Raw genomic sequence first — 55,178 nt, forward strand, 5'->3', positions numbered from 1 at the left:
ATAAGTGAAGCTGCGCGTGGTGAAGCTGCCCACGCTGGTGGAGGCGAGGCGGTTGGAGGTGGCCGGATAGTTCAGAACCGTGGTGAGCGCGCCGCCGCCGCTGGGCGGCGTCAGCACCTCCTTCGACCGGTCTCCGTTGGGCGTATAGCCATAGGTGAGCGTGCCCCAGGGGCCTTTCGCATAGGCCAGCCGCTGGGCGGCGTCATAGGCCAGTGCCACGGAATTTGCGGCGGCGAGATTGTCGTTGACGGCCGTCAGGTTCATGCCGTCGCCATAGGCATAGGACAGATCGGCGAGGCGCGTGGCGCCGTTATTGAGTTTGAGCGAGGCAAGGCGGCCGTCGCCGTCATAGGCGCGGGTGGCTGCAAGCCCGTTGCCGTGGGTGAGGCTGGTGAGAAGGCTGGACATCGGCGACCAGGCGATGCCGCTTGCCACCGTCTGCTGGCTGGCCGTGGCGGTGGCCTTCGTGGAAACGGCGGTGACGCGGCCCAGCGCATCGCGCGTGAAGCTCACCACGCGGCCCGAGGGGTAGGTCAGGGAGGTGAGGCGGCCCGCCGCGTTATAGGCATAGGCAAGCGTATAGGACTTGCCGGCGATCGTCCGGGTTTCCGCCGTGACGCGGCCCAGCGCGTCATAATAGCGGGCGAGCGAGCCCGAGGCGTCCGTGATGCCCGTTAGCCGGCCGATGCCCTTGTTGCCGTTCGCCGTGGCGTCATAGAAATAGGTGACGTTCTGCGTGGGGTCGGCGGGATAGGTTTCGCTGATGAGGCGGCCCGCGGCGTCATAGGCCAGTTTGGTGACGGCGCCGCGCGGATCGGTGATCTTGGTGGCAAGGCCGCGCGCATCCCGGACGATGACCGTGGTTCCGGTATCCGGGCCGCTTTCCTGGATGATGTCGCCGAAGCCGTTGCGGACGTAAGCCGTGGCGAGGCCGCGGGGATCGCGGTAGGCCGTCACCTCGCCCTGGCCATCGCGCGTAAGCTTCACGCTGCCGCCGGCCTGATCGGTGAGGCTGGTGAGGTTCTGCAGCCCGTCATAGGCATAGGCGAAGAGGCCGCCGCGCGGGTCCTTCACTTCGGTGAGGTTATCGGTGCGGTCGTAGCGGAACGAGCTTTGCTGGCCCGCGGCGCCGATGGACCGCATCAGCCGGCCGAGCTCGTCGAACAGGGCCGACTGCTGGCGCAGGATGGCGCCCGAGGCGGATTTCACCGTGCGCGAGGTCTGATCGCCGTTGGCGTTGTAGCCATACTCGATGCGCTCGCCCGCGTTGTTGCTGACGGCGGCGAGGCGGCGCGCATCGCTCCATGCGTAGTTCAGGTAGGAGCCGTCCGGCGCGGTGACGCGCGTGACCTGGCCCGCGGCGTCATAGGCGATCAGCGTGCGCGCCTGGGCAGCACCCGGATTGACGGTGACGGTGGCAAGCCGCCCGCGCGGATCGTAGGCCATGGCGGTGACCACGCCATTGGGATCCGTGATGCTCAGCGGCCGGCCGGCCGTGTCGCGCGCGGTTATGCGGGTGACATGGCCCAGTTCGTTGGTGACGGAGGCAAGTTTGCCCGCGGCGTCGTACGCGTAGCGCACCGTATCGGACGGACCGGGCAAGGGGCCGTCGATGGCGGTGAGCAGATCGAGACTGGATGAAACAGGGGCAGGAGATGCAACAAGGCGCATTGTCACGTCACGCCAAGACGCGCTACCGCCTTGTCCTTCCGGAAACTTCGTTTCCATGATGACATTCAGCCGGCGCGTCCCGGCAGGGATCAGGAGGATGCGGGATTTCTGCGCCACGTCCCATTCGGTCATGATAGAAGAGGAAAAGTACCCCAGTTCCCCAATAAGTTTGCCCGCCGCATCCATGGCCTCGACCGAAAGCCCAACGTCTGCAGAGGTGGAGTTTGCATATGCAGTCCACGTCATCTCCAGGCCGCGCTTGCCGGCATCGATTTCGGCGTATCTGTCACTGGGTATATCCAGCAGTTGATCGACCCCGGAGTTCCCCGTGGGGCTCTGATTGGCGAAACGGGTATAGCCCGGGTAGCCCCACCCGGAAGCCGCCACCACGCCGCTTTGCCCCGGCCGGACAGTCCAGCCCTCCGTCGTTCCGGAAATCGCCGACGGATTCTTGACCTTCAGAAAGGGGTCAGCCGCGGCGCTTCCGTCCGCCACCAGCGTCAGCGAAAGATCGTCCACGATCCCATTTCCGGCGTGTATAAAAGAATGCATAAGCATCATGACCCGGATGGTCCGGGTGCCCGCCGGTATCGGCGCCGCAGCACTGAGATTGCGCCATCCCGCATATTTACGAATCGGCGGCGCGACGGACCCCAAGGTGGCGCCTGAGCCGCTCAGAAAGACAAGACCGGCGGCAGAATAGTCTCCACCCAGGTCCGAGCGATCCGAGTTTCCCCACTGGCGCCAGCCGAACCTTGCTGCCCGACGGCCGGAATCGATCTCTGCGATGTTGGCAGACGGTATCGCCACATCCTGATAGACAACGGAACCGTTCCAACCACCAACAAAGCACGGATTGGACGCAGGGCACACGGTCGTGCCTGACAGCACGTACACGGTATCATAAATCGACGTCCAGCCGGTGTCGCCATTATCCGCCGTGGCATTGACGATCGGCAGGGGAACATCCGCAAGCGCCGGTCCGCTTGGGCCGGGCGGACCGCTGTAGGGAATCTTGAATGCCGTGTAGGCATAATTCGTCTCCCGCTTCTGGCCCGCAGTCGCATAGGGCTTGCTGGCTGTGGATCCATCCGTTTGCAGGATTTGCGAGACACTCCCGGACGGGCGGTATTGATAGGCCGTGTTGAGACCGGGTTGCGCCGCGGAGGCGGGCCATGGCCGCGATGCGTTCCATGTCATCGAAGAGGTTCGCTCTGCGCCGCTTCCCGCGCCTTCCGTGATGCTGAGCGGCAATCCGCGGGCGTCGCGTTGCCATTTCGTGACGCGTCCCTCCGCATCCTGGGCCTGGCTGCGGAAGCCATTGGCGTCATAACTGTATTGGGTGTTGCTGGCCGCGCAGTTCGAGGTGGCGATGCCGTCCACCGCGGTGAGTTGCCGGATGCCGCCGATTCCCTTCTGGTAGCTGTATTTCGTGATGCGCCCCAGCGGATTGGTGACGGATACGGACTTGCCCGCGTCATTATAGGAGAACTGCCAGAGGTCCGCGCCCCCGGCATGCTGGCTGGTCAGCACCCTTCTCTTGCTGTCGTATGTCCAGCTTGCGAAACGGACGCCGCGTTCATCGACAATCCCGGTCAGCAACAGCCCCGGCTTGCCCACGGCATCCGCGTATTCGTAACGGACCTTCGGATTGTCGTCGGCTGCGGGGGTCGAGTCCGGATAGGTCACCGCCGACAAGGCCCAGAAATCATTCGGATAACCAGGATTGTATGCCGGAAACCGGTTCTCGTAGCTGTATCTTATCGACGAACCGTCCATGGTTCTGACTTCCGATATATAGCGCGACCGGAACGAGACCCTGGAATAGGTCATGTCTATCCATCGCCCCTGATTATCGCTGACCCGGACCAGGTAGTCGCCGGAATAGATCAGCTTCTGCGCATAGCCGCCGCGAAAGCGGATTTCGGCGAGCACGCTGGTATGCAAACCGTCAACCACCCACTGCGAATCAGGTTTATGCTCGGCAGAATCGAATACGTATTCGGTATCGTCCGGCGTCCGCAGGACGATCCACTCTCCATCGATTCTTAGGCTTGCATCGAGGTCAGTCCGGTTTTTCCAGACCACTGAGCTCACATAAACTGACCCGCCACCGGACTGCGGCGCCATTGCCTTCCATGCGCCCGCCTGTTTGTTGAAATGATATTCGAAATGGTCGGGCAGCACGATGTGAACCCAGTCAGCCTCAGCGAGTGTGGATCCTTTCCATCGCGCGCGCGCGTCGAAATTCGTCCGCCATCCCCGGCCCACGCTGGAATAGGGGCTGGCCATCAGTATGAAGGGACTGCTGGAATAGCTGCGCCTCAATTCGAGCGGATGCAATCCGCCGGATGACCAGTCCAGCGCGTCCTGATGCTTGCGGCCGGTGAGAACGTCCACGGGATTTCCGGCCGTCGGTTGACAGGGCTGCGGCGGCGGCTTCTCGGGATCGACACAATCGAAGAACTGATGAACATCGCCCAGTTCGCAGTCGTAAAACGCGCCCGCACGTGCCGAAGATGCTGCGATCGACAGGATCGGCAGGACAAGCGCGCAGACGGCAACCACCGTAATCCAGACATTCGACCGCAAAAGCGTCATTTTAGCCCTCCGAAAGCAAGCGAATTCTGGCAGCCACAGCCCGTAAGGACGCAGATTACCGTAACGTCACTCACCTTAGGATCGAAGATTACATAAAGTCAATCTTCATAAGGGATCTCAGGAATATTCTAGCGCCCCGCCGGCAGCACCAGCTTTGCCCTGAGGCCCGGGGCGTTGTCTTCCAGCACCAGCGTGCCCTTGTGGAGTTTCATGACGCCGGAGACGAGGCTGAGGCCCAGGCCGTTGCCGGGTTTGGTGCGGCTCCGGTCGAGGCGGACGAAGCGTTCGGTGACGCGGGCGCGGTCAGCTTCGGGGATGCCTCCGCCGTGGTCGGCCACCGCGATCACCACCTTGCCGTCTTCGCGTGCGCCGGTCACCGCGATCCGCGGAGTTTCGCCGTCGCGCGCGCCGTATTTCAGCGCGTTGTCGAGGAGGTTGGCGAGCGCCTGCGCCAGAAGCTGGCGGTCGCCCTGCACCCGCAAGCCCGGCGCGGCGGTGGCGGTGAGCGTGCCGCCCTCCTCTTCCGCCATCGGCTCATAAAGCTCGGCGACGTCGGCGATCAATTCGCTCACGTCGACGGGCGCGAGGCCGCTCCGCGCCTGGCCGGCTTCGGCGCGGGCGATGGAAAGGAGCGCGTTGAAGGTGTCGAGCAGGCGGTCCGAGTCATCGACAGTGTTTTCGAGGGCCGCGCGGTATTCGGCCTCGCTGCCGGAGCGCAGCGCCGCCTCGACGCGGGCCTTGATGCGGGTCAAGGGCGTCTTCAGGTCATGCGCCACGTTGGAGGAGACTTCCTTCATGGCGCCCATCAGGCTCTCGATCCGGTCGAGCATGGCATTCAAGGCCAGGGCCAGCCGGTCGAGCTCGTCGTTCGAACCCGAGACGGGCATGCGGCCGGACATGTTGCCCGCCATGATCGAGCGGCTCGCATCGGTGATGGCATCGACACGGCGCAGGAAATTGCGGCTCATGAGAAGGCCGCCGCCAAGCCCCAGCACCAGCGCGATGGCCAGCGCATAGAGGATGGATTGCCGGATGATGTTGGCGAATTGCCGGAGCGATTCCACATCGCGCCCGACGATGAGTTTGAAGCCGCCCGGCAGCTCGGCGTAGAAGGCGCGCGCCACGTGGTTCTCGCGCACCGCGCCCTTCTGCACTTGCAGGGGAAACTCGATCCAGCTGGTGCCGTCCTTCGGGACCGTGGGCAGGTCGTCGAGATTGCCGGCGATGCGCTGGCCGGCGGGCGCGGCGAGGAGATAGACCGAGCCCCTGTCATCCGCGCTGCGGCGCTGCACCGTGTCGAGAATGCCGCTCAGGCCCCTGAGCTGATACTGGTCGGAGAGCGCCCGCACCTCGGCCTGGATCGTATAGTCCGTCTGCTCCTGCAGCAGCACGGCGGTGTTGAGATAGACATAACCGAGGAGCGCCCCGACCGAGACCGCGAACAGAACCAGATAGAGCGCCGCCAGGCGGAAGGTGGAGGTGCGGAGGAGCTTGGCCCGCCCGTTCACGTGCGCTCCGGCGTCACTTGTCGCGGATCATGTAGCCCGCGCCGCGCACCGTTTGCACGATGGGCTCGTCATGGCCCTTGTCGATCTTGGCGCGCAGACGCGAGATGTGCACGTCGATGACATTGGTTTGCGGATCGAAGTGATAGTCCCAGACATTCTCCAGCAGCATGGTGCGGGTCACGATGTGGCCGGCGTTGCGCACCAGATATTCGAGCAGCTTGAACTCCCTGGGCTGCAGCAGGATGGGCTTGCCCGCGCGCGTCACCGTGCGGGTGAGGAGGTCGATCTCGAGGTCCGCGGCCTTGAGCTTCGTCGTCTGCGGAGCTTCCTTGGCGCGGCGGCCCAGATTCTCGGCGCGCGCGATGAGCTCGGCGAAGGCATAGGGCTTGCCGAGATAATCGTCGCCGCCGGCGCGCAGGCCCTTCACCCGCTCGTCGACATCGGCCAGCGCCGAGAGGATCAGCACCGGGGTCTGGATATTGTGCTCGCGCAGCTTGCGGATGATGGTGAGGCCGTCGATCTTGGGCAGCATGCGGTCGACGATCAAGACGTCGTGCACGGCTTCGAGGGCGAGGCCCAGGCCCTCCTCGCCGTCGGCGGCGTGATCGGCGATGTGGCCGGCCTCGGCCAGGCCCTTCACCAGCCAGCTGGCGGCTTCGCGGTCGTCTTCGATGACTAGGATGCGCATGGCGGTTCGGGCGGGGCTCGCTGTCCAGACGTGGGAATTGCGCTCACTTACTTGCATGTTCCATCTCCGGTGAAAAGGGGGGCGCGGAGGAGGAGGTCCGGGGGTGGACCACCCTCCTCCGCGGAAAGGCACGCGAGACGCGGAGCGGGGGTTGGGGCGTTGTCCGCGTGCCTTCTACCGTGGCCGCCGGGGGTTAACCCTTGGCGGTGGGAAGCGCGATGAAGCGCTGGCCTTCGCCGGTCTTCACCAGGATGAGGACCTTCTTCTTGTCGTTGGCTTTCAGCGCGGCGCGCACATCGGACGGCGCATGCACTTCCTGTCCGGCAACCTCGAGGATGGTGTCGCCGGCCTTGAGGCCCATGCCGGCCGCGGCACTGCCCTTGGCGACATCCGTCACGGTGACGCCAGGGCCATCCTCGGCGGGCGCAACCCTGAGGCCGAGATCGGCCAGCGACACGGACTTGTCGCCCTCGTCTTTGCCGGCGTCCTTCGACGCCATCTTCTTGTCGTCCGGCATGGTGCCGATCTTGACGTCGAGGTCGATGGTCTTGCCGTCACGGACGACGGTGAGCGGCACCGAGTCACCCGGCTTGATGCCGGCAACCTTGCGCGAGAGATCGCGCGAGTCGCTCACGTCCTTGCCGTCGATCTTCAGGATGGTGTCACCCTGCTTCACGCCGGCGGCGAGCGCGGGCGAGTCCTCCGTCACGTCGGCGACGATGGCGCCCTTGGCGTCCTTAAGCCCCAGGCTCTCGGCGATGTCTTCCGTCACCGGCTGAATCTGCACGCCCAGCCAGCCACGGGTGACCTTGCCGTTCTCCTTCAGGCTCTCGATCACGTTCTGCGCGGTCGACGCCGGAATGGCGAAGCCGATGCCCACGGAACCGCCCGAGGGAGAGAAGATCGCGGTGTTGATGCCGACCACTTCGCCTTCGAGGTTGAAGGCCGGACCACCGGAGTTTCCGCGGTTGATGGCGGCGTCGATCTGCATGAAGTTATCGTACGGGCCCGAGCCGATGTCGCGGCCCAGTGCGGAAACAATGCCGGTCGTCACCGTGCCGCCGAGGCCGAAGGGGTTGCCCACGGCCATCACCCAGTCGCCGACGCGCGGCTCGTCCTTGGTGAAGGAGACATAGTCGAACTTCTTGTCCTTGGCGTCGATCTTGATCAGCGCGAGGTCGGTCTTGGCGTCGGTGCCGATCACCTCGGCCTTGTACTCGGCGCCGTCCTTCATGGTCACCGACACCTGGTCGGCGTCCTTGACGACGTGATTGTTGGTCACCGCATAGCCGTCGGCCGAAATGATGAAGCCGGACCCCATCGCCATGCCACCGTTGGGATGAGAATCCTCATCGCCCTGATCGCCCTGGCCCATGCCCGGCATGTTGCGGAACTGCGGGAACTGCTTGAAGAAGTCTTCCATGCCGTTCGGCATCTGCCTGCCGCCCTGGGCCTGATCCTCGCCGGTGGCGGCGACGGTGGCATACTTCACCTGCACGCTGACGACGGCCGGCATGACGCGATCGACGAGGTCGGCGAAGCCCTTGGACGGGTCGATTGCGGCGGCCTGCAGCTGGTTCTGCGCGACAGCCTGGGTGGCGGGAAGAACCGACACCGCGCCAACGAGGGCCGTGGCGGCCATCAGGCCGGCGGCAAAGGCGCCGAGCGTCGTGTTCTTCGTGAAGTTGGACATTTCCTGATCTCCATCGACTTGGGTTGTTTCGATAAGACAAAGCTAGGTGGCCGCCCCTTACGGTGACCTGTCCGGAAAATGAAACTTCAGTAAGTGTTGCGGCAACGCCGGGGCTATTGCAGGGCCCGTTCGAGGGCGCGCTTCTCGTCGTCGCTCAGTGGCGTCTCGGGGGCCGCCCCGGCGCGCTTGCGGCGCAGGAAAAGCGCTGTGCCGGCGATCAGCAGCACCGCGAAGGGAGTGCCCCAGAGAATCAGCGTCTCGGGCTCGAAGCGCGGCTTGAGCAGCACGAACTGGCCGTAGCGTTCGACGACGAAGTCCAGCACCTGCGCGTCCGTCTTTCCGGCGCTCAGCTGCTCGCGCACCAGCGTGCGCAGGTCCTTGGCGAGCGGGGCTTCCGAATCGTCGATCGACTGGTTCTGGCAGACGAGGCAGCGCAGCTGGGCGGAGATCACCCGGGCCCGGGCCTCGAGAGCGGGGTCGTTCAGCTGCTCGTCCGGCGTCAATGCGAAGGCGGGCGGCAGCGTGACCAGAAAGGCAAGTATGGCGAGGAGTATTCTCATTCGGCGGGCACCGCCCGGACGTTCGCCGCGCGCTTCGGCGCGCCGACGCGGTAGCGCCGGTCGGAGATCGACAGCAAACCGCCGAGGAACATCACCGCCGCGCCCAGCCAGATGAAGTTGACGAAGGGATTGTAATAGAAGCGCATGGCGCGCGCGCCTCCCGCCGTCTCATCGCCCATCACCACATAGACGTCGCCAGCCCAAGTCTGGTGGAGGCCCACTTCGGTGGTGGGCATGCCCGAGGGCTTGAAGACGCGCTTCTCGGAGCGGAGTGTCGCCAGGAGTTCGCCGCCCTGCTTCACCGTGAATGTGCCCACACGGCCGGTGTAATTCTCGCCCTTGAGCGGGCCCTCGCCCTCGAAGGTGACGGTGTATTTGCCGACGGGCGAGGATTCGCCTGGCTTCAGCGCCACGATGACCTCCACCCGCCATAGCGAGATGGCGATGATTCCGGCGGCGAGGATGCCGAGGCCGGCATGCGCCACCGCCGTGCCGATGGCCGAGCGCGGCAGACCGATGAGGCGGCGCCAGCTGGTGGCCAGCGGCGCCTTGAACAGCGCCACCTTGGCGGCAATGTCCGCGACGGCGCCGAAGACCAGCCAGGCGGCGATGGCCATGCCGGCGGGCGCGAGCCACGGCCCGCGCACATTGAGGGCGAAGACAATGACGCCGGCGAGCAGCGCCAGCATCGCGGCAAGCCAGAGCCGCTTCATGGCAAGCCCCACGTCGCCGCGCTTCCACGCGAGGAAGGCGCCGAGCGGCACCAGCAGAAGCAGCGGCAGCACGATGGGTCCGAAGGTGAGATCGAAGTAAGGCGGGCCGACCGATATCTTGTCGCCCGTCAGGGTTTCCAGCGCCAGAGGATAAAGCGTGCCGACGAACACCGCGAGGCAGGACACGCAGAGGAGGAGGTTGTTAAGCACAAGGCTTCCCTCCCTGCTGATCGGCGCAAATAATCCGCCTGCCTTCAGCTGCGGCGCGCGCCAGGCGAAGAGCGAGAGGGACCCGCCAATGAAGACGCAGAGGATCATCAGGATGAAGGCGCCGCGCTGCGGGTCGACCGCAAAGGCGTGCACCGAGGTGAGCACGCCCGAGCGCACCAGGAAGGTGCCCATGAGCGAGAGCGAGAAGGCGAGGATCGACAGCAGCACCGTCCAGATCTTCAGCGCATTGCGCTTCTCGACCACGACGGCGGAATGGATGAGCGCAGTGGCGACCAGCCACGGCATGAGGCTGGCGTTCTCCACCGGATCCCAGAACCACCAGCCGCCCCAGCCGAGCTCGTAATAGGCCCACCAGGAACCCATGGCGATGCCCACGGTGAGGAACATCCAGGCCACCAGCGTCCACGGCCTCACCCAGCGCGCCCAGGCGGCGTCAACCCGGCCTTCGATCAGGGCTGCGACGGCGAAAGCGAAGGCGATGGAGAGGCCGACATAGCCCGCATAGAGGAAGGGCGGATGGAAGGCCAAGGCCGGGTCCTGCAGGATCGGGTTCAGGCCATTGCCTTCGATCGGCGGCGGGTCGACGCGGATGAATGGGTTGGATGTCATCACGATGAAGAGGAGGAAGGCCAGCCCGATCGAGCCCTGGATTGCCAGCACGCGGGCTCTGAGTTCCAGCGGCAGGTTGCCGCCGAACACCGCCACCGCTGCGCCATAGAGCGCGAGAATCAGCACCCACAGCAGCATGGAGCCTTCATGGTTTCCCCACACGCCGCTGATCTTGTACAGAAGCGGCTTGGCGGAATGCGAGTTCTCGATGACGTTCAGCACCGAGAAGTCGGAGGTGACATATGCATGCGTCAGCGCCGCGAAGGCGATGGCGATGAGAACGAGCTGCAAGAGGGCCGCCGAAATGGCCGCCCGCATGGCCGCCACGTCGCCGCGCTGGGCGCCCCACAGTGGCGCCACGAACTGGTAGAGCGCCACGCCGACAGCGAGGATGAGCGCAAAATGCCCGATTTCGGCGATGAAGGTCATTGCCCCGCTCCCTTGCCCAGCTTGACGCCTTTTTCCTTCAGACTGTTGGCCAGCTCACGCGGCATGTAATTCTCGTCATGCTTGGCCAGCACCGTGTCGGCCACGAATGTGCCGTCCGGCTGCATCTTGCCCTCGGTGACGACCCCCTGCCCCTCGCGGAACAGGTCCGGCAGTATGCCGTCATAACTCACCGTCACGGTCTGAAGCGTATCGGTCACGGCAAAGCTCGTCACCGTGCCAGGGCCCTTCTTGACGCTGCCATTCTCCACCATGCCGCCGAGGCGGATGCGCTGGCCCGCTTGCACATGGGTGTCAGCCAGGTCGCTCGGCGTGTGGAAGAAGGTGATGGTGCCGGACAGCGCATAGAGCACCAGCCCCGCGGCGAGGCCCAGCACGGCCAAGCCGCCGAGGATGAGGGAAAGCCGCTTTTGTTTGCGCGTCATTGAACATTCATCTCCTTCGCCAGCCCGTCAATCTGCGACAGCGCGTCCTGGTTTGCGGCGAACTGGTCCTTGGCCTTGTCATACGCGGCCTTGGCCTTATCGGTGTCGCCCAGCACGGCGCGCGCGCGGATCAGCCGCAGCCAGCCGTCGAGATTATCCGGATTTGCGGCGAGTTTCTGTTCAAGCCCGTCGACCATGCCACGGATCATCGCCTGCTGGTCACCCGCCGGCATGTTCTGGGCATCGGCCATGGTCTGCTGGTCCAAAGCCGGGGGCTTTGCCGTCATGTCCCGCATCTCGGCCAGCAGCATGGGCCGCCACGGCGCATCGGCCGGTGTATCCTTCAGGAAGGCCTCGAAGGCGGCCTTGGCTTCATCGGCCTTGCCCTGCTGCTTGAGCGCAAGAGCTTCGTAGAAGCGCGCCTTGGGGAATGTGGGGTCGAGCTTCAGCGCCTTCTCGAACAGCGCCTGCGCCTGAGCCGGCACCATGCCCTGGTTGCCCATGACCAGTGCCTCACCATAATCCGAGATGCTGGCGGCATCCGGCGGCGAGAGGCGCACGATGTTGCGATAGGCTTCTGCCGCATCGTCCCAGCGCTGGTCCCGGCGGTAGACGGGTGCGAGGATCTGCCAGCCCTGCAGGTCGTCCGGATTGGCCTCGAGGTGCAGTTCCACTTTTTCCACGAGGGCTTCCATATCGCCGTTCTTCTCGGCATTCGCCATGCGCCAGGCATGGGGCACGTCAGCCAGTTGCGGATTGCCGGCCCTGAGGTAGAGCGGCAGCGCCACGGCGGGCACGATCAGGGTTGCGGCGATGGCGGCCCATGCGAAGCCCGGCGCCTTCCGCCTCTGCGGCGCTTCGGCGGTGGCGATCAGCCGGCGGGAGATCTCGTTGCGCGCCGCGTCGGCCTCGGCCTGGCCGATGGTGCCGCGCGCGACGTCGCGCTCGAGCTCGGCCAGCTGGTCGCGGAACACCGCGCGGTCATAGGCGGCGCGCTCGGCTTGCGTTTCAGCAGGCTTGGACTTGACCACCGGCCACAGCAGTGCTGCCAGCACGGCCGCGGTCATGGCGGCGAAAACGATCCAGATCATGGTGATCCATGAGATATTCCCTTGAGCCCTATTAATGCAATTCATCCGTTAAGGCCAATTCCCGGCCGCATTGTCGCATCGCGGCCCCTTGGCGTCGGAAAAGCCTTGGTTCCGCCCTTTGTGTTGCGTTAGAAAACGGCCCAGTTGCAAGGAATTCACCCATGAAGCCGCGCTATTCCGTCTTTTCGCTCGCGCGAAACGCGATGAATTACCACAAGGACTGGGAGAGGGCCTGGCGCTCGCCTGCCCCGAAAGAGGAATATGACGCCGTCATCGTCGGCGCCGGCGGCCACGGCCTGGCCACCGCCTATTACCTCGCCAAGAATCACAAGATGACCAATATCGCGGTGGTCGAAAAGGGCTGGCTGGGCGGCGGCAACACCGGCCGCAACACCACCATCATCCGCTCCAACTACCTCCAGGACCCCTCGATCGCCATCTATGAGCTCGCCCGCTCGCTTTACGAGGACCTGTCGCAGGACCTGAACTACAACGTCATGTTCAGCCCGCGCGGCGTGCTCATGCTTTGCCAGACGCAGCACGAGTTCCGCGCTTTCCAGCGCACGGCACACGCCAACCGGCTGGCCGGCCTCGACTGCCGCATGGTGACGCCGCAGGAGGTGAAGGAGATCGTCCCGATCATCAATGACGATCCCAACTGCCGCTACCCGATCCTCGGCGCCTATTACCAGCCGCGCGGCGGCACGGGCCGCCATGACGCGGTGGCCTGGGGCTATGCCCGCGGGGCGGACGCCATGGGCGTCGACATCATCCAGAACTGCGAAGTGACCGGCATTGAGCGCGATGGCGGCAAGGTTGTGGGCCTCGAAACCACGCGCGGCGTGATCAAGACGAAAAAGATCGGCGTCGTCACCGCAGGCCACGTCTCCACCATCATGGACATGGCGGGCGTGCGCATGCCGATCGAGAGCCAGTGCCTGCAGGCGCTGGTCTCCGAGCCGATCAAGCCGGTCATCGACTGCGTGGTCATGGCCAACACGGTCCACGGTTACATGAGCCAGTCCGACAAGGGCGAGCTCGTCATCGGCGGCGGCACTGATCCCTACAAAAACTATTCGCAGCGCGGCTCCTTCCCGGCGCTGGAACACACGGTGGCCGCACTGGTCGAAACCTTCCCCATCATCTCGCGGCTGCGCATGCTCCGCCTGTGGGGCGGCATCGTCGACATGACGGGCGACCGTTCGCCCATCATCTCCAAGACGCCGGTCGAGGGCCTCTATGTCAACTGCGGCTGGGGCACCGGCGGCTTCAAAGCCATCCCCGGTTCGGGTTGGGTCTTCGCCGACACGATCGCCAATGACCGCCCGCACCCCATCGCCGAGCCCTTCGGCCTCAACCGCTTCCAGGAAGGCCGCCTGATCGACGAATCCGTCGCCGCCGCGGTCGCCCACTAGGAGGAACAGAAATGCTGGTCGTCAAATGCCCCGTCTGCGGCGCCGAAGGTGACGAGACGGATTTCCACGCCGGCGGCCAGGCACATGTCCGCCGCCCCGCCACCACCGACCCCGCCCACGTGACGGACGAGGAGCAGCGTGACTATCTGTTCATCCGCATCAACCCCAAGGGCCTGCACTTCGAGCGCTGGCGCTGCGACCGCGGCTGCGGCAAGTGGTTCCACGCCGCGCGCGACACGGTGACCATGGAGTTCAAGGCCTTCTACGGCATCACCGAACTGCCGCCGATGGACGTGATCGCGCAGGCCAAGGGCCAATGGGCCGAGTATTTCGAACACCGCCTCAAGTCGGAGCATAAGGCATGAGCAAGCCATATCGTCTGGGCTCCGGCGGCCGCCTCGTCGACCGCACGAAGAAAGTCAGCTTCACCTTCGACGGCAAGAGCGTCTCGGGTTTCCAGGGCGACACCGTCGCCTCCGCCGTGCTCGCTTCGGGCCAGCGCGTCTTCGGCCGCAGCTTCAAGTATCACCGCCCGCGCGGGCTTGTGGGCCTCGGCTCGGAAGAGATGAACGCGCTTGTCGGCGTGGGCCTCGGCGCCCGGCACGAGCCGAACCTTCGGGCCACCCAGGTCGAGATATTCAATGGCATGGCGGCCGTCTCGCAGAACCGCTGGCCGTCGCTGAACTGGGACGTGGGCGCCATCAACAACCAGCTCTCGCGCTTCTTCCCCGGCGGCTTCTATTACAAGACCTTCATGTGGCCGCAGTCGTTCTGGAAGCACGTCTACGAGCCCTTCATCCGCCGCGCAGCGGGCTTGGGGAAAGCGCCCGAAGGACGCGACCCCGACAGCTACGAGCAGATCCACGTCCATTGCGACGTCCTCGTCATCGGCGGCGGCATCGCCGGCCTTGCGGCAGCGGAAGCTGCGGCGGCTAACGGCGCCAAGGTCGTCATCGCCGACGAGAACCCGCAGCTGGGCGGCCTCGCCGACATCTCGGGCGGCGCCATCGACAGCCAGTCGCTTGTGGACTGGACGGCCGCCAAGGGCGCCAAGCTCTACGCCGCAGAGAACGTGCATGTGCTGAACCGCACCACGGTGGTGGGCCACTGGCACCACAATTTCGTGATGCTGTTCGAGCGTGTCGCCGATCATGACCCTGCCCTGCTGTCGCAGGGCGTGCCGCGCCACCGGTTGTGGAAGGTCCGCGCACACCAGGTGATCCTCGCCACCGGCTCGATCGAGCGCCCCATCGCTTTCGCCAACAACGACCGTCCGGGCGTCATGCTCGCCTCCGCTGCACGCGGCATGGTGGAGCGTTACGGTGTTGCGCCGGGCTCCAACGGCGTCGTCTTCACCAACAATGACGACGCCTACCAGACGGCCATCGTTCTGAAACATGCCGGTGTCGGTGTCCGCGTCGCCGACAGCCGCGCGCGTGCCGAAGGGGCTCTCCCCAGCAAGGCGCGCGAGATGGGAATCCCGGTCGATACCGGTTCCGTCATTTCGGCCGTCAACACCACCTGGGGCGGCCTCAACATCACCGGCGTCAAGATCGCCTCCTACCGCAAGGGTCAGGGCCGCGTGATCAAGGAGACGAAGGCGGAGGCCGATTTCGTCGCCATGTCCGGCGGCTGGAATCCAGCGCTGCACCTCTGGTGCCACAACGGCGGCAAGATCCGCTTCGACGATGCGCTGCAGGCCTTCCGGCCCGACAAGCATCACGACCACATCACGGCGATCGGCGCTGCCAACGGCCATTTCGGCCTGCACCAGATCCTCGAAGAGGCCTACCACGCCGGTTCGAAGCTCTCAGGTCACGGCAATCTCCATCCCGTTCCCACCGCCCAGCAGGCGGAGGAGCGCCCGCTGGAGCCGATCTGGTTCGCGCCCGCCACCGGCAAGTACAATGAAGGCAACAAGCACTTCATCGACTACCAGAACGACGTGACGGCGGCCGACCTCGAGCTCGCCCAGCGCGAAGGCTATGAATCGGTGGAGCACACCAAGCGCTACACCACTTTCGGTATGGCCACCGACCAGGGGAAGACGTCGAACATCAACGGCCTCGGCGTCATCTCGGAAGCGAGCGGCAAGACGATCCCGGAAGTGGGCATCACCACGTTCCGCCCGCCCTACACGCCCTTCTCCTTCGGCTCCGTGGCAGGTGTGCTCACCAAGGACCTGTTCCTGCCCATCCGCCGCACCGCCATCTACCAGTGGCACGTGGACCACGGCGCCGTCTTCGAACCCGTCGGCCAGTGGCGCCGCGCCTATACCTATCCCAAGGCGGGCGAAACCAACCACCAGTCGATCGACCGCGAGATCCTTGGCGTGCGCAACAAGGTGGGCCTGCTGGACGCTTCGACCCTCGGCAAGATCGAGATCAAGGGCCCGGATGCGGCCGAATTCCTCGATCGCATGTACACAAACATGTTCTCGACGCTGAAGATCGGCAAATGCCGCTACGGTCTGATGATGAACGAGCTGGGCTTCCTCACGGATGACGGCGTGACGGTGCGCCTCTCCGATGACCACTTCCTGATGCACACGACGTCAGGCGGCGCCGACCGCATCTCGGCCTGGCTCGAGGAATGGCTGCAGACCGAGTGGACGCATTACAAGGTCTTCGTCACCAACGTCACCGAGAACTGGTCGCAATTCGCCATCGCCGGCCCCCGCGCCCGCGACGTGCTGAAGAAGCTCGATCCCAGCTTCGACCTCTCGAACGAGGCGCTACCCCACATGTCCTTCGTCGAAGGCAAGCTCGGCGCCTATCCGGTGCGCGTCTACCGCATCTCGTTCTCGGGCGAGCTCTCCTACGAGGTGGCAACCCCGTCCAGTTATGGCCTCGGCCTGTGGAAGGACATCGTTGCGGCGGGCGCGGAATTCGGCCTCGAGCCCTATGGCACCGAAGCCCTCCACGTGCTGCGCGCCGAGAAGGGCTATATCGTGGTCGGCGACGAAACCGACGGCACCACGACGCCCATCGACGTCGGCCTCGAGGGCCTCGTCTCCAAGAAGAAGGCGGACTTCCTCGGCAAGCGTTCGCTGGAACAGTCCTTCCTCAAGGGCCCGAACAGGAAGCAGCTCGTGGGCCTCCTCACCGAGGACCCGAACGACGTGCTCCCCGACGGCGCTTATGCCGTGCGGCACGTCAAGGACAAGCCGCCGATGGAGATGATCGGCCAGGTCACGTCGTCCTACCGCTCGCCCACGCTGGGCCGCTCCATCGCCATGGCGTTGATCGAGAACGGACGCAATCGCATGGGCGAAACCATCTCCTTCCCGCTCCCGGGCGGCAAGGTGGTGCGCGCCAAGATCACCGACACCGTCTTCTATGACAAGGAAGGGGCCAAGCTGAATGTCTGAGCTCTCTTATCAATCGCCGCTCGCGGGCATCACCGCTCCCTCAGGGCTTTCGATCTCCATCCGCGAGATCACAGAGCGCGGCATGATCGATCTCCGCGGCCTCACCTCGGACGCCGCCTTCATGTCCGCCGTGAAGGGCGTGCTGGGCATGGATCTCCCCACCAGGCCCCGCACCTCCGTTTCCTGGGGCGACGTCAAGGTGCTGTGGCTCTCCATCGACCAGTGGCTGATCCTCAGCTCACGGAGCAAAGCGCATGAACTGCTTGCCATCCTGCGCGATGCGCTGAAGGGTATCCACTCCCTCGTGGTCGACGTCTCCGACATGCGCGCGGTGATCCGCATCGAGGGCGAAGGCTGCCGCGAGGTTCTGATGAAGGGCACGTCGCTCGACCTGCTCGACAAGGAATACGTCCAAGGCTGCTGCCGCCGCATGCGCTACGCCGAAATCGCCGCACTGCTTGACGTGGTGGAAGACAATGTCTTCGACATCTATGTTTTCCGCAGCTACACGCATTATACGTGGAATTTCCTCTGCGCCACCGCCAAGGCCCCGGCGAAGCTGAAGCTGTTCGGCGCGCAGGAGGTTCCGGCGTAATCACGCTGCAGACTTCGTGTTGCAATCATCATGGCCGGGACAAGCCCGGGCATGATGAAACCGAGAATGGGGAGGCGTGCTACTTCACCGTCTTCAGCCAGTCGAACAGCTTGTCGAAGCCACCGAACGGATAAAGGTGCGGGCCTGCTATGCCCAGCTCCGGCTGTTGGTAGTGCACCTGGGCTAACCCTGCCACGAAATCATCCGGCGTGTTCACGGTGAGCAGCTTGGCAATATTGAGCGCCTGCTTCCTGATGAAGCGGGCGGAATTTCCCACGCCGCACATGGCGGCGTATTTCGCCAGCGTCTTGATCGTCGCCGGGCCGGGGATGCCCACGTAAATGGGAAGGTCGATGCCCTCGGCGCGCAGGCCCTTGGCCCATTCCGTCACCGGCCCGGCCTCGAACAGGAACTGCGTGGCGATGAAGCCCTGAAGGCCATTGGCCTTGAGATAAGCCTGCTTCGCCTTCAGCGCCTTCAGAAGCACCGCCTCGCCATGGACCTTGGTGATGTCCGGGTTGCCCTCGGGGTGGCCGGCAAGGCCAAGCGTCTTCACGCCATTGGCCTGGAACACGCCGGTCTGCATCAGCTGGATCGCCGCGTCATATTGGCCGATGGGTTCCGGCGCACCGCCGCCCAGCACCAGCATGGTGTCGGAGCCGGCGTCCGCCAGCGCCTTGATGCGGGCGCGGAGGCCGGCCTCGTCATTCACGAAGCGGGCCGGCACATGCGGCACCGGCCGGAAGCCCGCGGCGTTGATCTGCTTCACCGCCTCGATTTGGGCGGCAAGGTCACCCGCATCGATGAGGGCCACGAAGACGCGGCAGCCGGGCGCCAGCTTCTCCTTCAGCAGCGGCAGCTTCTCCACCTGCTTCGGCGTGATCTCGATCGAGGACAGGCGCAGGAAGGAGGCGGTGGAGGATCCGGCGGCGGCGATCGGGGCATTCATGGGAAACGGGCTCCGTTAGGGTGGCCGGAGATTGCGCCAGCCGCCTGCCCCCCGCCCGGATGTTTGCGACCCCGCCATGATGAATGCGACCGGCTCCATCGGGCCGTGTCGTTTTCCGTCTGCGACATGACGCTGGTGGACAAGGCCGGAACTTTGCGCAAAATCGGTCAAAACAGGAGCTCGCGCCCGCATGTTCGGCGATTCGCCCAGGCAATTGCCCCAGCACATGGCCGTCGTCGTGGTGCCGGAATTCACCATGATGCCGGTAACCTCGGCCATCGAGCCGCTGCGGATCGCCAACCGCATGTCGGAAAAAACCCTCTACAAGTGGACCATGCATTCGCTGGACGGCCAGCCCGTCGCCGCCTCCAACGGTATCCTCGCCATGGTGGACGGCGACCTGCCGTCGATCCCGGAGGATGCCACCATCCTCGTCTGCGCCGGCCTCGACGTGCAGCGCCACACGGACAAGCGGCTGGTCGCCTGGCTGCGCAAGGTGGCGCGCAAGGGGCTGAACATCGGCGCCGTCTGCACCGGCGCCCATATCCTCGCCGAAGCGGGCCTTCTCGACGGCTACAAGTGCACCATTCACTGGGAGAACATGCCGGGCTTCACCGAGGCCTTTCCGGAGCTCGACGCCACCGGCGGCCTGTTCGAAATCGACCGTGACCGTTTCACCTCCGCCGGCGGCACCACCGCGCTCGACATGATGCTGACCCTCATCGCCAGCCAGCACGGGCCGGAACTCGCGTCCGCCGTGGCGGAGGGGATCCTGCACTCGCCCATCCGCCACCACAGCGAACACCAGCGCATGTCGCTTCCCGCCCGCATCGGCGCGCGGCACCCCAAGCTCGTCGGCATTATCGAGGAGATGGAACAGAACCTCGAAGAGCCGCTTTCGCCGTCGATTCTCGCCAAGCAGGCGGGCCTCTCCACCCGCCAGCTCGAACGCCTGTTCCGCCGCTATCTCGACCGCAGCCCCAAGCGCTATTACCTCGAACTCCGCCTCAAGAAGGCGCGCTCGCTGCTGCTGCAGACCGGCATGTCGGTGATCAACGTGGCGCTGGCCTGCGGCTTCTCGTCGCCCTCGCACTTCTCCAAGTGCTACCGCGCCTTCTATGGCCGCACACCCTACCGCGAGCGCGGCATCCCGGTGATCGAGGGATCGTCAGAATGCTGAGGGCAGCATCACCACGGCCCGCAGCCCGCCAAGTGCCGCGTCCTCCAACTGCACGCCGCCGCCATACATGCCCGCCGTCTCACGCACGATCGCGAGGCCAAGGCCGGAGCCCGGCTTGGTCTCGTCCAGCCGCTGGCCGCGTTGCAGCGCCGCGGCGCGTTGGCCGGGCGGCAGGCCCGGCCCGTCATCCTCGACTGTGATGGACAGCCGGCCACGGCCGGATGCGGCGCCCTGCGGCCGCGCCGATACCACAACCCGCTTCGCCGCCCACTTACAGGCATTGTCCATGAGATTGCCCACCATTTCCTCGAGGTCCTGCCGCTCGCCGCGGAACCTGAGGCCATCGGGACAGTCGACGGTGACGCTCACACCCTTGTCACGGTTGATGCGTTCCAACGTGCGGGCCAGCGCGTCCAGCACCGGCTTCACCTCCGTCACCGCGCCCAGCCCCCGGGCGCGGGCGGCGCGCCGGGCGCGGTCGAGATAGAGATTCACCTGGTCGCGCATCAGGCCCGCCTGCTCCGTCACCTTGGCGGCAAGCGTTGTGCCCTGCCCCGAGGCCTCATTCGTCAGCACGCTGAGCGGCGTCTTCAGCGCATGGGCCAGGTTGCCGACCTGCGTGCGCGCCCGCTCCACGATCTCGGCATTGGACTGGATGAGAAGGTTGAGCTCCTCGGCAACGGGCCGGATCTCGGCGGGATATTCGCCTTTCAGCTCGCTCGCCCCGCCGTGGCGGATTGCCAGCAGGTTGGCCTGCAGGGCGCGCAGCGGACGCAGCCCGAAGCGCACCTGCACGAAGACGGCGAGCGCCAGCCCCAGCGCCAGCAGCACGAGGCTCGTCACCAGCGCTTGGTTGAAGCTGCGCGCCTCGGCCGCCAGCTCGTCGTAGCTCCCCGCCACCAGCACTGAAAATGCCCCCGTGCCGCCCGGCAGCGTGAACGCCTGCCCGATGGCCCGCAAGGTGACGCCCCGCGCGTCCGTGAGATAGAAGGCCCGCGCGCCGTTCCTGCCGGCGAGATCCGGCGGCACGGGCAAACGCCGTTCGAGCAGGGAATTCGAGGCCAGATCCTTCGCGCCCGGCGGCGCGTCCAACGGCGTCACCTGCCAGTACCAGCCTGACAGCGGCAGGCCGAAGCGCGGGTCGGCGATGGCGCTGGAGAGCCGCGGCGCCCCCTCCGGCGTCACATCGATGTTGGCCAGAAGCCCGTCGAGCACGGCGTGCAACCGCTGGTCGAAATTGCGTTCGAGTGCTGCGGTGAACAGGCTTGCCAGCAGGAGGCCCGTGGCGGCAAGCAGCACGAGACTCACCAGCAATGATGACAGGATGAGCCGGCCCGACAGCGAGCTAGGGCGCATCGTCCGGCTCGTTGACCGTATAGCCCATGCCGCGGACGGTATGCAGAACGTCGGCGCCCAGCTTCTTGCGAAGCCGCCCGACGAAAACCTCCACCGTGTTGGAGTCGCGGTCGAAGTCCTGGTCATAGAGATGCTCGACGAGCTCCGTGCGCGACACCACCTTGCCCTTATGGTGCATCAGGTAGGAGAGCAGCCGGAACTCCAGCGAGGTGAGCTTCACCGGCATGCCGTCAACACTCACGCGCGAGCTCTTCGTATCGAGCACCACAGGCCCCACCGAAAGCTCGCTCGTGGCATGCCCCGCCGCGCGGCGCACCAGCGCGCGGATGCGCGCCAGCACTTCTTCCATGTGGAAGGGCTTGGCGACATAGTCATCGGCGCCGGCATCGAAGCCCGCCACCTTGTCGGACCAGCGGTCGCGCGCGGTCAGGATCAGCACCGGCATCTTGCGCCCGGCGCGCCGCCATTTTTCGAGAACGCTCACCCCGTCGATGATCGGAAGGCCGAGATCGAGCACCACCGCGTCATAGGGTTCGGTGTCGCCGAGGAAATGCCCCTCCTCGCCATCCTTTGCGGCATCGACCGCATAGCCCGCATCCTCCAGCGCCGAGACGAGCTGGCGGCGCAGGTCGGGATCATCCTCGACGACGAGAAGGCGCATGCGTTTCCCCGCTACTGAGACACCGCGCCGGTCGTAGCGTCAACCAGCACCTGGATCACCGCGCCGTCCTGCTTCAGCCGCACGACATAGTGATCGCCATCGAGCTTCACACCCAAAGCCTCGGCCCCCGGCGCCGCCTGCAGCGCCAGCTTCACGGCGTCCGACGGCGCCACCTGCTGGGCCAGCGCCGGCGCCGCCCAGAGGGCGGCGGCCAGCAGCGCGGCTGCGGCAGTTCTGGTGCGGTTCGCGATCATGTCGAGTGTCCTATCCCTTCGTATCTGAACTGCGCATGAATGGAAATCCCGCCCGGCGCGGGGTGCTCGCAGGGCTCGCGGCGCCGGCTATCTTCTCCAGCGTCCGGCCGCCGATATAGCCGCCGGCGCCGACGGTGAGAAACTGCCAGAAGCCCTCGGGAAGCGACTGCCAGCGCGGCTCGAAGGCAACGCGGTGCCCGGCGATCAGGTCCGCCAGCGGCAGCACGAAGCCCATCAGCAGCAGGAAGCCCATCAGAAGCAGCATCAAGAGCGGCCGCCAGCTGCGGCTCAGCCAATGCGCGGAGTTGGTCTCGGCCATCACCACGCCGGCGCCCAGTTCCGCCGTGCGCTGGAAATAGCCGAGCGTCTGGCGCTCGATTTCGGCGGCAAGCTTCCGCTTCAGCTCGGCGTCCGCCACATAGGCATCGAGGATCTTGGCGAGCGGCCCCTGCACGAGGCCCAGCGCCAGCTGCGCGGCAACGGCGGCCGGGACCATTACGCCACCGTCCCGGCCGCCGGCCTGCGCCAGCGCCAGGAGGCATAGGCCCCCGCCGCCAGCACGGCCACCACGAGCACCACCACACTCACCCACGCGGGAAGCGCATGCGCCGCACTCACCGCCACCGCCGTGCCGCCCACCACCGCGCCCGCATGGCGCAGGCGCCGCCCGGCCTCCACACTCTTCGGCGCGCCCGTCGCGCCACGCCCCGCCTGCGGCGGCGTTTCGGACAAGAAGAGTTCGGCCTCCGCCGCGCGCCGCCGCTCGAGGCCGGGCAGCACGCGGCCGCCAGCCTTCACCCACAGCCGCAGCCTGGCGGGCACATCATGCAAGCGCCCGGCATTCACCGCCTTCAGAACCGAGGACTTGCGAAATGCCGGGATGCCCACATTATAGGCGAAGCTCACGAGGGCGGAGAACTGTGCGGCACTCACCTCGCGCGCCAGCAGCGCGCCCACCTCGCCGGCGAAGCGCTGCACGTCGTCCTTGAGGATGCGGTTCGCCTCCTCTTCGCCCAGCTGCATGCCGGCCCGCACCGCCGGCGGCCCGGCTTGCGATGTGTGGCCATAGCCGATGGTCCACACCCCCGCCGGGCAGCGATAGGCAGCGGCCCTGAACCCCTCGAAGCGCTTGATCAGCGCCAACCCCTCTTCCGTCACCTGCATTGCCGTCTCCTGTTCTAGATATTGTTGATCAGCAGCGCATGCACCACGCGTGACAGCAGCGCCCCGAAGGTGACCGAGAAGCCGATCACCAGGGTCAGCGTCTTCCAGCCGCCGCGCGCCGTGACCAGCGCGTCGCGGATCTCGCGCACGTCCTGGCGCATGGCGTGGATTTCCTGCTCCACGGTCTGCATGCGCGCCTCCAGCGCGCCCACGTCACGTTCGATGGTGGTCATGCGAGGTTGTCCAGCCGGGCCTGGACGAGGGCAACGGTCCAGGCAGCGCCCGTTCCGGCATTCACCGACACGCCGATGGTTGCGTTCGCAATCCCGCTGTCGAAACTGACCGGGCCCGCGCGCCGCACCGGACCCGGAACGTTGGAGAGTCCGCCGGACGCGCCCGTGTGGGCGAGCGACGAGACAACCTGTATTGCCGCGGCCGCTCCGGTCGCGCGAACGGTGGCTTCGATGGTGAAACGTCCGTCATCCGCGGCGGCGGTCTGCGCCGGAAAGCTCATGGCAGCCAACGCAAGGTCGGTGACGGCGGCGCCCGAACCGAAACGCAGTGTGATGACCGGCGTGACCAGGCCCGCCGCCGTCTTGCTCGCATCGAAGGTTAGCGCATAGCGCGTGCCCGGCTTCAGCCGGCCGGGCGGTATGGCGATGGCGGAGCCGGCGAGATAAGTGTCCGCCGCGAAGCCCGGGCCCTGGTTGGCGAGCGACTGGGCATAGAGCACGGCGGGCGGCGCCTGGGTCTGCGGCGTGTTGGGCAGGCTCACCGCGCCACTCGCCCGGTCGATCGCCAGTGCGGTTCGCCACACCGCGCCATCGCCGCTCACATTGATGCGGAAATCCTCGGAGCCCGTCAGCCCCATCTCGGCACGGCCCGACCAGTTCGACTGGTAGAGCAGCGAGGCCGTGTCGCCCGCCGCATTCTTGTTGAGCTTGAGGCGATGGTCATTGCCGGCATGGTTGAAGAGTGTCGCGGGCGAGGACACCACGAGCCGGTTCACGTCATCGGCGGCCGCATTGACGCCGACACGCGTCACATTGGCGAGCTCGGTGATGGTGAAGGGCTCGCGCCAGGTCGCACCGTCGAAGGCGAGCAGCTTGCCCTCCGCCTCGACCCACAGCCGCCAGCCCTTGCGCGGGTTGAGGAACACCCAGCCGCCGCTCTGCGCCAGTGCGACCAGCCCCTGCTGCCCGGCCCATGCGCCCGACGGCGATGCGGCGACAAGATAGCGGTCGCCATCCGCCGGCGCGACAGGGGGCGCGGCCAGGCTGCGCGAGATGACGGAGAGATGGATCAGCGCATCGAGCCGCAGCAGCGCCTCGTTGTGGGTTACGTGCTTTTGCGCCTGCGCGGCGGCAAGCAGCGGGAGGGAAAGCAATGGCGTATCAGACATAGAGGGTCTCCTGCACGGCGGCGCCGGCGCCGAATGACGATGAAAGCTGCGCCACGCGCAGCGTGAAACTGTTGGTCCCGGGTCCAAAGTCCGCGGCGATGTCGGCGGCGCGATAGAGCCATTGGCTCTCTCCCACCGCCACGCTGCGCCGCACCGCGGCCCCCGCGAGCACGTCGATGCGATAGGCCTCGCGCTCCTCGGCGAGCGGTATTTCGCTGGCCTCCCAGCTATCGCCGCCGATGCGGCTGCGCCGGATCCAGCTCACCCGCACATCGGCGCCCTGCCGCGCCGCCTTCAACCGCACCGGGGCGAGCGGCCGCAGGCCGAGCAACGCGCTGCGCAGCGTGACGCTGGCCTGCGCCTGCGCAAAGTCGCCCTCGGACGGGCCCACCTGCCAGCTCTGTTCCAGCCCCGCCTGTGCGAGACTGAGGACCGGCTGCACCACCGCCTGATCGAGCAGCACGAAGCGCTCGCCCGCTGGGCGCAGCGCCCGCATCTCGGGTTCGGAACCGAACTGCCCGCGCAGCAGCAGCGACAACCGCCAGCTCTGCACGCCAACCAACTCGGCGCCGGCAAATTGGACGATCTCCCAGCCCGTGGCCATCGAACCGACGGCCGCCAGATTGGCGCCCTGCAGAAGCTCGTCGAGGCCCGCCGGGAACACCGCGCCCGAGCTCAGCCGCACGGTGGCCCCCGGCCCGCGGTCGAGGCAGCCCAGGGGCCCGGCGGCAAGCGGTGTCAGCAGCACGCCCATGCTAGCGGCGGCGCCGATCGCGCGGTTGAAGCTGAGGCTGGCCTTGCCCGTCCGGCGGTAGAGCGACAGTTCGCCCGGCCACGGCGTGGCCGCCGCCGCGATCCACGGCGCGTGCGCCTGGACGCTGTCGTCCGCGAGGGCAAGGTCCATCGCCTGGACGGCGGGCGGCCCGTAAATCACCGCCGTCTCGGCGGACTGGCCGCGGCCCGGCGCATCGGCGGGTTCCTGCACGGCGCGGTCGAAGCTCCGTCCACGGATCTTCCGCAGATTGCCCTCGGCCATCTCCTCGATGCGCAGCAGGTAACTCCCGTCATCGAGGCTGAGCGCAAGGACATCGCCCGGCTCCAGCGCGAGCTGCGATGGCGGCAGGGCCAGCTCCACCGTCTCGCGGCCCGCCCAGGCCTCCTGCAGCAACACTTGGGCCCGCTTCTGCGCCTCGGCCTGGGTCACCGCGGCGGGCAGTTCGATGAGGCCGTCGCGCCGCGCCGCGCCCCCGGTCTGCTTGGCCTCCGCCACGGCGAGGCGATAGTCGAGGCCCGCCTCCAGATAAGAGAGCTTGACCGCCGCCGGCAGATCCGTTTCCTGCGCCCTGGTGATGCGGTAGAGCGGCGCCTCCGCATTCGCCTCCGCCAGCCCGCCGGGCGTCAGCGCCGTCACCGCGGCGGATTTCCGCATGAAGACGCGCAGCCCCCCGCCGCTTTCCACCGCATCGAGGCCCATGGCCCGCATCAGCCCTTCCAGCGCGTCGCGGCCCGGCATCACGCGGTCGATCGCGAAGCCCGCGACCATGCCCTCGACAGCCGAGACGTCCACATCGTCGAGCCCATAGCTCCGCATCACCTCGGCGACGAGGCCGCCCAGCGGCACGATGCCGGCGCGCCCGTTCAGCCAGTGGCCGCGCTCATAGTTCAGCGCATCGGCCCACAGGTCGTCGCGCGCCGGAAACTGCGGAAAGGGCCGCGCATCCCAGGCCCACAGGAAGATGCGCGCGGCGTTCACCATGCGCTGGCCATCCACCGCGGAGGCGGGGTTGTTCGCTGGGTCGGACCAGTATTCGTCGAGCGCCGTCACATGACGGGCCTGCATCAGGTCGTCGCGCGCGCCGCTCGAGAAGGGCGGCAGGCGCGACTCGGCCGACTTGGCGTCGATGAAGGCATTGGGTTCGTTCGATCCCTTGTCCACCGCGGCGCAGCCCGCCTCGGTGAACCAGATGGGCTTCGACTGCGGCGTCCAGCCGGTGGGCGTGGCGCTCTCGACGCCGCCAGGGCGATTGTAATGGCGGTTCGTCCACCAGCCCTTCAGGTCCTTGCGGCGGAACACCCAGGGCTTGGCATAAGCGCCGTCGCCGATCGGCGTGCGCAGCTGCAGCGCGCGGTCGGCGGCGCTGGCATAATACCAGTCGAAATACTCGCCGCCCGCGATATTGGCCATGAGGTAGCGGGTGTCATAGACCGAAGTCCACCCTGCCAGGCGGTCGCGGTGGCTCTCGCCGTCGCGCCAGTCGGCGAGCGGCAGGTAATTGTCGAGGCCGATGAATCCCACCTGCGGCAGCGACCAGAAGGGATCGAGGTGGAAGAACACGTCGCCCGTGCCATCCGCCGGCTGGTGGCCGGACCATTCGCTCCAGTCCGCGCCGTAGGACACCTGGGCCAAGGGCAGGATGGCCTTCACCTCCTGCGCCAGCTGCATCAGCGCGGCAACGAAGGGAAAGCCGTTGGCCTCCCGCCGCAGAGTGGTCAGTCCCGTGAGTTCGCTGCCGATCAGAAACGCGTCGACGCCGCCCGCCAGCGCGCAGAGCTTCGCATAATGCAGGATCATGCGGCGGAAGCTCCACTCGGGCGGCCCGGAATAGGTCACGCTGGCGCCCGCCGCGGTGAAGTGCTGCGGTTGCGCCTGGCCCACAAAGGCGGCGATCTCGGCCGCCGCGGCTGGGGTCTTGTCGGGCGATCCGGCGCGCCCCGGCGCCGCCGCGCCGGTGATGCGCCCGCGCCACGGGTAGGCCGCCTGTTCGGCCCCGCCATAAGGGTCGGGCAGCGCATTGCCGGGTGCGATGTCCATCAGCACGAAGGGATGGAACATCACCTTCAGCCGCCGCGCCTTCAGCTCCGCGATGGCGCGGAGCACCGAGGCATCGGAAGGCGTGCCGCCGAAGGCGGGTTCGCCGTCGCGGCGGCTCACCACATAGGCCGCGCCACGTGCCACGCCGCTGACGCTCCAGGCGGAAGGGGAGGTCTGCTTGCCGGCAGTCTCCACCCCGGGCTGGACGCGGCAATTCCCGCAGCGCAGGTCGTTGCCGAACCACGCCACCACCAGCGAGGCGGCGGCGGCCTTGCGGCAGGTCGCCTTCAGCTGGTCCAGCGACACGCTGAAATCGCTGTCCACGGCGGAGGCATGGGCGTTTTCCGCCGCCGTCACGCCCTCTTCCGCCTGGCGCGTCACGATCTCCGTGTCATAGCCGAACTCGGTGGAGCCGGGGATGATGTTCACCGCCTTCACATGGCTTTCCATGCCGCCCACCCCTTTCATCACCTCGAAGGAGAGTTGCGGCAGGCGGTTGCCGAAGCCGGCGAGCGGCAGCTGCTCGAACACCACATAGGCAAGCCCGCGATAGGCCGGCGCCTTGCCCTGGCCCTCGATGGCGGCGATCAGGCTGTCGGCCTCCTGGGTTTCGCTGCCGGTGTAGATGCGCGCCGTCACGCCACGCAGGTCGAAGGGCCGGCCATCCGCCCAGACGCGGCCGATGCGGTCGATCTCGCCCTCGCACAGGGCAACCGCGAAACTGGCGGAATAGCTGTAGGTCTTCACTTTGCCGCCGCTGCCGCCGCCACCGCCCTTGCCGCCCTCGGTTTTCGTCTTCTCGATGAAGTCGGTGGCCCAGATCACCTGCCCCGCCACCCGCATGCGCCCCCACAGCCGCGCGATGGGCGCGCCCTCGGTGGAGGCCATGACGCGCAGGTCCGTGAGCCGCGGCCCCTTGGCGGTGCGCGCGCCGCCGAACAGCTTTTCGTCGATGAAGCTCCCGGCCACCGCGCCCAGCGCGCGGCCGATCATGCCGCCCACGGGTCCCCCCAGCAACGTGCCGAGGCCCGTTCCCACCGCCTGCAGAACCACCGTCGCCATCACGCGCCTCCCGGAAAGCGGAAGGCGAAGGCCAGGCGGCGCAGCCACCAGGCCGACAGCGCCACCTCCGCCACGGCAGCGCCCTCCTGCGCATGCACCATGGCGCCGCCCGGCGCCGCAATGCCGCAATGCTTGGCCGGCAGCCGCGGCCGCCAGCGGAACAGCAGCACGTCGCCGGAGCGATAGTCTGTACACGGTATTTCTGTCAGGTGCCGCCGCGCCGCCTCCGCCATCGCTTCGCCGCCGCCCATCTCGGCCCAGCCAGGCTGGTAGGGAGGCGGCGTTTCCGGCTCCTCGCCCACCACCTCCCGCCACACGCCGCGCACGAGGCCCAGGCAATCCGTTCCCACGCCCTTCAGGCTCGCCTGGTGCAGGTAGGGCGTGCCGATCCAGCCGCGCGCCGCGGCCACGATCCTGTCCTCAGCCGCCATCAGCCTTTTCCTTTCGTCTTTTTCTGCCTCACCGCGTAACCCAGAACGAAATCGTCGCCCGGCATATGCGGGAAGCCGCGGAAATTGGCCGCGTTGTTGAACTTCGCGCGGCAGGTGGAAAACTGCTTGTCGCAGCCCGCCCGCAGAACGAGCCGGTCGCCCGCCGCGGCGTCGAACAGCAGCGGCTGCCACAGCTCGATGCTCGCCAGCGCGCCGGCCACGCGGTGGAATTTGATGACGCCGCCACGCCCGGCATTGGCCCCGGTGGCGAAGGCGAGCGTGCCATGGGCGAAGAAGCCCGCCGCGAAGCCCGCCGCCCCGCTCACCTCGAGAACCCGCCGCTCGCGGCAGGCATTGAGCTGAACCGCGGCGGCGAAATCGGGGTTGCCGAGGTCCACTCCGCAGCGCGCATCGCCCAGCACCGCGTCGCAGCCATACTGGTACAGCCGCCCGCGCGGCTCGTTCAGCACATGTGTAAGCCCGCGCAGCTCGGCGCTGAAAAAGCCGCGCCCGCGCGTCACCTCGCCCACATGGCCCTTCTTCAGCAGCACGCGCTGGCTCACGTCCTGCCAGTTGACGCGCCACAGCTCCACCGCGGCATTGTCGAAGTCCCCGGCCTTCAGCCGCGCCTCGCTCAAGCGCGCGGAGGAGAGAGCGCCCGCGGCCTCGAGATTGTCCACCGACAAGCCCAGCGAGGATTCGATCTCGCTGGCCGCGAAACCCGCCTCCGCCTCATAGGCCGTGCCGTCGATGACGAGATCGCGGTCATGGTCGGTGAAGCCCAGCACCTCGCCGCTCTTCAGCGCCACCCGCCAGCAATGGCAGAGCGTGGTGGCGCCGCTGGCCAGATGTTCAGCCATGCCATTGGGAATCTGCCTCATGCGCGGATCTCCACGATGGGAATGTCAGGAATGTCGCCGCCCGCGAATTGCGCAAGGTTGATCCGCAGCTCGTCCGTGTCGAAGCGCACCGGCACGTCGAAGCAGAAGCCCGCCGTCACAGGGGCCCCGGCAGCGGGTGCTGTGGCAAGCGTCACCAGCCCGGTCAGCGCATCGAGCGTGAAGCCTGTCACCGCTTGCCCCCCGACGGCGATGCGAACGCTTCCCCCCACCGGCTTGGTGATGGTGCGGAGATAATCGCGCAGGCCCGAGCCATAGCGCTTCACCAGCTGGAAACTCCTTGTGGCGCCATCGCCCGTGCCGATCGCCTGGTCGAGCGGCGTCACCGCCGCGGCGGGCGCGCCGGATTTGAAGTCGAGATGGTCCTTCCAGCGGAAGCCGTGCAGCCTGCCGCGCCGCTCCTCGAAAAAGGCGACCACCAGGTGAATGTCGTCCAGTGACTTTACGCCAAAGCCCGCATTGTAGCGCCGGCGCGATTGGGCCCAGCGGCTGTTGCGCTCTTCAGCGCCCGAGCCCGTCACCACGATTTCGGTGCGGCGCTCAGGCCCCCCTGAACTGCCGCGCGAGATGGAAGTCGGAAAGCGGACGTCATCGAAGCTCATGTCACAGGTTCCTCTGTCCGCGCGCCACGGCCCGCGCGATCATCGCCGAGACCTGGGATTGCGAGCCGTGGAAGCTCTGCGCATCGGGCGTGGAGATGTTCACCGTCACGTTCGCGCCGCCGCCGCGCACGCCCAGCTTGCCGTCCGCCCCGCGCGCCAGCGGCATGATCGCCTCCGGCCCCGCCTCGCCCATCAGCCCCGCAGCCCCGCGCATCGCGAAGAGGGTTGGCGAATTGACAATGCCGCCATCGGCGAAGGGAATGACGCGCCCGCCGGAGAAAGCATTGCCGCCGGCATTCTTCATCAATCCGCCCGTCAGCCCGCCGAGCAGCGAGCCCAGGGGCTTCAGCGCCGCCGACAGCGCCATGCGGGCGAGCGACAGCGCGAGGCCCTTCAGCACGTCGGACAGGTTTTTCCCCTGCACGGCGGCGCTGGCGAAGGCCGTCACCATGCGGCTGCCCACGCTTTCCGCCAGATGGTCGAGATCGGTGAGCTGGCCCTTCAGCACTTCGGCCTGGCCGCTCATCTGGTCGAGCTTGTCACTGGTCATGTCTCATCCGGAAATTGTTCGAGGAGTTGGTCGAGCACATCACGCGGCAGCGTGGCGCGCGGTGTCCTGCCGAAGGCCGCCGCGATTTCGCGCGGGGTCGCCGCCCAGAAGTCGCGCGGGCTCAGGCGCAGCGTGCCGAGCCCCATGGCCATCATCGGCCCCCAGGGGAACTTCACGTCTCACCCGCGAAGGTCGCGCGCAGGAGCCTGACGACGATCGACAGGAAGCCCTGCGCCCCGCCCTCGGCCCGCATGTCCGCGACCTGTTCGTCGCTCACCACGTTTCCGGCCCCGCGCAGTCCCGCGCCGATCACGCGGATCGCGTCGCTGGCGCCGATCTTGCCGGCCTCGAAGCGCTGCGCGATGGCGATCAGGTCCTCGCCGCCATAGGCATGTTCGAGTTCGGCCAAGGCGCCCAGCGTCAGGCACAGCACATATTTGCGGCCGGATAGTTCGGCCTCGATCTCGCCCCGGTGTGCATTGGCCATGTCACACCCCCGCGAAACTGATTTCGCCGGCGGATTCGAGCGCGAGGTCGAAGCTCACCTCGCCGTCATGCCGGCCGGCGAATTCCAGGCTGGCGATCTGGAACGGCCCGGTCAGCGTGCCGAAATCCGGCACCACCACCTGCCAGTTCCGAATGCTCCCCGCGAAGAACAGCGACCGGATCGCCGCATCCGACGCCGCATCCTTGAAGATGCCAGAGCCCCGGATCGCCGCCGACTTGATCCCCGCGCCGCTAAGCAGCTCCCGCCACTGGTTGGGCGAGTCCTGGTTCGTCGCATCCACCGTCCCGGCATTGAAGCTGATCTGATTGCTGCGCAAGCCCGCCACCGCGGCAAAGCTTCCCGTTCCCGCCGCATCGAGCTTCAGCAGCAGGTCACGCCCTTTCTGAGCACCCATGTCTTTCTCCTAAAGTGGTTCCGTCGCCGCGCGGAAGCGCAGCGATGCGCCGTAATTCTGGCCGGTCTTCACCACGCTCCAGAACATCAGCCGCAAATTCACCAGCCGGTGGCCGGCCAGCGTAAGCGGTGCGCCGTCGAGGGCCGCCTCGACGGCCGCCGAGATCGCCTGCGCCTGGGCCCGCCCGCGGCTGTTGGAGCGCACCACGAGCGACACGAAATGCTCGAAACCGCCCTCGCCGAAGGTGCTCCAGTCCCGCGTGTCGAGGCCGGTGAACTCGACATAGGAAGGCGGCGCCCCGCGTGGCGCCTCGTCATAGACATAGGCGCCGCCGAGCGCCGCCTTCACCGCATCGTCCGCGATGAGCCTGGCGCGCATCGCCTCCTGCAGGGCCATCCCCGCGCTCACAGCCGCACCATGCGATAGGGCTCGAGCAACGCGCCGAGGCTCACCGGCATGCCGCTTCCCGCCTCCTCGCCGCGCTGCGCGAAGAAATGCGCAACGAGCAGCAGGATTGCCTGGCGCAGCGGTTGCGGCACATCCTGGGGGGACGTGCCGAAGCCCGCCTCGGCGCGGATGCCAATGCCATTCACGCCGCGCCCCGGCCGCGGCCACACACGTGAGCTGCGCAGCAGCACGCGCGGCGGCCGCGATGCGGGATCGACGATGTAATGCGCCGGGTCGATCACCGCCTTCGTGTCGTCCTCGCCGAAGACGCCAATCTCCTCCACCGCCCGCAAGGGGGCGACGGGAAGTTCGATCACGCCGTCTTCGGGCCATTGATCGCGGAAGCACAGCCAGTCCTGCGCGATGAGGCAGAGGCCCGTGCGGGCCTCCACCACGCGCCGCGCGGCTGTGATGAGAGAAGCGATCAGCTGGTCGTCATCACTGTTGACCACGCGAAGCTGCACCTTGGCCTCGGCGAGCGAGACAGGCTCGCCCGCCGGAGGCTGCACAAGGACCTGGCCCATCACGTCAGACCGAACTTCATCAGCTTGATCGCCTCGAAGTTCTGGATGCCGCCACCCACGCGCTTCGTCGTGTAGAACAGCACGTAGGGCTTGGCGGAGTAAGGATCGCGCAGGACCCGCACACCCACGCGGTCGACGATCAGGTAGCCGGAGGCGAAATCGCCGAAGCCCAGCGCGAAGGAGTCGGCCGCCACATCCGGCATCGGTTCGCATTCGGTGATGGGGAAGTTCATCAGCGTCGCCTTGCCGTCGGGCCGCGCCGCGGGCTCCCACAGGTAATTGCCGTTCGCGTCACGGAACTTGCGGATCTGGCTCTGGGTGCGGCGGTTCATCACCCAGCTCGCATTCTGGCGATAGCCGATCTTCAGCGCATAGATCAGGTCGATCAGCCGGTCGGACGGGTTGGTGGCCGGGAAGCCGCCCGCCACACCGGTGGCGAGATAGCCGACATTGCCCCAGGTCCAGCTGGCGTCCGCCACCTTGGTATAGCCGAGGAAGCCCTTGGGCTTGTTCACGCCATCGCCATTGACGAAGGCAATGCCCTCCTGCTCGGCGAAGACCAGCTGCACTTCTTCCGCCAGCCACTGGTCGATGTTGACGACCGAGTCATCCAGCAACGTCTGCGTGGCCGACGGCATCGCATAAAGCTCCATCGCCGGGAACTGCAGTTCGGCCAGCGTGATCGAGCCCGTCTCGGGCCGCGCCTGCGTCTCGCCCACCCAGCCATTGGCAAGGCCGTTGGTCGAGAACGGCTTCTTGTAAAGCGCGGCGGAGATCTGGCGGATCGAACTGATGGAGCGAATGGGCGAAATCGCATAGAGCCTCCGCCCGATCTCGGCTTCGACGTCCGGCGGCACGAGGAAGCCGCCATCGGGACCGGAGCCGACCGACATGGCCTTGGCCTCCAGTGCTGAAAGTCCTTGGCTCTCGCCCTTGCGCACATAGGTGTCGAAGGCCTGCTTGTGCTCGCGCGCCACAGGCTGTGCTTCCGCGGTCTCGCCCGAAAGCTGCGGCCGCCGCTGCTTCAGCGTCAGCTCGTCGATTCGCGCCTTCGCCTCGTCCACCGCGCGGTTGATGCGGTCCACCTTCTCGGCCGTCACCACATCCGCCGCCATGCGCCTCTCGATCTGGCCGAGGCGCTCGTCGTTGGCGTCCTTGAAGGCCTCGAAGGCCTGCATCATGTCGCCGAAGGCGACCTTGGTCTCAAGTCCCGTCTCCATTCACTTACCCTTTCTCATTGCAACACGCTTCACGCCGGTCACCCGCGCTCCAACGAGCATCGGGAAGGTCACCAGCGAGATCTCCCAGAGGTCGATTTCGGTGAGCAGCCGCGAGGCCGATGCCCGGTCGCGCCGCGCCCGCACCGTGCGAAAGCCGATCGACAATCCGTCGAGCCCCTTCGACTCGAGCAGCGAGAACAGCTCGCGCCCGCGCTGCACATTGCGGTCGAGGCGGCCCGTCACATGCAGTCCGCGCGGCGTCTCGTGCAGGTCGATCCAGGTTCCCACGGGCTCGCCCGCGTCATGCTGGAACAGCATGCGCACCTCGGACGCACCCCGCTTCTTCAGCGAGGCCGCGAAGGCCCCCGGCATCACCACGTCGCCCGACTGGTCGCGCGCCCCGAACAGGCTCGCATAGCCACTGAACACACCAGATCCGGAGCAGGCGCACAGCGGCTGCCCCATCGGGCTCAATTCCCGCCGGGTTTGCATTCTCGTTGTCTCCTTTGATCACGTCAAAAAGGATCGCCGGAACAAACCCGGCGATGATGTTACTGGATTCCCATCATGAACGGGCTTGTCCCAGGCATCCTTTTCAGTTCTCCCCGCGCGCGCCATACCCCACGGCCGCGCGCTTCTCGTCCCCGGTGAGAAAATCCGCCTTCCCCACCCGCGCCCACAGCGCCTCGCGGTCGGCAGAGAGCGCCTCCACCTGGTCCAAGTCATGCGTCAGCCGCAAGGAGCCCGCACACAGGAAGCCCGTCATCGCTTCGCCCACGCGGCTCGCCATGGGCAGCACGGTCTGGCGCCAGAAGCTGCGGTTCGCCTCCATGAAATTGGCGAAAGTATTGTCACCCGGAATCCCCAGCAGCATCGGCGGCACGCCGAAGGCCAGCGCGATCTCGCGCGCCGCGCCATCCTTGGCGGCGCTGTATTCCATGTCCTTCGGGCTGTAGCCCATCTCTTTCCAGTCCAGCCCGCCTTCCAGCACCATCGGACGCCCCGCATTGGACGCGCCCTGGTAGCTCTCCTCCAGCTCCGTCTTCAGCCGCTCGAACTGCTCCATCGTCAAATGCCCGTCCCCCGCCGCATAGACCAGCGCGCCGGAAGGCCTGGCCGAATTGTCCAGCATCGCCTTGTTCCAGCCGCTCGCCGCATTGTGCGTGTCGATCGCCCGCTGCGCCGCTTCCAAGGGCGACATGCCGTAATGGTCGTTCAGCGGATTGAACAGCCGGAGCTGCAGCACGTTCTCGCGCGGCAGCCGCACCGACTGTCCGTTGACGGAGTAATCATAGGCCTCCGCCCAGCCATTGGCGGAGGCAACCGCCTTCATCCGGTCGGGCCTGAGCGCATGCAGCTCGCGCACCGCACCGTCGATCTCCACCTTCTCGACATAGGCATTGCCCGCCACCAGCAGGAAGCCATAGAGCTGCTCGCCGAATTCCCGCCCCGGCTGGCCGGGATTGGGTTTCTTCAGCAGGCCGAGCAGCGGATGCGCGGCGATTTCGCGGTCGCCGTCATAGAGCAACCACGGCAGCGACCCCGCCGCTTCCGCGATCAATCGAACGCTGCGATAGCCGATGGCATTCGACGCAAACCCCTCCTGCGCCAGCGCCGCATAGTTCCGCGGCGTCCACTGCGGCCTTCCCGCCTGGTGCAGCGCGATCAAGGGCCCGGTGGCGGAGCGCTTGGTTTCAGCGGCGAAGAAACGTTTTACTCTGTCAAACATAAACACCTCATCCGCAACAGTTCCCCTCCCCCTTGCGGGGAGAGGATATTATTCATATCACCCGCACCCGCGGCTCCGCCTGCCGGCGCAGCATCAAGTCGCTCACCGCCCAGACCAGCGCGTCGAGCCGGTCTGGGCTCTTCATGCCCTCGCCCAGCGCGCTGCACATCTCGTCCTCCAATTCGGGGAAGGCCCCCACGTGCCGCACCCGTCCCTGCTCGTACAAGGCCGCCACCGGTTCGGCGCGGGCATGTTTCCCGCGCGTCGCGTGCACGGCGCGGAAGGACAAGCCGCCGTCCACCTCGCGCATCACCGCCTCGACCATGGCGCCGCCCTGGTTCACCTCCGCCACCACGCGGCTCGCCTTGCGCGCGTGATATAAGGCCACCGCGCGCTCCGCCCACTGGATGGGCTTCGCGCGCTCCAGCGAATGATCGTCCAGCACGTAAGCCACGCCGTCGATGCCCAGCCCCACGCAGACAATGCCGCAGGCATTGGCTTTCTTTCCGTGGCTGGCCGGCGGGTCCACCGCCACCACCACGCGCTTCAGTTCGGGCGCTGCCTTCACGCGGCCGCCCTCGATGATGGCGCGGCGGAACAGGGCATCCGGGTCGTCATCGATCAGCTCTCCGTTCAGTTCCTGCCGGCCAAGCCTCGTTCCGCCGTAACGCCCGGTCACGTCGGCGAGGAAGCTCTTCGCCAGGTTCGTCGCATTGTCGAAGGTCGCCGTATGCGTCACCGCCGTGGCGGGGTCGCCCAGCAACCTTTTCACCAGCGGCACGGGCCGCGGCGTGGTGGTGATCACCACACGCGGGCTTTCCCCGAGCCGCAAGGCGAAGGCCAGCATGTCCCATGCCGCTTCGCCCAGCCGCCACTTCGCCAGTTCGTCGCACCAGGCCGCGTCGAACTGCGGACCCCGCAAGGATTCCGGCTCGTCCGCCGAGAACACCTGCGCCACCGTGCCATTGGGCCATGTGATCAGCCGCCGCGACGGCTCATAGAGAGGCCGCTCCGCTTCCATGTGGACAGAGAGCAGCCCGGACTTCCCCTCGATCATCACGCTGCGCGCCTGATCGAGGGTCGGTCCGACGATGGCGATGCGCCGTGCCTGCGCCTCGCCATTCGCCCAATCACCCAGCGCCTGCGCCTTCACCCATTCGGCCCCGGCGCGGGTCTTGCCCGCGCCGCGCCCGCCGAGGATCAGCCAGCTGCGCCAGTCACCTTCATCAGGTGGAAGCTGCTTGCCCAGCCGCCCCCACATCCGCCAGTCGCGGTTGATCCCCTCCGTCTCCCGGATGTTCAGCCTTTTCAGCATCCAGGCGAGCTCGCTCTGCGAGAATTTCCCGCTGAAGTCCCTCAAGCTTGTCCGCAAGCGCTTCACGCTCTGCGTCATCAAAGCGCTTGCCGTGCTTGCGCCTGGCAATGCGCCGGGCGCGTTCCTTGCGTTCGAGTTCAAGGACTTTCTCCAGTGTTCTGACCAGCGTGTTCATGGCGCGGATGTCGCGTTCGCTCGTGGCGGCGCTCGCCTCCGCCGAGAGCGTGCCGATCTGGGCCTCGAATTCCGTCAGCCGCTGCTGCAGCAGCGCCTTGAAGCGGGCCAGTGTGGCCCGCGTGCCCTGGGGCTTTCCACGCGCGGCTCCGCGCAGTTTCCAGCCCTCCAAACGCGCGCGGGCCGCCAGGGCCTGCCGCGTAATCCCCGCATCCTGCGCGATGGTGGCCACCGCTTCGATGCCGTGTTCGTATCTCTCCCGCACCCGCGCCCAAACGGCAGCGGGCGCCGGTTCATCACCGCCGCCGCTCATGTCCTCACCCATTTGTGGAGTATGCGCCTTTATACCCCAACGAGCGCGCGCTGTCAAGGACTATTTTCAATTACGAGGAATTTTCTTTTGTCCTTGAACCGTCATCATGCCGGTCTATTGCTCGGGGATGGATATCCGCCAGCTTCAATATCTCGCGGCATTGGCGCGCGAAAAGCACTTCACCCGCGCCGCCCAGGCCTGCCACGTCACGCAGCCCACGCTGTCGGGCCGCATCCGCCAGCTGGAGCAGGAGCTGGGCGTTCCCATCGTGGAGCGCGGCCAGCGCTATATCGGGCTCACCCCCGAGGGCGAGCGCGTGCTGAAATGGGCGCATTTGATCCTCGACAACTGGCAGAGCCTCACCCAGGAGCTCGGCGCCATCCGCTCGAAAAAGGGCGAACTCGCCGGCAGGCTGGTGCTCGGCGTCATCCCCTCGGCCCTGCCCAAGGTCTCGCTCCTCACCCGCGCCATGGAGCGCGAGCACCGCTCGGTCGAGTTCACCGTTCTCTCCCAGTCCTCCGAGGAGATCCTGCGGAACCTCCACGAGCACGCCATCGACGCCGGCATCACCTACTTGGACAACGAGCCCGTCAAGGGCCTGATGCAGCATCCGCTCTACGAGGAGCATTACGCGCTCTTCGTCGGCGAAAATTCTCCGTATACAGACAAAGAGTCCGTCACCTGGACGGAGGCCGCGCAGGAGCCGCTCTGCCTCCTCACCCCCAACATGCAGAACCGCCGCATCATCGACCGCGCCTTCGCGGTGGCCAATGTCCACCCCTCGCCCCGGCTCGAGACCAATTCGATCATGAATCTCCTGGCCTCGGTGAAGTCCATGGGCCTCTCTTCCATCATGCCGGATTATTTCATTCACGTGCTGGGCAAGCTCGATGGCGTGCGGGCGATCCCGCTCACCGACCCCAGGGTGGCGCACAAGGTCGGCCTCGCCGGCCTGCCGCGCGAGCCGCTCTCGCCGCTGGTCGCCGCCCTCTTCGCCGCCGCCCGCGGCCTCAAGGGCTAGACCTCGGGAGCACCCACCCCACGAGCGCGGGGCCTCATAACCCTCGCCTATCGCCTCATCGAAGGCGTCAATTGGAATTTACACGCGGCATGCGCCATGAAGGTGACATGTCCGGAAAAACCACCCTGCTCGATCTTTCCCCGCGCGAGGCGACGGCCGCCCGGGAGATCGCCCTCCGCTACGGCAACCGCCCCGATGCGCTGCTGGAAATCCTCCACGACCTGCAGGAGCACCTGGGCTTCATCCCGGAGGCGGCGCTTCCGGCGCTGGCCAAGTCGCTCAACCTGTCACGCGCCGAAGTCCACGGGGTTGTCACCTTCTATCACGATTATCGCCGCGAGCCCGCCGGCCGCCATATCATCAAGGTCTGCCGGGCCGAGGCCTGTCAGTCCATGGGGGCGAATGAGCTCGTCTCCATGATCGAGCGTTTCCTCAAGGTGAAGCTGGGCCAGACCACCGCCGATGGCGCGATCACGCTGGAGGCCGCCTACTGCCTCGGCAATTGCGCGCTGTCCCCCGCCGTCATGGTGGACGGCAAGCTGGTCGGACGGGTTGACGCCCAGAAGTTCGAGACGATCGTCGCGGAGTGCCGCTCATGAGCAAGGTCTATGTTCCGCGCGACTCAGCCGCCCGTTCGGTCGGCGCTGACGAAGTGGCCGAAGCGCTCGCGAAGCTCGGCCATGAGGTGATCCGCAACGGTTCGCGCGGCCTCTTCTTCCTCGAGCCGCTCGTCGAGGTCGAGACCGGGGAAGGCCGCATCGCCTATGGCCCGGTCACCGCCGGTGACGTGGCCTCGTTGCCGCTTTCGACGGCCGGCGCCCACAAGCTGCGCCTCGGCAAGATCGAGGATCACCCCTATCTCAAGAATCAGGAGCGCCTCACCTTCGCGCGCTGCGGCATCACCGATCCGGTCTCGGTTTCGGATTACGCGAGGCACGGCGGCTTCGAAGGGCTGAACAAGGCGCTCGGCCTCGCCGGTGCGGCAATCGTCGCTGAAGTCACCGAGTCCGGCCTCCGCGGCCGCGGTGGTGCGGGCTTCCCCACCGGCATCAAGTGGAAGACCGTGCATGATGCTCCGGCCGGCCAGAAATATGTCTGCTGCAACGCCGACGAGGGTGATAGCGGCACCTTCGCCGACCGCATGGTCATGGAGGGCGACCCCCTCATGCTCATCGAGGGCATGGCCATTGCCGCCCTCGCCGTGGGCGCCACCAAGGGCTATGTCTATATCCGCTCGGAATACCCCGATGCCATCGCCACCATGAAGGAGGCGATCGCCAGTGCGGCCGCCGCCAAATGGCTGGGCGATAATATTCAGGGTACGGACAAATCCTTCCACCTCGAAGTCCGCCGCGGCGCGGGCGCTTACATCTGCGGTGAAGAGACCGCCATGCTCGAATCGCTCGAGGGCAAGCGCGGCACGGTGCGCCCCAAGCCGCCGATCCCGGCGCTCGAGGGCCTGTTCGGCAAGCCCACTGTCATCAACAACGTGCTGAGCTTCGCCGCCGTGCCCTACATCCTCAGCCATGGCGGAGCGGCCTACAAGAATTACGGCTTAGGCCGCTCGCGCGGCACGCTGCCCTTCCAGCTCGCCGGCAACATCAGGCAGGGCGGACTGGTGGAGAAGGCCTTCGGCGTCACCCTGCGGGAGCTGGTCGAGGGCTTCGGCGGCGGCACCTTCTCAGGCCGAGCCATCCGCGCCATCCAGGTCGGCGGCCCGCTCGGCGCTTACCTGCCGGCCTCGCAGATGGACATGGCGTTGGATTATGAAACCTTCGCCGCAGCCGGGGCCATGGTCGGCCACGGCGGCATCGTGGTCTTCGACGAGACGGTCGACATGGCCGCCCAGGCGCGCTTCGCCATGGAGTTCTGCGCGATTGAATCCTGCGGCAAGTGCACGCCCTGCCGCATCGGCTCCACCCGCGGCGTCGAGGTGATCGACAAGATCGTCGCCGGCGAGGACCGTGACGCCAACCTCGACCTGCTGTCAGACCTCTGCCAGACCATGACGGACGGTTCGCTCTGCGCCATGGGCGGGCTCACCCCCATGCCGGTGATGAGCGCCATCAAGCATTTCCCCGAAGATTTCGACAAGCCCGCCCAAATCGCGGCTGAATGAGGAGCCACCCAGGATGACTCTGATTAAGGAAACGGACTACGGCACACCTGAGGTGAACTCGACCAACATGGTCACCCTCGAAATCGATGGCCAGCAGGTCACCGTGCCGGAAGGCACCTCCATCATGCGCGCCGCGATGGAGATGGGCACCAAGATCCCTAAGCTCTGCGCCACCGACATGCTGGACGCCTTCGGCTCCTGCCGCCTCTGCCTCGTGGAGATCGAGGGCCGCAAGGGCACGCCGGCCTCCTGCACCACGCCCGTCGCGCCGGGCATTAAAGTCCGTACACAGACGGACCGCCTCGCCAAGCTGCGCAAGGGCGTGATGGAACTTTATATCTCCGACCACCCGCTGGACTGTTTGACCTGTGCGGCGAACGGCGACTGCGAATTGCAGGACATGGCCGGTGCGGTCGGCCTGCGCGAAGTGCGCTATGGCCATGAGGGCGACAATCACGTCTTCAAGACGCGCGCCGGCGGCTCGGCCAACATCCGCTGGCAGCCGAAGGACGACTCGAACCCCTATTTCACCTTCGACCCGGCGAAGTGCATCGTCTGCTCGCGCTGCGTCAGGGCTTGCGAGGAGGTTCAGGGCACCTTCGCGCTGACCATCGATGGCCGCGGCTTCGACAGTCACGTCTCCGCCGGCATGGACGAGGCCTTCCTCGAGTCCGAATGCGTGTCCTGCGGCGCCTGCGTGCAGGCCTGCCCGACCGCGACGCTGACCGAAAAGTCGGTGATCGAGATGGGCCAGCCGGAACATTCCGTCGTCACCACCTGCGCCTATTGCGGCGTGGGCTGCTCGTTCAAGGCCGAGATGAAGGGCGACCAGGTCGTCCGCATGGCGCCTTACAAGGACGGCGGCGCGAATGAAGGCCATTCCTGCGTGAAGGGCCGTTTCGCCTGGGGGTATACGACCCACAAGGACCGCATCACCGCACCGATGATCCGTGAACGGATCACCGATCCGTGGAAGGAAGTCTCCTGGGACGAGGCCATCGGCTATGCCGCCTCGCGCTTCAAGGCGATCCAGGAGAAATACGGCCGCACCTCGATCGGCGGCATCACCTCGTCCCGCTGCACCAACGAGGAAGTCTTCGCGGTGCAGAAGATGATCCGCGCCGCCTTCAGGAACAACAATGTCGATACCTGCGCCCGCGTCTGCCATTCGCCCACGGGCTATGGCCTGTCGCGCACGTTTGGCACCTCGGCCGGCACGCAAGACTTCAAGTCGGTCGACGAGGCCGATGTCCTGCTGCTGATCGGCGCCAACCCGACGGACGCCCACCCCGTGTTCGGCTCGCGCATGAAGCGGCGCCTCCGAGAAGGCGCGAAGCTCATCGTGGCCGACCCGCGCAAGATCGATCTGGTCGAGTCGGCCCATGTGAAGGCCGCGCACCACCTGCAGCTCCGCCCCGGCACCAATGTCGCAATCATCAATGCGCTGGCGCATGTGATCATGACGGAGGGGCTGGAGAAGCGCGGCTACATCGAGGAGCGCTGCGACCCGGTCGAGTTCGCCCGCTGGGAAGCCTTCATTCGCGAGGAGCGCAATTCTCCGGAAGCGCTGGAACCGGTCACCGGCGTGCCCGCGCCGGAAGTCCGCGCCGCGGCCCGGCTCTATGCCACGGGCGGCAATGGCGCGATCTACTACGGCCTCGGCGTCACCGAGCACAGCCAGGGTTCCACCATGGTCATGGGCATGGCGAACCTCGCCATGGCCACCGGCAATGTGGGCCGCAATGGCGTGGGCGTCAATCCGCTCCGTGGGCAGAACAATGTGCAGGGCTCCTGCGATATGGGGTCCTTCCCGCATGAGTTCTCGGGATACCGCCACGTCGGCGACGACACGGTGCGCCGGATGTTCGAGAGCGTGTGGCAGACCTCGCTCGACGCGGAGCCCGGCCTGCGTATCCCGAACATGTTCGACGCCGCCATCGAAGGCAGCTACAAGGGGCTGTTCGTCCAGGGCGAGGATATCGCCCAGTCGGACCCCAACACCAAGCACGTCGACCGCGCGCTGGAGGCGATGGAATGCGTGGTGGTGCAGGACCTGTTCCTGAACGAGACCGCCGCCTTCGCGCATGTGTTCCTGCCCGGCACCTCCTTCCTCGAAAAGGACGGCACCTTCACCAATGCCGAGCGCCGGATCAACCGTGTACGGATGGTCAAGGCGCCGTTGCAGGGCAAACACGAATGGCAGGCGGTCGCCGAACTCGCCACCGCCATGGGCTATCCGATGCATTACAACGATGCCTCCGAGATCATGGACGAGATCGCCAGGCTCACGCCGACCTTCGCCGGCGTCTCCTTCGAGAAGCTGGACCTTCTGGGCTCCGTCCAGTGGCCGTGCAACGACAAGGCGCCGGAGGGCACGCCGCTGATGCACATCGGCGGCTTCGTGCGCGGGCTTGGACGCTTCGTCGTCACCGAATTCGTTCCGACGGAGGAGCGCACCAACCGTTCCTTCCCGTTGATCCTGACCACGGGCCGCATTCTGTCGCAGTACAATGTCGGCGCGCAGACGCGGCGCACCGCGAATGCCGCCTGGCACACGGAAGACCTGCTCGAGATCCACCCGCATGACGCCGAATTGCGTGGCATCAAGGACGGCGCCATGGTGTCGGTCTCGAGCCGCGTCGGCGCCACGACGCTGCGCGCCCGGATTTCCGAGCGCATGCCGCAGGGCGTGGTCTACACCACCTTCCACCACCCGGAGTCGGGCGCCAACGTGATCACCACCGAGAATTCGGACTGGGCCACCAACTGCCCCGAATACAAGGTGACGGCCGTTCAGGTGAGCCTTTCCAACCAGCCCTCCGACTGGCAGAAGGAGTGGGAGGAGCGCGAGGAAGAGAACAAGCGCGTCGCCCCCATGGTTGCAGCAGAATGAGCAAGCTTCCTCCCACAATCTCTCCCGCAAGGCGGGAGAGGACGATCCTTGCGCAGCAAGGATCAGGCGAGGGGGAGCGATGAACGCTCCGCTCACGTCCCATCGCCGGCCCGCTGCGCGGGCGTCCTCCGCTTTGCGGGAGAGGATGGCGGCGGCAGCGTCCGTGCCGGCGAAGGGCATCCTCCACACGCTGGCGGGTGACGAGGAGACCGTCTGGCAGGTGCCGGAGGAAGTGCCCCTCGCGGTTCAATTCAATTCGCAGAACTACGCCGTGATGATGGGCACGCCCGCCGATTTCGAGGATTTCGCGGTGGGCTTCGCCGTCGCGGAAGGGATCATCGCCAAGGCGTCCGACGTCACCGCCGTGCTCGTGCTGCCCGCCGGGCAGGGTTATGCGATCGACCTCTCGGTGGCGGAGGACAAGATCGACCGCGGCCGCATGGCGAAGCGCAGCATCGAGGGCCGCACCGGCTGCGGCCTTTGCGGCATCGCGGACATGAAGGACGCGATTCGCATGCCGTCTTCGGCGCTTCCCGCCGTGGACCTCCGCCCGCAGGCCGTGGCCCGCGCCTATGAACAGCTCCCCGCTTATCAGCCGATGAGCCGGGTGAACCGCACGGTGCATGCCGCCGCCTGGTGCTCCGTGGACGGAGAAATCCTGCTCTCCCGCGAGGATGTGGGCCGCCACACCGCGCTCGACAAGCTGATCGGCGCGCTGGCCCGCGAGGGGGCGGACCTCGGACAAGGCTTCGTGCTGATGTCCAGCCGCTGCAGCTTCGAGTTGGTGCAGAAATGCGCGATGGCGGGGATCGGCGCGCTCGCCACCGTCTCCGCGCCCACCGCGCTTGCGCTGTCGCTGGCGCGGCAGGCGCGCCTCAAACTGGCCGCGCTCGCAAACCGCGGCGTCATGATCTTCGACAGGGACTGAACATGCAGCAGCAAGACATGCTCCGGATGGCGAACCAGATCGCCGCCTTCTTCAACGGCTCAGGCCCCGAGTTGGCGGTGAAAGAAGCCGCCGAGCACATCAACAAGTTCTGGGACCCCCACATGCGCGCCGTGCTGGTGGCCCACCTCGACAAGGGCGGCGAGGGGCTGGACGGGACCATCGTCAAGGCCGCAGCGCTGATCAAGCGGCCGAAGACGGCGGACGCCTGACTTGTCTTCTCCCGCGTCTTCAGCGGGAGACCGGAGGATTATTTCGCCACCCGCCTCCTCGCCTTTGGCAGCCGCCACAGGTGGCCGGCCAGTTCTTCGACCGTGATCCCCTCTTCCGAATAGGCTTCGCCGGCCACCGTAATCCCGGCTTCCGTCACCGTCTGCTGCGTGCCGGAGACCAGCGGGTGCCACCAGGGCAGCGGCTTTCCCTCGTCCAGCAGGCGGTAGGCGCAGGTGGCGGGCAGCCAGCCGAGCTGGCCCACATTCTCCGGCGTCAGCTGCACGCAATCGGGCACCTTGGCCTGGCGGTTGGGATAATCGGTGCAGCGGCAGGTGCCGAGATCGAGCAGCTTGCAGGCGGCCCGCGTGTAGAGGAAGCGGCCCGTATCCTCGTCCTCCAGCTTGTTCAGGCAGCAGCGGCCGCAGCCGTCGCAGAGCTGCTCCCACTCCCCGCGGCTCATTTCGGCGAGGAACTTGGTCTTCCAGAAGGGGCGGGGCTCGGTCATGACTTCCTAATGACATAGAACCCAAACGGAAAGTCAACCTTATGCTGGCATGATGGCGGGGCAATTGGTAGCGTTCCTCTCCGGCAACCGGTGCGGCGCGTTTTTGTCACAATCGCCCCGTAAGCGGCGGCAAGCTCGGGATCGGTTTGAAGCGTGTCGAATCTTCCATCGCATGAATCCCTGTGGGGGCGGCTCTGGCGGGCCGACGGCGCCGTCAGCACGGCCGTGTTCGAGACCTGGGATTTTCTCAAGCGCGCCCAATCGGCCTATGCGAATTTCCTCGAACGCTTCCGCCTGCGCGGCGTGAAGCGCGTCATTGTCGACCTCCTGGATGACGGCGTCACCTTCGGCGTCATCTTCTGCTTCGTGCTGCTCGCCTACGCCCTGCCGCCGTTCTCGGGCACCGGCGACGTGTGGAACCGCGGCCGCGAATTTGCCGTCACCTTCACGACGGCGGATGGCGAGATCATCGGCCGCCGCGGCATCCGCCAGGACGATGCGATCCCGCTCACCGACATTCCGCCGCACATGATAAAGGCCGTGCTCGCCACCGAGGACGCCCGCTTCTTCGAGCATTTCGGCGTGGACGTGATCGGCACCCTGCGCGCCATCGTGCAGAATGCGCGGGCCAACACCGTGGTGCAGGGCGGCTCGTCCCTCACCCAGCAGGTGGCGAAGAACCTGTTCCTGAGCCCTGAGCGCACCATCCGCCGCAAGGTGCACGAGGCCTTCCTGTCGCTGTGGCTGGAGGCGCGGCTGACCAAGCAGGAAATCCTCAAGCTCTATCTCGACCGCTCCTACCTCGGCGGCGGCAATTACGGCATCGAAGCCGCTTCGCAGTTTTATTTCGGCAAGTCGGTGCGCGACATCACGTTGCCGGAGGCCGCCATGCTCGCGGGCCTGTTCAAGGCGCCCACCAAGTTTGCCCCGCACCAGAACCTGGAACTCGCCCGGGCCCGCGCCAACACCGTGCTCTACCGCATGCTGGACGCGGGCTTCATCACGCAAGGAGAACTTCTCGAGGCGCGGCGCGAGCCGGCCACACCCATCGAGCAGAAGATTTCAGACAGCCCCAACTGGTATCTCGACCGGGCCTACCGCGACACCATGTCGATCGTCGACGGGAAGGGTCTCATTAGCGATTTCGTGCTGGAGGTGAAGACGGCGATCGACCTCCCCCTCCAGACGGCGGCCCAGAACATCGTCAACGAGGAAGTGGCGGCCAACAGCGAGCAGTATCACGTCACCCAGGGTGCGGCGGTGGTAATGGCGCATGACGGCGCGGTGCGCGCCATCGTGGGCGGCGTGGACTATGAAGCGAGCCAGTTCAGCCGCGCCACCGATGCGATGCGCCAGTCGGGCTCGTCATTCAAGCCCTTCGTCTATATGGCGGCGCTTCTCAAGGGCTACCGGCCGAACGACACGGTGGTCGACGGCCCGGTGGCGGTGGGCAACTGGGCGCCGCGCAACTACACCGGAAAATATGCCGGCCGCACCACGCTGTCGAACGCCATCGCGCATTCCTACAATTCCGTGCCAGTGAAGCTGATGGTGGACATCGGCCGGCCCGCGATTATCGAGACCGCGCATCTCGCCGGCATCAGGGGCACGGTCGAAACCGCGGCGTCCATGGTGCTGGGCACCAGCGCGCTATCGCTCATCGACCTCACGTCCGGCTATCTCTCCTTCGCTTCCGGCGGCCTGGCGGCCAAGCCCTATACGGTCCTCGAGATCCGCCGCTCCAACGGCGACGTGCTCTACGAACGCGGCAAGGACCCGGCCGCAGCGCCCAAACGCGTCTTCCCGGAGAAGACGGTGGCGGCGCTCAACACCATGCTCAGCGCCGTGGTGAAACTGGGCACCGGAAAGCGCGCCGATCTCGTCTTCGAGCCCACCGCCGGCAAGACAGGCACGAACCAGGGCTATCGCGACGCCTGGTTCATCGGCTTCACCGGCAACAATGTTGCGGGAGTCTGGCTCGGTAACGACGACTTCACGCCGATGAAGGAGGTGACGGGCGGCCTCCTTCCCGCGCCGATCTGGAAGCGCATCATGATCGAGGCCGAGCGCGGGCTGACGCCAGCGGGCTTTGCCGGCGTGCCCTATGACGAGTCCTATAAGGTGGCCGCGGCGCAAGCGCCGCAGCCCGCAGCCCCCGAGGCAGTGAGCGACGAAACCGACCAGGCGCAGGGGGCGGACACCGACACCCAGCAGGCTGCGGCCGGCACGGGCGATGTCAATGGCGTGCTGAACGGCATGTTCGACCTGTTCGAGACCACCCCGCCCGCAGCGGCCGCAGCGGCCGCCGCAGCCGCTGCCGCCAAGACCGCGGCGCCCAGACAGGAAGCGCTGGTGCTGCCCAGGGCCAATGTCGACCGGCCCTCCGACGCGGGGCGCCGGAAGAAAGGCTTCATCGAAGACATCTTCGGCGGCGGCGCGGAGGACCCAATGCAGGCAGCGCCTGACGAGCCCAAAAAGCAGAAAAAAAAGAAAAAGAAAAAGACTCTCTTTGACAGTATCTTCTGAGCCATCATCTGATCGAGCATGCCGCAATTCATCTGGCCCACCATTTATGTCGCAGCCGGCGTCGCAGCCGGCTGCGTGAGCGCCTTCGCGCTGATCCAGAATGCAGGCGTGGAGCCCCCGGCGCCGGGCATGCCGTGGCAGAGCCGTGCCGCCGCGCTGGCCGGCCGCGACGCCTTCTATGTCCGCGCGCACTATCTGCTCGAAGGCCGCCTGCCGCCCGCCCCCAACCAGCTGGGCGAGGCCACGGCCGGCACGGACAGCGACGGCCGCCCACTCACCGGCGGCTGCACTTATCTCATCGCATCCACCGGCCCGCTGCCGCGCTGGTGGAGCCTCGGCATCGTCGAGCCGGCGGGCGCAATACCCGCGCCGCGGACCGCGGCGGCCAAAGACACCGCGCTGCAGACCACGGCGGACAGCGGCACCGCGGTGCACGAGGCCGATGGCAGCGTCACCATCGCCGCCGCCAGCCGCCCGCAGCCCGGCAACTGGCTGAAGCTGCCTGACAGGCGCAACTTCACGCTGATCTATTCGGCCTTGTCCTCGAGCCCCAAGCCGCTGGATCCGCCTTTCGCCATCAAGCGGGGGCCCTGCTCATGAGAAGGCATCTGTTCTGGCTGCTTGTGGCGGTGGCGGCAGGGGTGGCGGCGCACTCCGCCTTCGCGCTCTTCGTGCCGGGCTGGTGGTTCTCGCGCGAGGTGCGGCAGCTGGCGCATGCGCATGGCAAGAACAGCTTCTTCATCCTCTCGCCCGCGGAACAGGCGAGGCTGTTTCCCGGCCTGCCGCGCTTCGGCGTCACCGGCCTCTGCGTCTTCGACGTGGCCAGCGGCGACGTGACCTTCGCCGCCCAGCTGCCGGACGGCTTCTGGATCGCCACCATCTACACCGAGAAAGCGGAGGCCATCTACTCGGTGAACAACCGCCAGTCCGGCGCCAACAGCTTCGCGGTCAGCCTGTCGCGTGCGCCGGGCTTCATCGAGCAGATCCTCAAGTCCACCGAAAAGGAAGCGATCGACGGGATCGACTCCGGCTGGACCGTCACCTCGCCCGAACCGCGGGGGCTTGCCGTGGTGTGGTATCCCACCCCGGAAATCGGCCTGCGCGAGCTTGCGGCCGAACAGGTGGCCCGGTCACGCTGCACAGTGGGACTGGCGGGTGGGAGCTGACGCCGGAGAACATGAGGAAGGCCATTGGCCCGGGAGTCCTTCACCTGAAATCGATGTCCATCCGAGCATTGGACACGTGTCCCGAGCGCGCCGGCGGCAGGCGTTCCGCGAGGTCGTAAATGCGCTCGACGCGCACGCCGGTGAAGATCAGCACCTCCGCACTCACGCCCGCGGCGCCGCCGCGCGGCGGGCGCACCCGGTCCAGCGGGAAGTCGATGATGGCGGCTGTTCGACGGGCTTGCATGACGTGGGCCTTCGCGTTGCGGACTACTCCATGCGCCCAAACTTGCGCAACATGGTTAACAAGCTGTTAAGCGCATGGCTCAAGTCCCGCCATGCCCTTGCGGTCCTCCACCTCGACGATCCACAGGTCGGGATCGAAGCGCATGCGGCGTTGCAGCAGCGCCATGGCGTCGGCCGCCGACCGCGGCGGCGCGATCTCCGCGATGAAGCGCCGCTCGCCCGCTTCGTCACAGGCCTCGCCCGGTGCGGGCCCCAGCATGTGGCATGTGCCGTCGAGATGGTTGACGATGACATGCACGGCGCCTGCTTCCTCGGCGCCCTTCTTCACCACGGCGCCGAAGATGCCCTGCACCATGCAGCGCCGGAGGAAGGCGGACACCCAGATCGCGGATTTGAGGCGCAACGCGCTACTGCGCCGCCGCGCCGGAACCGGCCTCGGCCTGGCCGCTCACCTTGGCGAGTTCGGCGATGAGCCCGTCGCTCACCTCGCCGGTTTGGTTGAGCCCGTGGTCGCGCTGGAAGGCGATGATCGCATCGCGCGTTTCGCGCGTCAGCTCGCCGTTGATGGCGCCGGGGCTATAGGCGAGATCGGCAAGCCCCGTCTGCACGCGGCGGATGGCGGCGCGCTGCTCGGCGCCGGGCGCCGCCGTCACCGTGCCGGTGAACAGCGAGGCCTCGGAGACCTCGCGGGTGAAGCGGATGTGCTCGGCCAGGCCGCCCGACGGCTGGCCGTTGGCCTCCAGGCCCATGGCCTGCTGATAGGCAGCGATGGCCTGCCGCGTCTTGCGGCCATTCACGCCGTCGACGGGGCCCTTGTAGTAGCCCGCCGACAGCAGCTCGCGCTGCACGGCCTCGACCACGGGATCGAACTTCAGCTGAATGGTGCGTCCGCCCGAAGGCACGATGTCACCAGCCGCATCCGTGGCGGGATCGATGGCAGCCTGCGCGGCGCGGCCCGGGGCGTTCTGCCCGAACAGCGCATTGCCCGCGATGGCGGCAGACATGACGGCGGTCAGGCTCCAGGCGGCGAGCGGCACGATCCTCACTCTGCGGCCCTGCTTTTCCACCATCTCACGCATGACGCCGGCCCGACTTCACTTTTGATCCTGCTTGTTCCCGCGGACACCGAACTTGCACCAAGCGAGGTTAACGCGGCCTTTCCGGCGCCGGCATGACGGAACAGCCTTTAACCCCAAATAAGCCCAGTTCTTTCAACCGCGGTCAATATTCCGGTAGTAAGGCATCGAAAACGCTGGAGAACGGGCCGGGGATGCGGGTCTTCCGAACGATTATCTTACTGGCGGCGGCGGGGCTGTTGCTGCCCTCGCCGCCGGAAGAACTGGCAAAGGGCCCCGATCCCGATCAGCCCTCCACCATCGACATGCTGAGCTCGGCCGGATCGGCAGCCTCCGATGCCTGGTCCTTCTGCAGCCGCCAGCCCGATGTCTGCGCGATGGCCGGCTATATGGGCTCCAAGCTGGAGGGCAAGCTGCTCTATTCCGCCTCGCTGCTGTGGGGCTGGGCCTGGGACGGCGGCAAAGGCCACCCGCAGCTCTCGGGCCCCTCTGCCGCGATCACGGTCGAGGGTGATTTTCCGCCGCCGTCCGGCGCTGCCACCGATGGCCAGTCGACGCTGGGTCTCGACGATCTCGTGCCACCATGGCGGGGGCCCGCGAAAGAAGGTTGAGCTTCCGTCCCCCGCGGCCTATCTCAGGTTCCTTGCAACTGGGAAAGTCCGAAGCCTTGACCGCCATCGATGACCTTCTCGCCGACTTCGACGTCATGGACGACTGGGAGGACCGCTATCGCCATGTGATCGAACTCGGCCGCGAACTTGCTCCCTTGCCCGACACCGACCGCAGCGCGGAGAACAAGGTCAAGGGCTGCGCCAGCCAGGTGTGGATCACCTCCGCCGTCAGCGGCGCCAAGGACGATCCCGTCCTCGCCTTCCGGGGCGACAGCGATGCGCTGATCGTCAAGGGTCTCATCGCCATCGCCTTCATGATCTATTCCGGCAAGCCGGCGCGCCAGATTCTCGCCATCGATGCGGGCGAGGTCCTGGGCAGGCTGGGCCTTTCCGGCCACCTGACCCAGCAACGCTCCAACGGCTTCGCCTCGATGATCCAGCGCATCAAGTCCGATGCCCAGGCCGCCCTTCACGGCTGACGGCCTCCATTGAGCGACGGCTTGTAACCGTCGAGCCCCCATCCGGTAATGCCGTCGCGCCGCACCGCCTCCGCCAGTCCATAGTGGCGGGCGAGCGCGCTGAGGGCGAGGCCCAGCACGGCGCGGCCGCTGCGGGCGGGAAGTTGCAGCACGCGCTCCGCCTGCTCGATGCCGGCCGAAAGACAGCACACCTGCGCAAGGATCGAGGCGAGCTCCGGGCCCACGCTGTCGATTGCCTCGTGATAGCGCCGGCGGGCGGCCATGGCTTCGTCGCTCACGTCGGCGGCGACATTGCCGCCGCGGCTTGCCGCACCGGCGAGGTCCCAGTTCAGCGTAGTGCGCCGGGCCAGCAGGGCGCGCTCGAAATCGGCGCGCAGCCGCTCTCCCGCGAGGAATTGCGCCTCCGAAATCAGCGGCTTGCCGTCCTTGCCGCGGCGCGCGCGCAGCCAGGTAAGCGGGCTTTCGGCATCGTTGAACAGCGGGGCGGCGGCGGATGTTTCACGGATTTCGCGGGTTTCACGGGTCTCAGGCATGGCGGCTTCCTCCTCACAACGGCCTCAATATGGAGGAGAACAAAATAGGAATCAATACCCGCTTTGATTGATTTCCTATGTGCTTGAATTCCCACGCACTCGCGCCGCCGCAGGGGCCGGAATCAGCCCGCGCTGGCCTGGCGCTGCTCGTCCTCGAGGCCGGAGAGGAAGTAATCGATGCCGAGGATCATGCGGATGCCCGCCCCGCCGGGCGAGGCCAGCGGCAGGCGCACCCAGTACTGCACCAGGTGCTCCTTGTTCACCCGGGGTCCGCGCACGATGCCCTGAGTGGGCTTGCCGTCAACCGCGGTGTGCCGGTAGGCCGTCATCCAGTAGTCGCGCTTGGGCCCGAGGTCGAGATCGTCGATGCGCAGGCCGGTGATCTCGCGGTCGAACACGTCGCGCAGCCTGGTGCCCGCGAGACGCACGCGGGACGTTTCGAGCGAGGGGCCGATGTCGATCAGGCTGATATAAGGCAGCAGCCGAGGAATGTCGGCGGGGTTGATGTCGGCGCGGGTGGGAAGCGTTCCCCGCCCGGCGCGCGACAGCCAGTAGTCATAAAGCTGGCGCTGTTCGGACACCACCAACTGTGCCCTGAACGCGATGTTGACCGAACCCATTGCCGCCGCCGCCCCTTGCGAATCGATGCCCCGTCCAAACGACTCGTTTATGAATCGTGAACGTCCGATCCGCAAGAGTCGGGCTGAATAAAATCTTCGGGCTTGCGATTCAGCGCGCTTTTTTGCGTTGGCCGAGCCCCATGGTCTTGGCGAGCTTGGAGCGGGAGGTGGCGTAGTTCGGCGCCACCATGGGATAATCCGCCGGCAGGTGCCACTTCTCGCGGTACTGCTCGGGCGTGAGGTTGAAGTGGGTGCGCAAATGTCGCTTCAGCGACTTGAACTTCTTGCCGTCCTCGAGGCAGACGAGATAGTCCGGCGTGATGGACTTCTTGATGCTCACCGGGGGCTTGACTTCATTGGGGCCGTCCCTGTGCGGCGCCGGTCCCGCCGCCTGTTCCAGCGCCTTGTGAACCTCGGTGATGAGCTTCGGCAGGTCCGCCTGCTCGACCGCGTTGCGCCCGACATAGGCCGCCACGATCTGCGACGCGAGTTCGATGAGCGTGGGCTTGGTGTCCATCTGCGGCGGTTTTCCCTTTGTGAGCCACCCCCTGTTTAGGAGAGCGGCGCGGCTTCAACAAGGCCCGGCCCGCCCGCCGCCGCATAGGGCCCGGCTTTGCGGACGAACCAGTCCCAATAGACCAGAAGCACGCGCGCCTTGGTGAAGGACAGCGAGTCGAACACCGCCTTCAAATCTTCCGGCGGCCGGTCCTCGCGCAGCGGACCGCCGGACAGCCGCAGCCGGTCGAGCACGCCGTCGCAATTCGCGCGGCTGAGGCCGAGCGCCTTCAGCAGCACCACCAGCGCCTCGCCCTCTTCATCCGCGAGGATGCGCCCCGCGGTTTCCGCCGCCACCCCGGCGAGCCTGGCGAGGGCGACGGCCGCATCACCGGGCTGGCCGGCGAAAAACGGTTCGAGCGCCGCATCGACATCGGCCTTCGCCGGCATGCCTGCGGCTCCGCCCTCGCCCGCCGACAGCGCGATCGCCAGCAGACGCGAGAGCGTGGAGGAATCCGACAGGAAGCGCGCAATGATCACCCGGCGCAGCTCCGGCGGCAGCCGCCACAAGAGGTCGAGCGCCACCGCCAGCGGCAGATCGGCGCGCAGCGCCAGCGGCGCCTGCAGGGCCGGGTGCTCGGCCGCCATCTGCGACAGGCGGAAGAAGGACTCGAACGACAGTTCGGCGCCCGGGTTGCGCAGCAGCGCCAGCAGGCTCAGCAGGTCGCCCGATTGCACCAGGCGGGCGGCCACGGCGGGCGGAACGCTGCGCCGCCGCGCCAGCAGCCGCATCCGGTCCGAATCGGCTTTGCGGCTGGCCTCGAGCAGTTCCTGCGCGCCGAGATGTGGCGCCCGCTCCAGCATCACACCGCCGACTTCGGGGCGCGGATCGCCCAGCAGGCGGGAGACGAGCAGCGGCGGGGGCCGATCCATCGCCGCGATGCGCTCCGCCAGCATGGCGACCTCGCCGGCGGAGAGGCGCGGCAGCAGCAGCAGCAGCGTATCTCCCGCCATGCTGCGCTCCTGCGGCGGCAGGTCGGTGGCGCCCCACATGATGTCGAGCACTGCGGAGGCCGCCTCGCCCGGTTCGGGCAGTGCGGGGGCAGGCGGCGGCGCAGGAGCTTGCGGCGCCGCAACGGGCTGCGGCTCCGCCGTGGATTGCGAGGGCGGCTCCGCGGCAGATTGCGGGGGCGGCTCCGGCGGCGCGGTGCGGCGCAGCCTGGCCGTGAGCAGCCGGAACGACTGCACCGATCCGCGGGGCGGGGGCAGTTCTCCGGCAGGCATGGGCTCGTCTGGCGGCATCTTGTCCACGTCCTGCAGCAAGCACAGGGACGGCTGAGGATTTGATTAAAATCTAACTGTCCGGATTGTACCGGGGGCGGGCACGGCGCGCCATGCTTAACGCAACCTTTCACAAGATTGCCAATCGCCCGGCAGCGCTTCACATTTTGCCGCCAATCCTCCACATTGGGGTCAGAAAGCGAGCCCCGGGATGAGAAAGATCGAAAAAACCGATGCAGAATGGCAGGAAGCCCTCTCACCCGAGGCCTACCGCGTGCTGCGCGGGCACGGCACCGAGCGGGCGGGAACCAGCCCCTTGAATTCCGAGAAGCGCAAGGGCGTGTTCGCCTGCGGGGGCTGCGGCAAGCCGCTGTTTTCCTCCGGCGCCAAATATGAGTCTGGCACCGGCTGGCCCAGCTTCTGGGCGCCGATCGGCCCGGATGCGGTGGAAACCTCCGAGGACCGGTCCTGGTTCATGCGCCGCACCGAGGTGCATTGCGCCGATTGCGGCGGTCACCTGGGCCACGTCTTCCCCGACGGGCCGAAGCCCACGGGGCTGCGCTATTGCATGAACGGCGTGGCGATGAGCTTCGAGCCGGACGAGAAGGCCTGATAATGACCAATATCCCGAAGCCGCCGCGGGCGGAGAAGCGCCCGCGCGTCGAAACGTGGCATGGCTACGAGAAGCGCGACGACTATCACTGGCTTAAAGCGCCGAACTGGCAGGAGGTGATGCATGATCCCTCCATGCTGCCGGCCGAAATCCGCGCCTTCCTCGAAGGCGAGAACGCCTATCACGAGGCCGTCATGGCCGATACCGTGGCGCTGCAGGAAAAGCTGTTCGCCGAGCTCAAGGGCCGCATCAAGGAGGATGACTCCTCCGTGCCT

56 protein-coding genes and 1 pseudogene (1 of these 57 running past the window's edge) are annotated in these 55,178 nt (G+C 66.7%); 18 read left to right on the top strand and 39 right to left on the bottom strand.

The features are described 5' to 3' along the window. The 8 genes from IOC82_RS10615 to ccmI all read right to left on the bottom strand — a co-directional run. On the bottom strand, nt 1–4,272 hold a 4,272-nt coding region (locus IOC82_RS10615), incomplete at its 3' end, for a DUF6531 domain-containing protein (RefSeq protein WP_290546163.1). Between the two features lie 128 nt (nt 4,273–4,400). Beyond that, a complete protein-coding gene (locus IOC82_RS10620; protein WP_290546164.1) occupies nt 4,401–5,780 on the bottom strand; it encodes a HAMP domain-containing sensor histidine kinase in 1,380 nt (459 codons plus the stop codon). A 13-nt stretch (nt 5,781–5,793) separates the two neighbouring features. Then, complete coding sequence (locus IOC82_RS10625) at nt 5,794–6,468, bottom strand: response regulator transcription factor (RefSeq protein WP_290546308.1); 675 nt, start codon at nt 6,466–6,468, stop codon at nt 5,794–5,796. A 193-nt stretch (nt 6,469–6,661) separates the two neighbouring features. Further along, a complete protein-coding gene (locus tag IOC82_RS10630) occupies nt 6,662–8,161 on the bottom strand; it encodes a Do family serine endopeptidase (protein WP_290546165.1) in 1,500 nt (499 codons plus the stop codon). 113 nt (nt 8,162–8,274) lie between these two features. Continuing rightward, on the bottom strand, nt 8,275–8,721 hold the full coding sequence (locus IOC82_RS10635; protein ID WP_290546166.1) for a cytochrome c-type biogenesis protein: 447 nt from the start codon (nt 8,719–8,721) through the stop codon (nt 8,275–8,277). Continuing rightward, nucleotides 8,718–10,703 carry a heme lyase CcmF/NrfE family subunit gene (locus IOC82_RS10640; protein ID WP_290546167.1) on the bottom strand — a complete coding sequence of 662 codons (1,986 nt, stop codon included), beginning with the start codon at nt 10,701–10,703 and terminating at the stop codon, nt 8,718–8,720. The genes IOC82_RS10635 and IOC82_RS10640 overlap by 4 nt, the downstream gene beginning before the upstream one ends. Beyond that, the gene (gene ccmE / locus IOC82_RS10645; RefSeq protein ID WP_290546168.1) at nt 10,700–11,146 is read right to left on the bottom strand and encodes a cytochrome c maturation protein CcmE; all 447 of its coding nucleotides are present in this window, start codon (nt 11,144–11,146) and stop codon (nt 10,700–10,702) included. The genes IOC82_RS10640 and ccmE overlap by 4 nt, the downstream gene beginning before the upstream one ends. Next, nucleotides 11,143–12,237 carry a c-type cytochrome biogenesis protein CcmI gene (ccmI, locus tag IOC82_RS10650; protein WP_290546169.1) on the bottom strand — a complete coding sequence of 365 codons (1,095 nt, stop codon included), beginning with the start codon at nt 12,235–12,237 and terminating at the stop codon, nt 11,143–11,145. Before ccmI ends, ccmE begins: the two co-directional genes overlap by 4 nt. A gap of 161 nt (nt 12,238–12,398) precedes the next feature. On the opposite strand from ccmI, the gene IOC82_RS10655 reads away from it, so the two are divergent. From IOC82_RS10655 to IOC82_RS10670, 4 genes are read left to right on the top strand one after another with little or no spacing between them, the layout of a single operon-like run. Next, the gene (locus tag IOC82_RS10655) at nt 12,399–13,652 is read left to right on the top strand and encodes a sarcosine oxidase subunit beta family protein (RefSeq protein WP_290546170.1); all 1,254 of its coding nucleotides are present in this window, start codon (nt 12,399–12,401) and stop codon (nt 13,650–13,652) included. A gap of 11 nt (nt 13,653–13,663) precedes the next feature. After that, nucleotides 13,664–14,017 (top strand): sarcosine oxidase subunit delta, encoded by a 354-nt coding sequence (locus IOC82_RS10660; RefSeq protein ID WP_290546171.1) that lies wholly within the window; start codon nt 13,664–13,666, stop codon nt 14,015–14,017. Then, the gene (locus IOC82_RS10665; protein ID WP_290546172.1) at nt 14,014–17,022 is read left to right on the top strand and encodes a sarcosine oxidase subunit alpha family protein; all 3,009 of its coding nucleotides are present in this window, start codon (nt 14,014–14,016) and stop codon (nt 17,020–17,022) included. The genes IOC82_RS10660 and IOC82_RS10665 overlap by 4 nt, the downstream gene beginning before the upstream one ends. Then, nucleotides 17,015–17,617 (top strand): sarcosine oxidase subunit gamma, encoded by a 603-nt coding sequence (locus IOC82_RS10670; RefSeq protein ID WP_290546173.1) that lies wholly within the window; start codon nt 17,015–17,017, stop codon nt 17,615–17,617. Before IOC82_RS10665 ends, IOC82_RS10670 begins: the two co-directional genes overlap by 8 nt. 79 nt (nt 17,618–17,696) lie before the next feature. Here the strand turns inward: IOC82_RS10670 and IOC82_RS10675 are convergent, their stop codons facing one another. Next, entirely contained in the window at nt 17,697–18,566 is an 870-nt protein-coding gene (locus tag IOC82_RS10675) for a methylenetetrahydrofolate reductase (RefSeq protein ID WP_290546174.1), read from the bottom strand. A 190-nt stretch (nt 18,567–18,756) separates the two neighbouring features. Here IOC82_RS10675 and IOC82_RS10680 point away from each other — a divergent pair, with 190 nt between their 5' ends. Continuing rightward, nucleotides 18,757–19,746, top strand: a complete 990-nt coding sequence (locus IOC82_RS10680) for a GlxA family transcriptional regulator (RefSeq protein WP_290546175.1) — start codon at nt 18,757–18,759, stop codon at nt 19,744–19,746. On the opposite strand, the gene IOC82_RS10685 is transcribed toward IOC82_RS10680, so the two are convergent. The 22 genes and pseudogenes from IOC82_RS10685 to IOC82_RS10790 form a co-directional block, all read right to left on the bottom strand. Then, complete coding sequence (locus IOC82_RS10685) at nt 19,735–21,102, bottom strand: sensor histidine kinase (protein ID WP_290546176.1); 1,368 nt, start codon at nt 21,100–21,102, stop codon at nt 19,735–19,737. The two genes, IOC82_RS10680 and IOC82_RS10685, sit on opposite strands and share 12 nt — an antisense overlap. Continuing rightward, nucleotides 21,092–21,763: a response regulator transcription factor gene (locus IOC82_RS10690; RefSeq protein WP_290546177.1), complete on the bottom strand. Its 672-nt coding sequence runs from the start codon at nt 21,761–21,763 to the stop codon at nt 21,092–21,094. Before IOC82_RS10690 ends, IOC82_RS10685 begins: the two co-directional genes overlap by 11 nt. Before the next feature lie 11 nt (nt 21,764–21,774). Continuing rightward, nucleotides 21,775–22,017: a PepSY domain-containing protein gene (locus IOC82_RS10695; protein WP_290546178.1), complete on the bottom strand. Its 243-nt coding sequence runs from the start codon at nt 22,015–22,017 to the stop codon at nt 21,775–21,777. A gap of 10 nt (nt 22,018–22,027) precedes the next feature. Beyond that, nucleotides 22,028–22,513, bottom strand: a complete 486-nt coding sequence (locus tag IOC82_RS10700; protein ID WP_290546179.1) for a 3TM-type holin — start codon at nt 22,511–22,513, stop codon at nt 22,028–22,030. Continuing rightward, nucleotides 22,513–23,181: a lysozyme gene (locus tag IOC82_RS10705; protein ID WP_290546180.1), complete on the bottom strand. Its 669-nt coding sequence runs from the start codon at nt 23,179–23,181 to the stop codon at nt 22,513–22,515. Before IOC82_RS10705 ends, IOC82_RS10700 begins: the two co-directional genes overlap by 1 nt. Nucleotides 23,182–23,195: 14 nt before the next feature. Further along, nucleotides 23,196–23,414 (bottom strand): hypothetical protein, encoded by a 219-nt coding sequence (locus tag IOC82_RS10710; protein WP_290546181.1) that lies wholly within the window; start codon nt 23,412–23,414, stop codon nt 23,196–23,198. Beyond that, nucleotides 23,411–24,583: a DUF2793 domain-containing protein gene (locus tag IOC82_RS10715; protein WP_290546182.1), complete on the bottom strand. Its 1,173-nt coding sequence runs from the start codon at nt 24,581–24,583 to the stop codon at nt 23,411–23,413. Before IOC82_RS10715 ends, IOC82_RS10710 begins: the two co-directional genes overlap by 4 nt. Further along, complete coding sequence (locus tag IOC82_RS10720) at nt 24,576–28,457, bottom strand: glycoside hydrolase/phage tail family protein (RefSeq protein ID WP_290546183.1); 3,882 nt, start codon at nt 28,455–28,457, stop codon at nt 24,576–24,578. Before IOC82_RS10720 ends, IOC82_RS10715 begins: the two co-directional genes overlap by 8 nt. Then, nucleotides 28,457–28,888 (bottom strand): NlpC/P60 family protein, encoded by a 432-nt coding sequence (locus IOC82_RS10725; RefSeq protein WP_290546184.1) that lies wholly within the window; start codon nt 28,886–28,888, stop codon nt 28,457–28,459. The genes IOC82_RS10720 and IOC82_RS10725 overlap by 1 nt, the downstream gene beginning before the upstream one ends. Next, on the bottom strand, nt 28,888–29,769 hold the full coding sequence (locus IOC82_RS10730; protein ID WP_290546185.1) for a DUF2163 domain-containing protein: 882 nt from the start codon (nt 29,767–29,769) through the stop codon (nt 28,888–28,890). Before IOC82_RS10730 ends, IOC82_RS10725 begins: the two co-directional genes overlap by 1 nt. Further along, entirely contained in the window at nt 29,766–30,389 is a 624-nt protein-coding gene (locus IOC82_RS10735) for a DUF2460 domain-containing protein (RefSeq protein WP_290546186.1), read from the bottom strand. The genes IOC82_RS10730 and IOC82_RS10735 overlap by 4 nt, the downstream gene beginning before the upstream one ends. Before the next feature lies 1 nt (nt 30,390). Then, nucleotides 30,391–30,939 carry a phage tail tape measure protein gene (locus IOC82_RS10740; protein ID WP_290546187.1) on the bottom strand — a complete coding sequence of 183 codons (549 nt, stop codon included), beginning with the start codon at nt 30,937–30,939 and terminating at the stop codon, nt 30,391–30,393. Then, on the bottom strand, nt 30,936–31,115 hold the full coding sequence (locus IOC82_RS10745; protein ID WP_366935672.1) for a phage tail assembly chaperone: 180 nt from the start codon (nt 31,113–31,115) through the stop codon (nt 30,936–30,938). Before IOC82_RS10745 ends, IOC82_RS10740 begins: the two co-directional genes overlap by 4 nt. After that, nucleotides 31,112–31,426 (bottom strand): gene transfer agent family protein, encoded by a 315-nt coding sequence (locus IOC82_RS10750; protein ID WP_290546188.1) that lies wholly within the window; start codon nt 31,424–31,426, stop codon nt 31,112–31,114. Before IOC82_RS10750 ends, IOC82_RS10745 begins: the two co-directional genes overlap by 4 nt. A 1-nt stretch (nt 31,427) precedes the next feature. Next, the gene (locus IOC82_RS10755; protein ID WP_290546189.1) at nt 31,428–31,841 is read right to left on the bottom strand and encodes a phage major tail protein, TP901-1 family; all 414 of its coding nucleotides are present in this window, start codon (nt 31,839–31,841) and stop codon (nt 31,428–31,430) included. Between the two features lie 9 nt (nt 31,842–31,850). Next, entirely contained in the window at nt 31,851–32,237 is a 387-nt protein-coding gene (locus IOC82_RS10760; RefSeq protein WP_290546190.1) for a DUF3168 domain-containing protein, read from the bottom strand. 8 nt (nt 32,238–32,245) lie between these two features. After that, nucleotides 32,246–32,812: a phage head-tail connector protein gene (locus IOC82_RS10765; protein WP_290546191.1), complete on the bottom strand. Its 567-nt coding sequence runs from the start codon at nt 32,810–32,812 to the stop codon at nt 32,246–32,248. Continuing rightward, nucleotides 32,812–34,032 (bottom strand): phage major capsid protein, encoded by a 1,221-nt coding sequence (locus IOC82_RS10770; RefSeq protein ID WP_290546192.1) that lies wholly within the window; start codon nt 34,030–34,032, stop codon nt 32,812–32,814. The genes IOC82_RS10765 and IOC82_RS10770 overlap by 1 nt, the downstream gene beginning before the upstream one ends. 27 nt (nt 34,033–34,059) lie before the next feature. Then, nucleotides 34,060–34,524, bottom strand: a pseudogene (locus IOC82_RS10775) (HK97 family phage prohead protease); the annotation flags it as partial. 103 nt (nt 34,525–34,627) lie between these two features. Beyond that, entirely contained in the window at nt 34,628–35,761 is a 1,134-nt protein-coding gene (locus tag IOC82_RS10780) for a phage portal protein (protein WP_290546194.1), read from the bottom strand. 52 nt (nt 35,762–35,813) lie between these two features. Beyond that, nucleotides 35,814–37,076: a terminase family protein gene (locus tag IOC82_RS10785; protein ID WP_290546195.1), complete on the bottom strand. Its 1,263-nt coding sequence runs from the start codon at nt 37,074–37,076 to the stop codon at nt 35,814–35,816. After that, nucleotides 36,988–37,575, bottom strand: a complete 588-nt coding sequence (locus IOC82_RS10790; protein WP_290546196.1) for a hypothetical protein — start codon at nt 37,573–37,575, stop codon at nt 36,988–36,990. The genes IOC82_RS10785 and IOC82_RS10790 overlap by 89 nt, the downstream gene beginning before the upstream one ends. 94 nt (nt 37,576–37,669) lie before the next feature. On the opposite strand from IOC82_RS10790, the gene IOC82_RS10795 reads away from it, so the two are divergent. The 6 genes from IOC82_RS10795 (at nt 37,670) to IOC82_RS10820 (ending at nt 44,754) form a co-directional block, all read left to right on the top strand. Continuing rightward, nucleotides 37,670–38,584, top strand: coding sequence for a LysR family transcriptional regulator (locus tag IOC82_RS10795; RefSeq protein WP_290546197.1), 915 nt, complete (start codon nt 37,670–37,672; stop codon nt 38,582–38,584). 107 nt (nt 38,585–38,691) lie between these two features. Next, a complete protein-coding gene (locus IOC82_RS10800) occupies nt 38,692–39,183 on the top strand; it encodes a formate dehydrogenase subunit gamma (protein WP_290546198.1) in 492 nt (163 codons plus the stop codon). Beyond that, entirely contained in the window at nt 39,180–40,703 is a 1,524-nt protein-coding gene (locus IOC82_RS10805; protein ID WP_290546199.1) for an NADH-quinone oxidoreductase subunit NuoF, read from the top strand. The genes IOC82_RS10800 and IOC82_RS10805 overlap by 4 nt, the downstream gene beginning before the upstream one ends. Nucleotides 40,704–40,716: 13 nt before the next feature. Then, nucleotides 40,717–43,596, top strand: a complete 2,880-nt coding sequence (gene fdhF / locus IOC82_RS10810) for a formate dehydrogenase subunit alpha (protein WP_290546200.1) — start codon at nt 40,717–40,719, stop codon at nt 43,594–43,596. A 145-nt stretch (nt 43,597–43,741) separates the two neighbouring features. After that, the gene (fdhD, locus tag IOC82_RS10815) at nt 43,742–44,524 is read left to right on the top strand and encodes a formate dehydrogenase accessory sulfurtransferase FdhD (protein WP_290546201.1); all 783 of its coding nucleotides are present in this window, start codon (nt 43,742–43,744) and stop codon (nt 44,522–44,524) included. Nucleotides 44,525–44,526: 2 nt separating this feature from the next. Then, on the top strand, nt 44,527–44,754 hold the full coding sequence (locus IOC82_RS10820; RefSeq protein WP_290546202.1) for a formate dehydrogenase subunit delta: 228 nt from the start codon (nt 44,527–44,529) through the stop codon (nt 44,752–44,754). Nucleotides 44,755–44,792: 38 nt separating this feature from the next. Here the strand turns inward: IOC82_RS10820 and IOC82_RS10825 are convergent, their stop codons facing one another. Continuing rightward, on the bottom strand, nt 44,793–45,260 hold the full coding sequence (locus IOC82_RS10825; RefSeq protein WP_290546203.1) for a YcgN family cysteine cluster protein: 468 nt from the start codon (nt 45,258–45,260) through the stop codon (nt 44,793–44,795). A 153-nt stretch (nt 45,261–45,413) separates the two neighbouring features. On the opposite strand from IOC82_RS10825, the gene IOC82_RS10830 reads away from it, so the two are divergent. Genes IOC82_RS10830 through IOC82_RS10840 form a run of 3 tightly spaced genes read left to right on the top strand, consistent with a single transcriptional unit; the run spans nt 45,414 to nt 48,952 of the window. Beyond that, nucleotides 45,414–47,786 carry a transglycosylase domain-containing protein gene (locus IOC82_RS10830; protein ID WP_290546204.1) on the top strand — a complete coding sequence of 791 codons (2,373 nt, stop codon included), beginning with the start codon at nt 45,414–45,416 and terminating at the stop codon, nt 47,784–47,786. 18 nt (nt 47,787–47,804) lie between these two features. Further along, complete coding sequence (locus IOC82_RS10835) at nt 47,805–48,386, top strand: DUF1214 domain-containing protein (protein WP_290546205.1); 582 nt, start codon at nt 47,805–47,807, stop codon at nt 48,384–48,386. Then, nucleotides 48,383–48,952, top strand: a complete 570-nt coding sequence (locus IOC82_RS10840) for a hypothetical protein (protein WP_290546206.1) — start codon at nt 48,383–48,385, stop codon at nt 48,950–48,952. Before IOC82_RS10835 ends, IOC82_RS10840 begins: the two co-directional genes overlap by 4 nt. Nucleotides 48,953–48,992: 40 nt before the next feature. Here the strand turns inward: IOC82_RS10840 and IOC82_RS10845 are convergent, their stop codons facing one another. The 3 genes from IOC82_RS10845 to IOC82_RS10855 all read right to left on the bottom strand — a co-directional run bounded on the left by IOC82_RS10845 (nt 48,993) and on the right by IOC82_RS10855 (nt 50,274). Then, nucleotides 48,993–49,196, bottom strand: a complete 204-nt coding sequence (locus tag IOC82_RS10845) for a hypothetical protein (protein ID WP_290546207.1) — start codon at nt 49,194–49,196, stop codon at nt 48,993–48,995. A 66-nt stretch (nt 49,197–49,262) separates the two neighbouring features. Further along, nucleotides 49,263–49,598: a DUF1491 family protein gene (locus IOC82_RS10850; protein ID WP_290546208.1), complete on the bottom strand. Its 336-nt coding sequence runs from the start codon at nt 49,596–49,598 to the stop codon at nt 49,263–49,265. A 4-nt stretch (nt 49,599–49,602) separates the two neighbouring features. Continuing rightward, entirely contained in the window at nt 49,603–50,274 is a 672-nt protein-coding gene (locus IOC82_RS10855; RefSeq protein WP_290546209.1) for a peptidoglycan-binding domain-containing protein, read from the bottom strand. A 191-nt stretch (nt 50,275–50,465) separates the two neighbouring features. Here IOC82_RS10855 and IOC82_RS10860 point away from each other — a divergent pair, with 191 nt between their 5' ends. Together IOC82_RS10860 and IOC82_RS10865 are read left to right on the top strand one after the other, a co-directional pair. Beyond that, nucleotides 50,466–50,882, top strand: coding sequence for a DUF5330 domain-containing protein (locus IOC82_RS10860; RefSeq protein WP_290546210.1), 417 nt, complete (start codon nt 50,466–50,468; stop codon nt 50,880–50,882). 56 nt (nt 50,883–50,938) lie between these two features. Beyond that, the gene (locus IOC82_RS10865; RefSeq protein WP_290546211.1) at nt 50,939–51,361 is read left to right on the top strand and encodes a SufE family protein; all 423 of its coding nucleotides are present in this window, start codon (nt 50,939–50,941) and stop codon (nt 51,359–51,361) included. Here IOC82_RS10865 and IOC82_RS10870 read toward each other — a convergent pair. From IOC82_RS10870 to IOC82_RS10885, 4 genes are all read right to left on the bottom strand, one after another. After that, nucleotides 51,352–51,894, bottom strand: coding sequence for a DUF6456 domain-containing protein (locus IOC82_RS10870; RefSeq protein WP_290546212.1), 543 nt, complete (start codon nt 51,892–51,894; stop codon nt 51,352–51,354). The two genes, IOC82_RS10865 and IOC82_RS10870, sit on opposite strands and share 10 nt — an antisense overlap. A gap of 122 nt (nt 51,895–52,016) precedes the next feature. Continuing rightward, on the bottom strand, nt 52,017–52,514 hold the full coding sequence (locus IOC82_RS10875) for a PAS domain-containing protein (protein ID WP_290546213.1): 498 nt from the start codon (nt 52,512–52,514) through the stop codon (nt 52,017–52,019). Between the two features lie 109 nt (nt 52,515–52,623). After that, complete coding sequence (locus IOC82_RS10880) at nt 52,624–53,031, bottom strand: MucR family transcriptional regulator (protein ID WP_290546214.1); 408 nt, start codon at nt 53,029–53,031, stop codon at nt 52,624–52,626. A gap of 35 nt (nt 53,032–53,066) precedes the next feature. After that, entirely contained in the window at nt 53,067–54,311 is a 1,245-nt protein-coding gene (locus IOC82_RS10885; protein ID WP_290546215.1) for a DUF2336 domain-containing protein, read from the bottom strand. Nucleotides 54,312–54,501: 190 nt separating this feature from the next. On the opposite strand from IOC82_RS10885, the gene msrB reads away from it, so the two are divergent. Beyond that, nucleotides 54,502–54,903, top strand: a complete 402-nt coding sequence (msrB, locus tag IOC82_RS10890; protein WP_290546216.1) for a peptide-methionine (R)-S-oxide reductase MsrB — start codon at nt 54,502–54,504, stop codon at nt 54,901–54,903. A gap of 2 nt (nt 54,904–54,905) precedes the next feature. Beyond that, a protein-coding gene (locus IOC82_RS10895; protein ID WP_290546217.1) for a S9 family peptidase crosses the window boundary here: on the top strand, nt 54,906–55,178 show its 5' end (the start). The gene runs 1,815 nt beyond the window's last position; 273 of the gene's 2,088 nt are visible here — the first part of the coding sequence; the start codon lies at nt 54,906–54,908; the stop codon falls past the right edge of the window.

Source organism: Aestuariivirga sp. (assembly GCF_020252395.1).
GTDB lineage: Bacteria > Pseudomonadota > Alphaproteobacteria > Rhizobiales > Aestuariivirgaceae > Aestuariivirga.

Excerpts from the sequence above, each read along its gene's own strand:
- IOC82_RS10675 (WP_290546174.1), bottom strand. The coding sequence starts at position 18,566 with ATGAATGCCCCGATCGCCGCCGCCGGATCCTCCACCGCCTCCTTCCTG.
- IOC82_RS10680 (WP_290546175.1), top strand. The coding sequence starts at position 18,757 with ATGTTCGGCGATTCGCCCAGGCAATTGCCCCAGCACATGGCCGTCGTC.
- IOC82_RS10870 (WP_290546212.1), bottom strand. The coding sequence starts at position 51,894 with ATGCCTGAGACCCGTGAAACCCGCGAAATCCGTGAAACATCCGCCGCC.
- IOC82_RS10835 (WP_290546205.1), top strand. The coding sequence starts at position 47,805 with ATGCCGCAATTCATCTGGCCCACCATTTATGTCGCAGCCGGCGTCGCA.
- IOC82_RS10875 (WP_290546213.1), bottom strand. The coding sequence starts at position 52,514 with ATGGGTTCGGTCAACATCGCGTTCAGGGCACAGTTGGTGGTGTCCGAA.
- IOC82_RS10660 (WP_290546171.1), top strand. The coding sequence starts at position 13,664 with ATGCTGGTCGTCAAATGCCCCGTCTGCGGCGCCGAAGGTGACGAGACG.
- IOC82_RS10705 (WP_290546180.1), bottom strand. The coding sequence starts at position 23,181 with ATGCAGGTGACGGAAGAGGGGTTGGCGCTGATCAAGCGCTTCGAGGGG.
- IOC82_RS10730 (WP_290546185.1), bottom strand. The coding sequence starts at position 29,769 with ATGAGGCAGATTCCCAATGGCATGGCTGAACATCTGGCCAGCGGCGCC.
- ccmE (WP_290546168.1), bottom strand. The coding sequence starts at position 11,146 with ATGACGCGCAAACAAAAGCGGCTTTCCCTCATCCTCGGCGGCTTGGCC.
- IOC82_RS10785 (WP_290546195.1), bottom strand. The coding sequence starts at position 37,076 with ATGCTGAAAAGGCTGAACATCCGGGAGACGGAGGGGATCAACCGCGAC.
- IOC82_RS10690 (WP_290546177.1), bottom strand. The coding sequence starts at position 21,763 with ATGCGCCTTCTCGTCGTCGAGGATGATCCCGACCTGCGCCGCCAGCTC.
- IOC82_RS10725 (WP_290546184.1), bottom strand. The coding sequence starts at position 28,888 with ATGGCGGCTGAGGACAGGATCGTGGCCGCGGCGCGCGGCTGGATCGGC.
- IOC82_RS10715 (WP_290546182.1), bottom strand. The coding sequence starts at position 24,583 with ATGTCTGATACGCCATTGCTTTCCCTCCCGCTGCTTGCCGCCGCGCAG.
- msrB (WP_290546216.1), top strand. The coding sequence starts at position 54,502 with ATGAGAAAGATCGAAAAAACCGATGCAGAATGGCAGGAAGCCCTCTCA.
- IOC82_RS10685 (WP_290546176.1), bottom strand. The coding sequence starts at position 21,102 with ATGCGCCCTAGCTCGCTGTCGGGCCGGCTCATCCTGTCATCATTGCTG.
- IOC82_RS10880 (WP_290546214.1), bottom strand. The coding sequence starts at position 53,031 with ATGGACACCAAGCCCACGCTCATCGAACTCGCGTCGCAGATCGTGGCG.
- IOC82_RS10740 (WP_290546187.1), bottom strand. The coding sequence starts at position 30,939 with ATGACCAGTGACAAGCTCGACCAGATGAGCGGCCAGGCCGAAGTGCTG.
- ccmI (WP_290546169.1), bottom strand. The coding sequence starts at position 12,237 with ATGATCTGGATCGTTTTCGCCGCCATGACCGCGGCCGTGCTGGCAGCA.
- IOC82_RS10695 (WP_290546178.1), bottom strand. The coding sequence starts at position 22,017 with ATGATCGCGAACCGCACCAGAACTGCCGCAGCCGCGCTGCTGGCCGCC.
- IOC82_RS10795 (WP_290546197.1), top strand. The coding sequence starts at position 37,670 with ATGCCGGTCTATTGCTCGGGGATGGATATCCGCCAGCTTCAATATCTC.
- IOC82_RS10670 (WP_290546173.1), top strand. The coding sequence starts at position 17,015 with ATGTCTGAGCTCTCTTATCAATCGCCGCTCGCGGGCATCACCGCTCCC.
- IOC82_RS10805 (WP_290546199.1), top strand. The coding sequence starts at position 39,180 with ATGAGCAAGGTCTATGTTCCGCGCGACTCAGCCGCCCGTTCGGTCGGC.
- IOC82_RS10720 (WP_290546183.1), bottom strand. The coding sequence starts at position 28,457 with ATGGCGACGGTGGTTCTGCAGGCGGTGGGAACGGGCCTCGGCACGTTG.
- IOC82_RS10800 (WP_290546198.1), top strand. The coding sequence starts at position 38,692 with ATGTCCGGAAAAACCACCCTGCTCGATCTTTCCCCGCGCGAGGCGACG.
- IOC82_RS10885 (WP_290546215.1), bottom strand. The coding sequence starts at position 54,311 with ATGCCGCCAGACGAGCCCATGCCTGCCGGAGAACTGCCCCCGCCCCGC.
- IOC82_RS10845 (WP_290546207.1), bottom strand. The coding sequence starts at position 49,196 with ATGCAAGCCCGTCGAACAGCCGCCATCATCGACTTCCCGCTGGACCGG.
- IOC82_RS10840 (WP_290546206.1), top strand. The coding sequence starts at position 48,383 with ATGAGAAGGCATCTGTTCTGGCTGCTTGTGGCGGTGGCGGCAGGGGTG.
- fdhD (WP_290546201.1), top strand. The coding sequence starts at position 43,742 with ATGGCGGCGGCAGCGTCCGTGCCGGCGAAGGGCATCCTCCACACGCTG.
- IOC82_RS10855 (WP_290546209.1), bottom strand. The coding sequence starts at position 50,274 with ATGCGTGAGATGGTGGAAAAGCAGGGCCGCAGAGTGAGGATCGTGCCG.
- IOC82_RS10860 (WP_290546210.1), top strand. The coding sequence starts at position 50,466 with ATGCGGGTCTTCCGAACGATTATCTTACTGGCGGCGGCGGGGCTGTTG.
- fdhF (WP_290546200.1), top strand. The coding sequence starts at position 40,717 with ATGACTCTGATTAAGGAAACGGACTACGGCACACCTGAGGTGAACTCG.
- IOC82_RS10780 (WP_290546194.1), bottom strand. The coding sequence starts at position 35,761 with ATGTTTGACAGAGTAAAACGTTTCTTCGCCGCTGAAACCAAGCGCTCC.
- IOC82_RS10790 (WP_290546196.1), bottom strand. The coding sequence starts at position 37,575 with ATGGGTGAGGACATGAGCGGCGGCGGTGATGAACCGGCGCCCGCTGCC.
- IOC82_RS10750 (WP_290546188.1), bottom strand. The coding sequence starts at position 31,426 with ATGGCCAATGCACACCGGGGCGAGATCGAGGCCGAACTATCCGGCCGC.
- IOC82_RS10635 (WP_290546166.1), bottom strand. The coding sequence starts at position 8,721 with ATGAGAATACTCCTCGCCATACTTGCCTTTCTGGTCACGCTGCCGCCC.
- IOC82_RS10825 (WP_290546203.1), bottom strand. The coding sequence starts at position 45,260 with ATGACCGAGCCCCGCCCCTTCTGGAAGACCAAGTTCCTCGCCGAAATG.
- IOC82_RS10665 (WP_290546172.1), top strand. The coding sequence starts at position 14,014 with ATGAGCAAGCCATATCGTCTGGGCTCCGGCGGCCGCCTCGTCGACCGC.
- IOC82_RS10625 (WP_290546308.1), bottom strand. The coding sequence starts at position 6,468 with ATGCGCATCCTAGTCATCGAAGACGACCGCGAAGCCGCCAGCTGGCTG.
- IOC82_RS10710 (WP_290546181.1), bottom strand. The coding sequence starts at position 23,414 with ATGACCACCATCGAACGTGACGTGGGCGCGCTGGAGGCGCGCATGCAG.
- IOC82_RS10700 (WP_290546179.1), bottom strand. The coding sequence starts at position 22,513 with ATGGTCCCGGCCGCCGTTGCCGCGCAGCTGGCGCTGGGCCTCGTGCAG.
- IOC82_RS10735 (WP_290546186.1), bottom strand. The coding sequence starts at position 30,389 with ATGAGCTTCGATGACGTCCGCTTTCCGACTTCCATCTCGCGCGGCAGT.
- IOC82_RS10630 (WP_290546165.1), bottom strand. The coding sequence starts at position 8,161 with ATGTCCAACTTCACGAAGAACACGACGCTCGGCGCCTTTGCCGCCGGC.
- IOC82_RS10655 (WP_290546170.1), top strand. The coding sequence starts at position 12,399 with ATGAAGCCGCGCTATTCCGTCTTTTCGCTCGCGCGAAACGCGATGAAT.
- IOC82_RS10820 (WP_290546202.1), top strand. The coding sequence starts at position 44,527 with ATGCAGCAGCAAGACATGCTCCGGATGGCGAACCAGATCGCCGCCTTC.
- IOC82_RS10765 (WP_290546191.1), bottom strand. The coding sequence starts at position 32,812 with ATGGGCCAGGTCCTTGTGCAGCCTCCGGCGGGCGAGCCTGTCTCGCTC.
- IOC82_RS10760 (WP_290546190.1), bottom strand. The coding sequence starts at position 32,237 with ATGGCCCTGCAGGAGGCGATGCGCGCCAGGCTCATCGCGGACGATGCG.
- IOC82_RS10770 (WP_290546192.1), bottom strand. The coding sequence starts at position 34,032 with ATGGAGACGGGACTTGAGACCAAGGTCGCCTTCGGCGACATGATGCAG.
- IOC82_RS10640 (WP_290546167.1), bottom strand. The coding sequence starts at position 10,703 with ATGACCTTCATCGCCGAAATCGGGCATTTTGCGCTCATCCTCGCTGTC.
- IOC82_RS10755 (WP_290546189.1), bottom strand. The coding sequence starts at position 31,841 with ATGGGTGCTCAGAAAGGGCGTGACCTGCTGCTGAAGCTCGATGCGGCG.